This is a genomic window from Kitasatospora sp. NPDC004531, assembly GCF_053602195.1.
The window spans coordinates 1-55,409 of the sequence record NZ_JBSGDD010000046.1 but is presented as its reverse complement, the minus strand read 5'-3'; the positions used below and the strand labels follow the sequence as shown (position 1 = coordinate 55,409).

The 55,409-nt window shown below is 73.0% G+C and carries 45 protein-coding genes and 1 pseudogene; 26 read left to right on the top strand and 20 right to left on the bottom strand.

Annotated features, from left to right (window positions below; translation table 11 throughout):
- The 5 genes from ACWEMJ_RS19670 to ACWEMJ_RS19650 all read left to right on the top strand — a co-directional run.
- The coding region (locus ACWEMJ_RS19670; protein WP_452138337.1) for a R3H domain-containing nucleic acid-binding protein at positions 1–161 on the top strand (161 nt) is incomplete at its 5' end.
- A 139-nt stretch (positions 162–300) separates the two neighbouring features.
- The gene (rsmG, locus tag ACWEMJ_RS19665; protein ID WP_452138331.1) at positions 301–1,080 is read left to right on the top strand and encodes a 16S rRNA (guanine(527)-N(7))-methyltransferase RsmG; all 780 of its coding nucleotides are present in this window, start codon (positions 301–303) and stop codon (positions 1,078–1,080) included.
- A gap of 270 nt (positions 1,081–1,350) precedes the next feature.
- Entirely contained in the window at positions 1,351–2,313 is a 963-nt protein-coding gene (locus ACWEMJ_RS19660; RefSeq protein ID WP_452138336.1) for a ParA family protein, read from the top strand.
- Positions 2,310–3,362, top strand: a complete 1,053-nt coding sequence (locus ACWEMJ_RS19655) for a ParB/RepB/Spo0J family partition protein (RefSeq protein WP_452138330.1) — start codon at positions 2,310–2,312, stop codon at positions 3,360–3,362. The genes ACWEMJ_RS19660 and ACWEMJ_RS19655 overlap by 4 nt, the downstream gene beginning before the upstream one ends.
- Before the next feature lie 121 nt (positions 3,363–3,483).
- Positions 3,484–4,101 (top strand): GNAT family N-acetyltransferase, encoded by a 618-nt coding sequence (locus ACWEMJ_RS19650; protein ID WP_452138329.1) that lies wholly within the window; start codon positions 3,484–3,486, stop codon positions 4,099–4,101.
- A 157-nt stretch (positions 4,102–4,258) separates the two neighbouring features.
- On the opposite strand, the gene trxA is transcribed toward ACWEMJ_RS19650, so the two are convergent.
- From trxA to ACWEMJ_RS19615, 7 genes are all read right to left on the bottom strand, one after another.
- Positions 4,259–4,585, bottom strand: a complete 327-nt coding sequence (gene trxA / locus ACWEMJ_RS19645; RefSeq protein ID WP_452138328.1) for a thioredoxin — start codon at positions 4,583–4,585, stop codon at positions 4,259–4,261.
- Between the two features lie 90 nt (positions 4,586–4,675).
- On the bottom strand, positions 4,676–5,644 hold the full coding sequence (gene trxB / locus ACWEMJ_RS19640; protein WP_452138327.1) for a thioredoxin-disulfide reductase: 969 nt from the start codon (positions 5,642–5,644) through the stop codon (positions 4,676–4,678).
- Positions 5,645–5,796: 152 nt separating this feature from the next.
- The gene (locus tag ACWEMJ_RS19635) at positions 5,797–6,657 is read right to left on the bottom strand and encodes an anti-sigma factor family protein (protein ID WP_452138326.1); all 861 of its coding nucleotides are present in this window, start codon (positions 6,655–6,657) and stop codon (positions 5,797–5,799) included.
- Positions 6,654–7,415, bottom strand: coding sequence for an RNA polymerase sigma factor SigM (gene sigM / locus ACWEMJ_RS19630; RefSeq protein WP_452138325.1), 762 nt, complete (start codon positions 7,413–7,415; stop codon positions 6,654–6,656). The genes ACWEMJ_RS19635 and sigM overlap by 4 nt, the downstream gene beginning before the upstream one ends.
- Before the next feature lie 89 nt (positions 7,416–7,504).
- Positions 7,505–9,577, bottom strand: coding sequence for a serine/threonine protein kinase (locus ACWEMJ_RS19625; protein ID WP_452138324.1), 2,073 nt, complete (start codon positions 9,575–9,577; stop codon positions 7,505–7,507).
- A gap of 291 nt (positions 9,578–9,868) precedes the next feature.
- Positions 9,869–12,232 carry a murein biosynthesis integral membrane protein MurJ gene (gene murJ, locus ACWEMJ_RS19620; RefSeq protein WP_452138323.1) on the bottom strand — a complete coding sequence of 788 codons (2,364 nt, stop codon included), beginning with the start codon at positions 12,230–12,232 and terminating at the stop codon, positions 9,869–9,871.
- Positions 12,233–12,284: 52 nt separating this feature from the next.
- The gene (locus ACWEMJ_RS19615) at positions 12,285–14,717 is read right to left on the bottom strand and encodes a DUF6049 family protein (protein ID WP_452138322.1); all 2,433 of its coding nucleotides are present in this window, start codon (positions 14,715–14,717) and stop codon (positions 12,285–12,287) included.
- Between the two features lie 260 nt (positions 14,718–14,977).
- Here ACWEMJ_RS19615 and ACWEMJ_RS19610 point away from each other — a divergent pair, with 260 nt between their 5' ends.
- Entirely contained in the window at positions 14,978–16,420 is a 1,443-nt protein-coding gene (locus ACWEMJ_RS19610) for a CCA tRNA nucleotidyltransferase (RefSeq protein ID WP_452138335.1), read from the top strand.
- A 7-nt stretch (positions 16,421–16,427) separates the two neighbouring features.
- Here the strand turns inward: ACWEMJ_RS19610 and ACWEMJ_RS19605 are convergent, their stop codons facing one another.
- Both ACWEMJ_RS19605 and ACWEMJ_RS19600 read right to left on the bottom strand, forming a co-directional pair.
- Positions 16,428–17,105: an LppU/SCO3897 family protein gene (locus tag ACWEMJ_RS19605; protein ID WP_452138321.1), complete on the bottom strand. Its 678-nt coding sequence runs from the start codon at positions 17,103–17,105 to the stop codon at positions 16,428–16,430.
- A gap of 64 nt (positions 17,106–17,169) precedes the next feature.
- On the bottom strand, positions 17,170–18,462 hold the full coding sequence (locus ACWEMJ_RS19600; RefSeq protein WP_452138320.1) for an MFS transporter: 1,293 nt from the start codon (positions 18,460–18,462) through the stop codon (positions 17,170–17,172).
- Between the two features lie 164 nt (positions 18,463–18,626).
- Here ACWEMJ_RS19600 and ACWEMJ_RS19595 point away from each other — a divergent pair, with 164 nt between their 5' ends.
- Positions 18,627–20,444: a peptidoglycan-binding protein gene (locus ACWEMJ_RS19595; protein WP_452138319.1), complete on the top strand. Its 1,818-nt coding sequence runs from the start codon at positions 18,627–18,629 to the stop codon at positions 20,442–20,444.
- Between the two features lie 106 nt (positions 20,445–20,550).
- Here the strand turns inward: ACWEMJ_RS19595 and ACWEMJ_RS19590 are convergent, their stop codons facing one another.
- Complete coding sequence (locus tag ACWEMJ_RS19590) at positions 20,551–21,633, bottom strand: inositol-3-phosphate synthase (protein ID WP_043915344.1); 1,083 nt, start codon at positions 21,631–21,633, stop codon at positions 20,551–20,553.
- A gap of 147 nt (positions 21,634–21,780) precedes the next feature.
- On the bottom strand, positions 21,781–22,443 hold the full coding sequence (locus tag ACWEMJ_RS19585) for a PadR family transcriptional regulator (protein ID WP_452138318.1): 663 nt from the start codon (positions 22,441–22,443) through the stop codon (positions 21,781–21,783).
- A gap of 517 nt (positions 22,444–22,960) precedes the next feature.
- Here ACWEMJ_RS19585 and ACWEMJ_RS19580 point away from each other — a divergent pair.
- Both ACWEMJ_RS19580 and ACWEMJ_RS19575 read left to right on the top strand, forming a co-directional pair.
- Complete coding sequence (locus ACWEMJ_RS19580; RefSeq protein ID WP_452138317.1) at positions 22,961–25,351, top strand: transglycosylase domain-containing protein; 2,391 nt, start codon at positions 22,961–22,963, stop codon at positions 25,349–25,351.
- A gap of 99 nt (positions 25,352–25,450) precedes the next feature.
- Positions 25,451–26,995 carry a glycosyltransferase family 87 protein gene (locus ACWEMJ_RS19575; protein ID WP_452138316.1) on the top strand — a complete coding sequence of 515 codons (1,545 nt, stop codon included), beginning with the start codon at positions 25,451–25,453 and terminating at the stop codon, positions 26,993–26,995.
- Positions 26,996–27,061: 66 nt separating this feature from the next.
- Here the strand turns inward: ACWEMJ_RS19575 and ACWEMJ_RS19570 are convergent, their stop codons facing one another.
- From ACWEMJ_RS19570 to ACWEMJ_RS19560, 3 genes are all read right to left on the bottom strand, one after another.
- Positions 27,062–28,093 carry an alanine racemase gene (locus tag ACWEMJ_RS19570; protein ID WP_452138315.1) on the bottom strand — a complete coding sequence of 344 codons (1,032 nt, stop codon included), beginning with the start codon at positions 28,091–28,093 and terminating at the stop codon, positions 27,062–27,064.
- Positions 28,094–28,124: 31 nt separating this feature from the next.
- On the bottom strand, positions 28,125–29,243 hold the full coding sequence (locus ACWEMJ_RS19565) for a lipid II:glycine glycyltransferase FemX (protein ID WP_452138314.1): 1,119 nt from the start codon (positions 29,241–29,243) through the stop codon (positions 28,125–28,127).
- A 189-nt stretch (positions 29,244–29,432) separates the two neighbouring features.
- On the bottom strand, positions 29,433–29,738 hold the full coding sequence (locus ACWEMJ_RS19560) for a hypothetical protein (RefSeq protein ID WP_452138313.1): 306 nt from the start codon (positions 29,736–29,738) through the stop codon (positions 29,433–29,435).
- 234 nt (positions 29,739–29,972) lie between these two features.
- Here ACWEMJ_RS19560 and rpsF point away from each other — a divergent pair, with 234 nt between their 5' ends.
- From rpsF to rplI, 4 genes are all read left to right on the top strand, one after another.
- A complete protein-coding gene (rpsF, locus tag ACWEMJ_RS19555) occupies positions 29,973–30,263 on the top strand; it encodes a 30S ribosomal protein S6 (RefSeq protein WP_035864400.1) in 291 nt (96 codons plus the stop codon).
- 101 nt (positions 30,264–30,364) lie between these two features.
- Complete coding sequence (locus ACWEMJ_RS19550; RefSeq protein ID WP_452138312.1) at positions 30,365–30,955, top strand: single-stranded DNA-binding protein; 591 nt, start codon at positions 30,365–30,367, stop codon at positions 30,953–30,955.
- 67 nt (positions 30,956–31,022) lie between these two features.
- Complete coding sequence (gene rpsR / locus ACWEMJ_RS19545; RefSeq protein ID WP_030457605.1) at positions 31,023–31,259, top strand: 30S ribosomal protein S18; 237 nt, start codon at positions 31,023–31,025, stop codon at positions 31,257–31,259.
- 17 nt (positions 31,260–31,276) lie between these two features.
- Positions 31,277–31,723 (top strand): 50S ribosomal protein L9, encoded by a 447-nt coding sequence (rplI, locus tag ACWEMJ_RS19540; RefSeq protein WP_452138311.1) that lies wholly within the window; start codon positions 31,277–31,279, stop codon positions 31,721–31,723.
- A 93-nt stretch (positions 31,724–31,816) separates the two neighbouring features.
- Here rplI and ACWEMJ_RS19535 read toward each other — a convergent pair whose 3' ends face one another.
- Positions 31,817–33,181, bottom strand: coding sequence for an MATE family efflux transporter (locus ACWEMJ_RS19535; protein ID WP_452138310.1), 1,365 nt, complete (start codon positions 33,179–33,181; stop codon positions 31,817–31,819).
- Between the two features lie 546 nt (positions 33,182–33,727).
- Here ACWEMJ_RS19535 and dnaB point away from each other — a divergent pair.
- On the top strand, positions 33,728–35,236 hold the full coding sequence (gene dnaB, locus ACWEMJ_RS19530) for a replicative DNA helicase (RefSeq protein WP_452138334.1): 1,509 nt from the start codon (positions 33,728–33,730) through the stop codon (positions 35,234–35,236).
- 22 nt (positions 35,237–35,258) lie between these two features.
- Here the strand turns inward: dnaB and ACWEMJ_RS19525 are convergent, their stop codons facing one another.
- Positions 35,259–36,470, bottom strand: a complete 1,212-nt coding sequence (locus ACWEMJ_RS19525; protein WP_452138309.1) for a GNAT family N-acetyltransferase — start codon at positions 36,468–36,470, stop codon at positions 35,259–35,261.
- 106 nt (positions 36,471–36,576) lie between these two features.
- On the opposite strand from ACWEMJ_RS19525, the gene ACWEMJ_RS19520 reads away from it, so the two are divergent.
- Entirely contained in the window at positions 36,577–37,134 is a 558-nt protein-coding gene (locus tag ACWEMJ_RS19520) for an HD domain-containing protein (RefSeq protein ID WP_452138308.1), read from the top strand.
- Here ACWEMJ_RS19520 and manA read toward each other — a convergent pair.
- Entirely contained in the window at positions 37,131–38,324 is a 1,194-nt protein-coding gene (gene manA, locus ACWEMJ_RS19515; RefSeq protein WP_452138333.1) for a mannose-6-phosphate isomerase, class I, read from the bottom strand. The two genes, ACWEMJ_RS19520 and manA, sit on opposite strands and share 4 nt — an antisense overlap.
- Before the next feature lie 248 nt (positions 38,325–38,572).
- Between manA and ACWEMJ_RS19510 the strand changes: the two genes are divergently transcribed.
- From ACWEMJ_RS19510 to ACWEMJ_RS19500, 3 genes and pseudogenes are all read left to right on the top strand, one after another.
- Complete coding sequence (locus ACWEMJ_RS19510) at positions 38,573–39,568, top strand: MBL fold metallo-hydrolase (protein ID WP_452138307.1); 996 nt, start codon at positions 38,573–38,575, stop codon at positions 39,566–39,568.
- A 10-nt stretch (positions 39,569–39,578) separates the two neighbouring features.
- Positions 39,579–40,544 (top strand): annotated as a pseudogene (locus ACWEMJ_RS19505) (NTP transferase domain-containing protein).
- Positions 40,545–40,558: 14 nt separating this feature from the next.
- Complete coding sequence (locus ACWEMJ_RS19500) at positions 40,559–41,728, top strand: molybdopterin molybdotransferase MoeA (protein ID WP_452138306.1); 1,170 nt, start codon at positions 40,559–40,561, stop codon at positions 41,726–41,728.
- A 510-nt stretch (positions 41,729–42,238) separates the two neighbouring features.
- Here ACWEMJ_RS19500 and ACWEMJ_RS19495 read toward each other — a convergent pair.
- Positions 42,239–43,345, bottom strand: a complete 1,107-nt coding sequence (locus tag ACWEMJ_RS19495; protein ID WP_452138305.1) for a potassium channel family protein — start codon at positions 43,343–43,345, stop codon at positions 42,239–42,241.
- 153 nt (positions 43,346–43,498) lie between these two features.
- On the opposite strand from ACWEMJ_RS19495, the gene ACWEMJ_RS19490 reads away from it, so the two are divergent.
- The 5 genes from ACWEMJ_RS19490 to ACWEMJ_RS19470 all read left to right on the top strand — a co-directional run bounded on the left by ACWEMJ_RS19490 (position 43,499) and on the right by ACWEMJ_RS19470 (position 49,603).
- Positions 43,499–44,467, top strand: coding sequence for an NAD(P)H-quinone oxidoreductase (locus ACWEMJ_RS19490; RefSeq protein ID WP_452138304.1), 969 nt, complete (start codon positions 43,499–43,501; stop codon positions 44,465–44,467).
- A gap of 118 nt (positions 44,468–44,585) precedes the next feature.
- On the top strand, positions 44,586–45,590 hold the full coding sequence (locus ACWEMJ_RS19485) for a hypothetical protein (protein WP_452138303.1): 1,005 nt from the start codon (positions 44,586–44,588) through the stop codon (positions 45,588–45,590).
- Positions 45,591–45,678: 88 nt separating this feature from the next.
- Positions 45,679–46,290: a bacterial proteasome activator family protein gene (locus ACWEMJ_RS19480; RefSeq protein WP_452138302.1), complete on the top strand. Its 612-nt coding sequence runs from the start codon at positions 45,679–45,681 to the stop codon at positions 46,288–46,290.
- Between the two features lie 89 nt (positions 46,291–46,379).
- Positions 46,380–47,750, top strand: coding sequence for a protein kinase domain-containing protein (locus ACWEMJ_RS19475; protein ID WP_452138301.1), 1,371 nt, complete (start codon positions 46,380–46,382; stop codon positions 47,748–47,750).
- A gap of 161 nt (positions 47,751–47,911) precedes the next feature.
- Positions 47,912–49,603, top strand: a complete 1,692-nt coding sequence (locus ACWEMJ_RS19470) for a protein kinase domain-containing protein (protein ID WP_452138300.1) — start codon at positions 47,912–47,914, stop codon at positions 49,601–49,603.
- Between the two features lie 27 nt (positions 49,604–49,630).
- On the opposite strand, the gene ACWEMJ_RS19465 is transcribed toward ACWEMJ_RS19470, so the two are convergent.
- Both ACWEMJ_RS19465 and ACWEMJ_RS19460 read right to left on the bottom strand, forming a co-directional pair.
- The gene (locus ACWEMJ_RS19465) at positions 49,631–50,719 is read right to left on the bottom strand and encodes a phosphotransferase enzyme family protein (RefSeq protein WP_452138299.1); all 1,089 of its coding nucleotides are present in this window, start codon (positions 50,717–50,719) and stop codon (positions 49,631–49,633) included.
- Between the two features lie 58 nt (positions 50,720–50,777).
- On the bottom strand, positions 50,778–51,437 hold the full coding sequence (locus ACWEMJ_RS19460) for a response regulator (RefSeq protein WP_452138332.1): 660 nt from the start codon (positions 51,435–51,437) through the stop codon (positions 50,778–50,780).
- Between the two features lie 311 nt (positions 51,438–51,748).
- Between ACWEMJ_RS19460 and pdhA the strand changes: the two genes are divergently transcribed.
- From pdhA to ACWEMJ_RS19445, 3 genes are read left to right on the top strand one after another with little or no spacing between them, the layout of a single operon-like run.
- Positions 51,749–52,894 carry a pyruvate dehydrogenase (acetyl-transferring) E1 component subunit alpha gene (pdhA, locus tag ACWEMJ_RS19455; RefSeq protein WP_452138298.1) on the top strand — a complete coding sequence of 382 codons (1,146 nt, stop codon included), beginning with the start codon at positions 51,749–51,751 and terminating at the stop codon, positions 52,892–52,894.
- Positions 52,894–53,868 (top strand): alpha-ketoacid dehydrogenase subunit beta, encoded by a 975-nt coding sequence (locus ACWEMJ_RS19450; protein WP_452138297.1) that lies wholly within the window; start codon positions 52,894–52,896, stop codon positions 53,866–53,868. Before pdhA ends, ACWEMJ_RS19450 begins: the two co-directional genes overlap by 1 nt.
- A gap of 13 nt (positions 53,869–53,881) precedes the next feature.
- Positions 53,882–55,315, top strand: coding sequence for a dihydrolipoamide acetyltransferase family protein (locus ACWEMJ_RS19445; RefSeq protein WP_452138296.1), 1,434 nt, complete (start codon positions 53,882–53,884; stop codon positions 55,313–55,315).
- The last annotated feature ends 94 nt before the right edge of the window (positions 55,316–55,409 follow it).

The following is a 55,409-nucleotide window of genomic DNA, read 5'->3' as shown; positions in this document are numbered from 1 at the left end:
CAGATCGCGAGCGGGTCAGGACCAGCGGCGAGCAGGTCAAGCTGCGGCCGATGACTCCGTTCGAGCGCAAGGTGGTGCACGACGCGGGGGCCGCCGCGGGACTGCGCAGCGAATCGGAGGGCGAGGAGCCCCAGCGTTGTGTGGTCGTACTGCCGGCCTGACGCCGGTGGTGCCGTCGGAACGGCGTCCGACCCCGCCCGCCTCTCGCGGGCGGGGTCGTTGCCTTTGCGGTGGACTGATGTTTCACGTGGAACAGTGCAGGACGGGTGGGTGGATTCGACGGTGAGCGGAGAGGCAGAGATGGACAGGGACGGCACGGCGTCCGAGGCGCCGCTGGAGGGGCCGGCGGAGGCCCCGGAGGCAGCGGGACGGATCTTCGGCGATCGGCTGCCGCTGGCCGTGCGCTACACCGAGCTGCTGGCGACCGCCGGAGTGCAGCGCGGGCTGATCGGTCCGCGCGAGGTGCCCCGGCTGTGGGACCGGCACGTGCTCAACTGCGCGGTGCTGGCCGAACTGCTGCCCACCGGGGTCTCGCTGTGCGACGTCGGCTCCGGCGCCGGGCTGCCCGGCATCCCGGTGGCGCTGGCCCGGCCGGACGTCTCGGTGACGCTGCTGGAGCCGCTGCTGCGGCGCACCACCTTCCTGGAGGAGGTGGTCCGCGAGCTCGGCCTGGACAACGTCACGGTGCTGCGCGGCCGGGCCGAGGAGACGGTCGGCAAGCTGGCCGTGGACGTGGTGACCGCCCGCGCGGTGGCGCCGCTGGACCGGTTGGCCGGCTGGGGCATGCCGCTGCTGCGGCCGTACGGGCAGATGCTGGCGCTCAAGGGCGACACCGCCGAGCAGGAGCTGACCGACTCGCGGGCGGCGCTGACCCGGCTGGGCGCGGTGAAGTGGTCGGTGATCGGCGTCGGCGAGGGCGTGCTGGAGACCCAGACCCGGGTGGTGCGGGTGGAGGCCGGCGAGAGCCCCGGCGGCGTCAAGGCGGCCACCCGGCGGGCCAAGGCGGCCCGGGCCGGCCGCGGCGGCAAGGGCGGCGAGAGCGCCGGCCGGCGCGGTGGCAGCGGCCGCGGCCGCCGCTGAGTCGGTGGGCGCCGCGTCGTGGCGGCGCGTGGCGGGGCGGGTGGCGATCGGGTCACCCGCCCCGTTCGCATGTCGGCACCCCGGAGTGTCGGGCGCTCCGATCCGGACATTTTGGGCATCGTGTTTCACGTGAAACGTCGCTTCCTGTTGACCGGCATGCTTGATCAGGAGCTGAACCGGGCCCGTGAACGGGACCCCGCAGCGACTGTCGCGGCTCCGGTTTCACGTGAAACACTGACCCCCATGCAGGAGTCGGAGATCGTCGATCAGGTGGATGAAACCCCCGTCGCACGTGCCGCGCACGCCGTCGTCCCGGTCACCGGGTACGCCGGAGAGGGGCTGCCCCGACCCGCCGCCACCCGGGTGATGGTGGTCGCCAACCAGAAGGGTGGGGTGGGCAAGACCACCACCACCGTCAACCTGGCCGCCTCGCTCGCCATGCACGGCCTGCGGGTGCTGGTCATCGACCTCGACCCGCAGGGCAACGCCTCGACCGCCCTGGGCATCGACCACCACGCCGAGGTGCCGTCGATCTACGACGTACTGGTCGAGGGCCGGCCGCTGGCCGACGTGGTGCAGCCGGTGGTGGACGTGGAGGGCCTGTTCTGCTGCCCGGCCACCATCGACCTGGCCGGCGCGGAGATCGAGCTGGTCTCGCTGGTGGCCCGGGAGAGCCGGCTGCAGCGGGCCATCGCCGCCTACGAGCAGCCGCTCGACTACGTGCTGATCGACTGTCCGCCCTCGCTCGGGCTGCTGACCGTCAACGCCCTGGTGGCAGGCCAGGAGGTGCTGATCCCGATCCAGTGCGAGTACTACGCGCTGGAGGGCCTGGGCCAGCTGTTGAAGAACGTGGAGCTGGTGCGGGCGCACCTGAACCCGGTGCTGCACGTGTCGACGATCCTGCTGACCATGTACGACGCCCGGACCCGACTGGCCGCGCAGGTCGCCGAGGAGGTGCGGACGCACTTCGCGAACGAGGTGCTGGCCACCGCCATCCCGCGATCGGTGCGCATCTCCGAGGCTCCGAGCTACGGGCAGACCGTGGTCACCTACGACCCCGGTTCCAGCGGTGCGCTCTCCTACCTGGAGGCGGGCCGGGAGCTCGCGCTGCGGGCGGTCGTCAAGGCGGGCGACGGGCGGCACCGGGCAGGCGCGGCGGTCGTTCCGCCGCGCAGTGGCGCGGAGCCGTCCGCGTCCACGGCACAGCACAGTTCGATGGAGGGCAACCGGTGAGTGGCACGCGCAGGGGTCTGGGCAGGGGTCTGGGGGCGCTGATCCCGGCGACCCAGCCGGCGGCCGGGGGAGCGGCCGCGCCGGCCGACCCGTCGGCCCCGGTGGTTCCCACCGATCGCGGCACGGTGGCCGCCAAGGCCGCGGCGGAGAGTCTGCGGGAGCTGGCGGGAGATCAGCGCCGCAGCGTGCTGGAGGCGGCGCTGGCCCCGGTGAACGGCGCCCGGTTCGCCGAGCTGCCGCTGGACTCGATCAGCCCCAACCCGCGGCAGCCGCGCGAGGTGTTCGACGAGACGAAGCTCGCCGAGCTGGTCAGCTCGATCAGGGAAGTCGGCCTGCTGCAGCCCGTGGTGGTCCGGCAGACCGGCCCGGACCGGTACGAGCTGATCATGGGCGAGCGCCGCTGGCGGGCCTCCCGGGAGGCCGGTCTGGAGCTGATCCCGGCGATCGTCCGGGCCACCGAGGACGACAAGCTGCTGCTGGACGCGCTGCTGGAGAACCTGCACCGGGCCGAGCTGAACGCGCTGGAGGAGGCGGCCGCGTACGACCAGTTGCTGCGCGACTTCGCCTGCACGCACGACCAGTTGGCCGCCCGGGTGGGCAAGTCCCGGTCGCACGTGTCGAACACGCTGCGGCTGATGAAGCTGCCGGTCTCGGTGCAGTTGAAGGTCGCGGCGGGCACGGTCAGCGCCGGCTGCGCGAAGGCGATCCTGATGGTGCCGGACGCGGCGGGCCAGGAGCTGCTGGCCGAGCGGGTGGTGGCCGAGCTGCTGACGGTCCGGGCCACCGAGGAGATCGCCGGGCTGATGGCCGGTGGGACCGGCAAGCCGAAGAAGGCCACCCCGCGGGCGGGCCGGTTCAACTCGCCGGCCTTCAACGAGCTGGCGGGCCGGCTGTCGGACCACTTCGACACCCGGGTCAAGGTCGAGGTCTCGCAGCGCGACGGCCGGGTCGGCAAGGGCAAGGTGGTGCTGGAGTTCGCGTCGGTCGAGGACCTGAACCGGATTCTGGACAGCCTCGCGCCGGGTGAGCAGGGGCTGCGGCTGTCCTGAGCTCGGTGAGCCCCAACGGCGAACAACGGGTGCATGTTTCACGTGAAACGTGCACCCGTTTCGTTGGGCGGAGCAGACTGTTCTCCAGTGCCGGTTTCCGCGTGGAGGAGGAGGTGCGGGCGTGGGGCGAAGGGTCGTTCCGCTGACGCTGGACAACCTCTCGGAGCTGCCGAACACCTGCCGCTCCTGCGTTTTCTGGGAGCTCGACCCGGTGAGCGGGCGGGCCGCGCAGGACGCGGGCAAGGGCGAGTTGGAGAAGGAGGGCTGGATCTCCGCGGTGCTGCTGGACTGGGGGTCCTGCGGCAGAGTCGCCTACGTGGACGACCGTCCGGCCGGGTTCGTGCTCTACGCGCCGCCCGCCTACGTGCCGCGCGGGCAGTCCTTCCCGACCAGTCCGATCTCCCCGGACGCGGTGCAGCTGATGGTCTCCCGGGTGCTGCCGGAGTTCCAGGGACAGGGCCTGGGGCGGGTGTTGGTGCAGGCGGTGGCCAAGGACCTGATCCGGCGCGGCTTCCGGGCGATCGAGGCGTTCGGCGCGCAGGGCCGGGAGATCCCCAGCTGCGTGCTGCCGGCCGAGCATCTGCTGGCCGTCGGCTTCAAGACGGTGCGGCCGCACCACCGGTATCCGCGGCTGCGGTTGGAGGCGCGTTCCACGCTGTCCTGGCGGGGCGACGTGGAGGGCGCGCTGGAGCGGCTGCTCGGCGGGCGGCGCAAGGAACCGGCGCTGCGGCCGTTCTGAGGGAGCCGTTCTGCGCTCCGGGGCCTTCCGCGCGGAGCCGGCCGACGGGCTCCCGGGGCTTCCTGACGAAGGCTCACGGCAGGCCGGAAACGCCGAGGCGGCCCGTGCGGGGGGACATCCCGCGCGGGCCGCCTCGGCGACGGAGCCCGGATCGGACTTACAGGTACTCGGCCAGCTCGCGCAGCAGCGCGGCCTTCGGACGGGCGCCGGTGATGGTCTTCACCAGCTCGCCGCCCTTGTACACGTTCAGCGTCGGGATGGAGATGACGTTGTACGCCGCGGCGGTCTCCTGGTTGGCGTCCACGTCGAGCTTGAGGACGGTCAGCTTGTCGCCGTGCTCGGCCGCGATGTCCTCCAGGACCGGGGCGACCTGGCGGCACGGGCCGCACCAGGTGGCCCAGAAGTCGACCAGGACGGGCTTGTCGCTCTTGAGAACCTCGGCGTCGAACGTCGCGTCGGTGACTTCCTTGGTGGCGCCGGCCACGGGAACTCCTTGGGGTCGGAGGTGGGATGCGAGAGGGATAACAACGGCGGGGGCGGTTCTGTTTCGGTCACCGCCCCCGGGCCGGGTCGGTCAGACCGCGACGGCCGCGGTCTCGGCCTCGGTGTCGGCCAGCGCGGCGAGGTAGCGCTCGGCGTCCAGTGCGGCGGAGCAGCCGGTGCCGGCGGCGGTGATCGCCTGGCGGTAGGTGTGGTCGACCACGTCGCCGGCGGCGAAGACGCCGGGGATGTTGGTGCGGGTGGAGGGGGCCTCCACCTTCAGGTAGCCCTCGGCGTCCAGGTCGAGCTGGCCCTTGAACAGGTCGGTGCGCGGGTCGTGGCCGATCGCGATGAACAGGCCGGTGACCGGGAGCTCGCGCAGGTCGCCGGTGTTGGTGTCGCGCAGGGTCACGCCGCTCAGCTTCGGGTCGCCGTGGATCTCCTCGACCGCGCTGTCCCACTCGAAGCGGATCTTCGGGTCGGCGAAGGCGCGCTCCTGCATGGCCTTGGAGGCGCGCAGGGTGTTGCGGCGGTGGACGATCGTGACGCTGCGGGCGAACCGGGACAGGAAGGTGGCCTCCTCCAGCGCGGTGTCGCCGCCGCCGACCACCGCGATGTCCTGGTCGCGGAAGAAGAAGCCGTCGCAGGTCGCGCACCAGGAGACGCCGCGGCCGGAGAGCTTGTCCTCGTTCGGCAGACCGAGCTTGCGGTGCTGCGAGCCGGTGGTGACGATCACGGCGCGGGCGCGGTGCACGGTGCCCTCGGAGTCGGTGACGGTCTTGATGTCGCCCGTGAGGTCGACGGCGACGATGTCGTCCGGGACCAGCTCGGCGCCGAAGCGCTCGGCCTGGGCGCGCATGTTGTCCATCAGCTCCGGGCCCATGATGCCGTCACGGAAGCCGGGGAAGTTCTCCACCTCGGTGGTGTTCATCAGCGCGCCGCCGGCCGTGACCGCGCCCTCGAACACCAGCGGCTGGAGGGAGGCACGTGCGGTGTACAGCGCAGCGGTGTACCCGGACGGGCCGGAACCGATGATGATCACGTTACGGACGTCGTCGCTCACTGCATCTCCTGGTTCGCATGGCGTCCCGCTTCCGCGGGGGAGGGCGGCTGCTCCGCCGCCCCGGACAACGACTGACCAGTCTCCCGCATTCCCAGGCCCGATCGCACCAGGCACCCGCGGTCCGGGCGTGGTCGGCCCGCGGGGGTGAGGAATCAGGGGGCCGGGACGGTGCTGTGCAGCAGGATCGTCGATCCGGGGCAGTCCGGGGTGGCCAGGTAGACGTCCAGCGGACCGGTGCCCCCGGGCGGGCGGAACACCAGGGCCAGCACGGGGCGCCCCTGGTAGCTGCCCGCCGCGGTGGTCAGCGGCGCGTCGTCGGGGTGTCCGGCGGCGGCCAGCGTGCAGGCGGGGGTGTCGCTGCCGGGGTCGGCGGCGGAGAGGTGGCCGGTGGAGTTGGCGGCCAGCAGCGCGTGGATCTGGGCCGGGAGCCCGTCGGAGGTGAACTCCGGCCCGTGGCCGGCGTCGGCGTTCGGGTGCGGGCGGGAGGCGTCGGCCGCGGCGGGGGCCCCGCCGGCGGTGTTCATCTTGGCGGGCCGGTCCCGGCCGAGCAGGATGCCGCCCACGGTGGCGGTGAGCGCCACGGCGGCGGTGGCGAGCAGCAGGGCGGCGGTGCGGCGGCGTCGCCGGGCGCGGCGGCTCGGGCCGGTGGCGGCCTGCGGGGCGCCGCCGGGGCCGCCGGTGCGGTGCGGGGCGGACGGCGTGGACGGCGTGGACGGTGCGGCCGTGGCGGCGGCGGGCTTCGGCGGGTCCTCGGCGCGGGTCTGGGTGCGCGCGGCGGACTCGGCGGCCAGCGCCGCGGCGAGCCGGTCGGCGGCCTGCTGCGGCATCGGCGGGACGGGGGCGTCCGCGAGCAGCTCGGGGAGGCCGCGGAGTGCGGCGTAGTCCTCGGCACAGGTGGCGCAGTCGGCCAGGTGGCGGTGGAGCGGTGCGGCCTGCTCGGGCGGCAGCAGTTCCTCGGCGAGATCGGCCAGCGCGTCCAGGTCGGGGTGCTCGGAAGGCGGGTGCGGCGTCATCGCGGGGTCGCATCTCCTTCCAGCGCGGTGGCGGGATCCGTGGGTGGGACGGGGGCGGGCCGGTTCGGGTTCCCGGCGCGGGGCGTGGGCGGTGTTCCACGTGGAACACCCGCCGGGCCGGTCGCACGTGGAACACCCGCCGGCTCGGTTCCACGTGGAACATCGGTGGCGTCGGTTCCACGTGGAACATCGCCCGGGCCGAGGTGCCGCAGCAGCGGCAGCAGCCGGGCGCGGCCGCGGGCGCAGCGGCTCTTGACGGTGCCGACGGGGACCCCGAGCACCTGCGCGGCCTCCGCGACGGGGTAGCCCTGCATGTCGACCAGGACCAGGGCGGCCCGTTGGTCGGCGGGCAGTGCGGCCAGCGCGTCGGTCACCTCGCGGCGGGTCTCGGCGCGCACCGCGTGGCTCTCCGCGCCCTCGCTGGTGCCGAGGGCGGCCTCCGGCGGGCCGCCGGGGTGCTGGTCGAGGGACTCGGCGCGGCGGACGGCGCTGCGGCGGGCGCGGTCCAGGCAGGCGTTGACCACGATGCGGTGCAGCCAGGTGGTGACCGCCGAGCGGCCCTGGAAGCCGGCGGCGGCGCGGAACGCGGAGACCATGGCGTCCTGGAGCGCGTCGGCGGCCTCCTCGCGGTCGCCGAGGGTGCGCACCGCGACCGCCCAGAGCCGGTCGCGGTGGCGGTGCACCAGTAGCCCGAAGGCGTCCGGGTCGCCCGCCGTGTGCCGGGCGAGCAGTTCGGCGTCGGTGGGCTCCTCGGCCATCCGCCCCCTCCTCGCGGTCCGGCCGTCCGATCGGACGGCCGTGGGTCACCATCGTTGGGGATCCGGCGGGGCGGATCAAGAGGCGGCGGTCAGCCGTTGACCTGGATCTCGGCGATCTTGCCGCGGTAGCCCTCGTCGGTGGAGGGGATGCCGGTGAGCCAGACCAGCAGGTACCGGGTGGTGACCGGGGAGGCCGGCTTGAGGGTGACCTTGGTGCCCGAGCCGGTGGCGATCGAGGCGCCGAGGCTGCGGAAGCCGCTCTCGTCGGCGCTGGGCGCGGTGGCGGTGCCGGCCGGGGCGGCCTTCAGCTCGACCTTGCTGTCGCCGATGAACTGGAGGTCCACCGAGCCGACGGCGCGGGCCGAGCCGAGGTCGATCAGCAGGCCGGTGCCGGGCCGGTAGCTGCCGAACTGGTCGTTGTAGCGCTGGGTGGTCCAGGCGGTCGCCGGGTTGCCGTCGGTGGCGTTGGGGATCTCGCTGGGGTGCTCGTTGGTGTCGCCGAACGCGTTGAACGGGGAGACGGCCGTGATGGGGAGCTTCTCGCCGGTGGCGGCGGGGGCCTTGCCGGTGGGGTCGGGGGCGGGCGCGCTCTCGGCGGCGGAGGTCCCGCCCTGCTTGTTGTAGTGCTCGACCAGCTGCCAGGAGCCGACCGTGACAGCGGACAGCGCCACCAGCGATGCGGTCCACTTCAGCAGCAGGCGCAGGCCGCGGCGGCGCGGGGCGGGCCGGGGGGCGAGCGGCGCCGGGGCGGGCGCGGGCTCGGTGACCGGGAGGGCCTGGGTGGGCGCGGCGGGGGAGTAGCGCGGCCGGGCGGCGGGCGGGGTGCGCAGCACGGGCGGGGCGGGCTGCTCCGGCGGGCGGATCTTCGGCAGCTCGGCGATCGCGGCGGCCAGCTCGGCGGGGGTGGTGATCGGCGTGCGGTGACCCGGCTCGCACAGGATGCGGGCGGCGAGTTCGGACAGGCCCTTGTGGACGCCGGCCCGGACCTGGTCGGGCGGGACGCAGCCGAGGTCCTTGGGGAGCCCCTGGAGGTCGTAGCGGTCCTCGGGGTAGGGCCAGCGGTGGGTGAGCGAGGCGTACAGCAGTGCGCCGATCGCGCGGACGTCGGTCAGTTCGGCGTCCTCGGTGGGCAGGCCGCGCAGGGCGGCGTCCACGGCGATGCCGTTGATCCGGTACTGGCCGCCGTCGGTGCGCAGCACGCAGGTGGGGGTGAGGCGCAGGTGGGCCTGGCCGCGCTGGTGGGCGGCGGCGATGGCGTCGGTGACCTGGCGGACCATCTGGTAGGCGTCGTAGGGCTCCAGGGGGCCGTCGGCGAGGAGCTCGGCGAGGTCGCGGGCGCCGGGCAGCCATTCGCGGACCACGTAGACCAGCTCGCCCTCCTGCACCGCGTCCAGTACCTGGACGAAGCGCGGGTCGCCGAGCAGGGCGGCGCTGCGGGCGGCGGTGAGCACCGACTTGGCGCGGCGGTGGCCGGCCGAGAGCAGGTGGACGCCGACGGCGCGGCGGAGCTTCTCGTCGACGGCGCGCCAGCTGGTGAAGGTGTCCGACTCGGAGATGCACTCCTCCAGCCGGTAGCGGCCGCCGATCTTGTCGCCGCTGTGCCGCTGGGGGGCGGGCAGGACGGCGGGGAGGGTGGCGGTGTCGGCGTCCAGGGTCTCGGTGCTGGTGGCCGGGGGGGGCTCGGAGGGCTCGACGGGGGGCAGCGGGCGGCGCACGCCGCGGCTGCGGGAGGGGCGTTCGGGGCGGGCGCCCTGGGCGGACAGCTCGGCGTCGATCTCCTGGGCGGAGAGCGGGGCGGTGGCGTCGGCGGGCGGTTGCGGGGCGTCGTCCTCGGGGGTGTCGGCGGCCGCGTCGGTGGGCCGCAGCGGGGTGGTCGGGGTGTCCTTCGCCCCGCTCCTGGAGGCGCCCTCGGGCGTGCTCCTCGGGGTGCTGCTCGCGGTGTCCTTCGGGGTCGCGGCGCCCGTCGCGTTCGAGGAGTTCTTCGCCTTCGCGGAGTTCTTCGGGGAGCCGTTCGCGGTGCTCTTCACCGCGCCTTCGGCGGAGCCCCGGGCGGCGCGGCCGCGGTCGGGTCCGGTGTCGCGCTGCGAGGTTCCGGGCGCGGCCTCGGTCGCCGCCCCGTCCGTCTCGGACGTGTCGACGATCGCCTTGGTGCCGTCAGCCACCGTGGTCCTGCCTCCCCTTGTGTCGTCCCGGATCGGGCCGGGACGGTCGACGAGCCGCTGCCGGAGTGGTCGGCCGTGCTGCAAGGTCAATTGTGCCCACTCCCGGCACCCTGGTACGACCGCTGAGAGTGCCGAGGGGTTGCCTCCTTACACACATCGGGGCGAACCGCAGACGAATGGGCCGGAATCGGGGGTTCGCCCCGACTCCGGCCCACCGTGGGCGGACTGAGTCCTCGACGGATCGTCAGTACTCCGGGTGACGTGGCGTCAACCCGCGACCGGCCGGCCCGGTCAGCGGCCGAGCCGCCGGCGGACCATTCCGGTGAGGGCGTTGAGCTCCTCGATGCGCATCCGGCGGGCCAGCAGCAGGAACACCGCGAGCTGGACGACGGCCGCCGCCAGCAGCGTCAGGACGTTGCCGATCCAGCCGTCCAGCACGCGCAGGGCGAGCAACTCGACGGCCAGGCCGACCACGGCGGCGGGCAGCGAGGCGATCGCCAGCCGGACGTAGGTCTTGGTGATCCGGGCGGTGTCCAGGCCGCCGATCCGGGCCTTCAGCTTCGGCACCGCGACGAACACGCCGACCGCGTAGGACAGGCCGTAGCCGAGCGCCATGCCGGTCACCGCCCACTGCGCGGGCAGCAGCAGCCAGCACAGCACCGCCGCGGCGGCCTGGGTGAGCGCGACCCAGACGGTGTTGGAGAACGGGGTGCGGGTGTCCTCGTAGGCGTAGAAGCCGCGCAGCAGCACGTACTGCACCGAGTAGGGGATCAGGCCGAGGGCGAACGCGGAGAGCATGTAGCCGACCGCGGTGGTGCCGCTGGCGACCGCGCCGCCGTTGCCCAGGCCGTAGATCGAGGAGCCGATCACCGGGCCCAGCGACAGGAACAGGAACGCCGCGGGGACGATCGCCACCGCCGAGGTGCGCAGGCCGTAGGAGAGGTCGTCGCGGACCGCCCCGGCGTCCTGGTCGGCGGCGGCCCGGGCCAGCCGGGGGAGGACGGCGCTCATCACCGAGACGGTGATCACCGCCATCGGCAGCTGCCAGATCAGCAGCGCGTTGGAGTACGCGGCCAGGCCGACGCCGAGGTGGCCGTCCTGCTCGGCGGCCTTGCCGGAGGCGGTGGCCAGCTGGGTCACCACCAGGAAGCCGGCCTGGTTGGCCAGCACGAACAGGAAGGTCCACTTGGCGAGGCGGGCGGCCTTGCCCAGGCCGTGCCCGCGCCAGTCGAAGCGCGGCCGGAACGCGAAGCCCGCCGCCCGCAGGTACGGGATCATCGACAGCGCCTGCACGGCCAGGCCCAGCATGGTGCCGATGCCGAGCAGCCGGACGCCCTCGGGGGAGATCGTCTGCGGGGTGACCTCGGTGTGCTGGAAGGTGCCGTACACGCCGATGTACATCGCGAAGGTGAAGATCACCACGATGTTGTTCAGGACCGGCGTCCACATCATCGCGCCGAACCGGCCGCGCGCGTTGAGGATCTGGCCCATCACCACGTGCACGCCCATGAAGAAGATGGTCGGCAGGCAGTACCGGGCCAGCGCGACCGTGGTCTCGGCGCTCTGCTGGTCGCGCATCAGCGCGTGCGAGATCAGCTGCACCAGGACCGGCGCGGCCAGCACCGCGACGAACACCACGCCCGCCAGGCCGGTGACCACCAGGGTCAGCAGCCGGTTGGCGTAGGCGGTGCCGCCGTCCTCGTCGTTCTTCATGCTGCGCACCAGCTGCGGCACGAACACCGCGTTCAGCGCGCCGCCGCCGATCAGGATGTACAGCAGGGTGGGCAGCGTGTTGGCGGCGTTGTACGAGTCGCCCATGGAGGCGACGCCGATCGCGGCGGCGATCACCATGGTGCGCAGGAAGCCGGTGCCCCGGGAGACCAGGGTGCCGGCGGCCATGATGGCGCTGGAGTTCAGCAGCCCGGCGACCTTGCCGGCGCCGCCGCTGCCGGTGGGCCCGCCCGGGGCGGCAGCGGGTTCGCCCGTGGCGGGGGCGATCGGTGCGGCGGCGGCGTCGGCCTCCAGCACGGCGGCGTCGGCCCGCAGCACCGCCTCCTCCTCGGACAGCGGCGGGTCGAACTCGATCGGCGGCACGTACGGGTGGCGCCCGCCCGCAGCCGGGGCCGGCTCGGGGCCGAGGGCGCGCGCGGGCTCCGGAGCCTCCTCGGGCGCGGGCGCCGACGCGGGCTCCGGGTCGGCCTCCGACGCGGGCGGGGCCTGCTCCGGGGCCGCCAGCAGGGTCTCCACGCCGACGTACTCGGTGGTCCCGGTGTCCCGGGGCGACCCGGCCGGCTCGGCGGCCTCCGCGGCCACCTCGGCGGCGATCGACGCCCAGCGCGGGGCCGGCGCGGTCAGCTGCAGGGTGTCCTCGACGTCGCGCCTGGGCTGGCCCGGCACCGCCGCCGAGCCCTCCGGGGCGTCCTGGACGTCCTGTGCGTCCCGGACGTCCGCGTCCGGGAGAGCGCCCGGGACGGCGTCCGGCAGCTCGACCTCGCCGTACGGGTCCGCGCCCCCGTACGCCTCGGCGGCGTACGGGTCACGGGCGTAGGTGTCGGCGACGTACCAGTCGGCGGTGGACCCGGCGGGGGCGGCGGCGCGGTCCTGGGGCCTACCTCCGCCCTGGTCCTGGGTTGCTCGCTCGCTCCGCTCGTTCATGCCACCAATCCACGTCAGAGAGGGGGGATGTGCGCCCGGGGGGTGAGGCGCGTCAGTGATCCACCTTCTCATCACCGGAGACCCGATCGGTGACATCCCGGTCGGACGGGGGCTCCGCGTCGGCCGGCCCGCCGGCGCCGCCAGCCGGGTCCTCACCGGCGTCCTTGCCGCCGTCGGCACCGCCGTCGCCGTCGCCGTCACCGTTGTCGCCGCCCGACAGCGGGCGGTCCGGGTCCTCGTCGACCTCGCCGGCCGCCCGGCGCTTCTTGCGCTGCAGGTAGAACCGGATTCCGGCGAGGATCATCAGCGCGGTGCCGCCGGCGATCACGTAGGTCACACCGCTGGCCACCGAGGTGACGTCGACGGTGAACTCCACCGGCTCGCCGTAGCGCTGGGCGTTCGGGCCGGTGGTCCACAGCTCGGCGGTCACCAGGACCTGGCCGTTGACCTGGGCCTCGGCGGGGAAGCGGAAGGTGCGGGCGGTGGTGGCGTCCAGCACCACGGGCTGGTTCTCGCCCACGTTGAGGCGGTTCGGCTGGACCGAGGAGACCCGCAGCTCCAGGTTGCCGACCCCCTGGGTGAGGTCGTTCTTCACGCTGATCAGCAGCGTCGCGTTGTCGCCGGGCAGCGTCACGGTGCTCTTCTTCGGCACCCGGACCGCCGACTTCAGGTTGTCCAGGTAGTGCTGCACGCCCGCCCGGTAGTCGCTGCCGACCTTCTGCTGGTCGCGCCAGCTGGTGGACATCGACCGCACCATGGCGGCGCTGAACGGGCCGCGCACCCGCTCCGGCTGGGTGAGGATCAGCATCAGCTGGTCCACGCCGTCCTGCAGGCCCATGGTGGCGTGGATCTCGGCGCTGGACAGCTCACCGGCGGTGGCCTCGCCCGGGTAGTCGTTCGGGACGTTGGTGTTGGCGGCCGGGTCGGCGGGCAGGTCGGCGACCTTCTGCAGCGACACCGGGGCCACCGGGCCGCCGTTGCCGGTGGCCGCCGCCATCGAGTCGTGCAGCGCCTGCGCGGTGCCCACGGTCAGCGAGCGGGACGGCAGCACCAGCACGCCGCGCGGGTGCTCCGGCTCCTGGTGGGCGATCGCCAGGGTCTCGGCCAGGAACCGCTGCTCCGCCGCGGTGCGGTCCTGCTCGGTCTTCAGGTCGCCCTGGAACAGCGAGGCGAGGACGGCGTCGGAGACCACCGCGGTCTGCCCGTTGCCGATCGGCCGCGCCGCGTTCGGCGTGTACGTCAGCTTGTCGGACTCCGGCATCGACGCGCCGTTGACCAGCACCAGCCGGCCGCCCGCCGCGCCCGCCACCGCGGCCGTGCGCTGGTCCAGCAGGCCCCGGTACGGCCAGGCCACGTCGGAGCGGGTGTTCACCGCCAGCCGCGACTCGGAGGTCACCTGGCCGGCCGTCATCGCCTTGCGCAGCGCGGCGTCCACGCCGTTCAGCCCGGCGCCGTTGTGCGCGATCGACGCCAGGTCCGGGTCGGCGTACGGCAGCGACACCACCTCGGAGTCCGGCTGCGCCGCCACCGCGTGCCGCAGGTTGTTCAGCCAGGCCGTCGCCGCGTCGCGGCCGGTGCCCGGCACGGTGTTGTCCTCGCGCGCCGACTCGCCGGAGGTGCCGGGCTTCTGCACCCGGTACGGCCTGGTCATCGCGAACACGGTGTCCAGCAGGTCCGGGTCGATCGCCCAGGTCAGGCCCGGCATGGTCTTGCCGATCTCGACCAGCTGGTTCAGCCGCCCGTCACCGGTCAGCTCGCCGACCAGGCTGTCGTCGCGCAGCACCGGCGTCTGGTCCTGGTCCGGCATGGTCTGCGCGACCAGCACCGGCGAGTGGGTCAGCGGCCACACCACCGAGACCTTGGACGGCTGGGCGGTGGTGCGGCCCTGGACCGGCAGGTAGGTGCGGGCGATGCCCAGCGGGTGCTGCTTCTCGTCGCCGGTGCTGCCCCAGAGGTCCACCGCCAGCTCGTAGCTGCCGGTCTCCTTGGCGTTCAGCGCGGACACCGCGACGGGGAGGCTGAAGTCCTTGCTCTGCCCCGGCTCCAGGTCGCCGATCTCCTGCGCCGGGCCGTCCAGCGGCGTGCCGTCCTTGGTGCTCGGTGTGGACCACGAGCCCATCAGGTCGATGTCGCTGCGGGTCGCCAGCATCGGCTTGCCCGCGGACGGGACCCGCACCATGACCTTCGGCGCCTTCAGCTTCTCCGAGCCGGAGTTGGTGACCTTGCCGGTGATCGTGACGGTGTCGTTCTCGCGCGCGATTCTCGGAGCCGCGGTGCCGACCTGCACGGTGTCGATCCGCACCGCCGCCGGGTAGTCGCCCGCCGCGGTCACCATCGCGGTGCCCCCGGCCGCCGCCGCCGGGGCGGTCGCGAAGGCCCCGACCAGCCCGCCTGTCAGCAGGGCGGCGGTGCTCCTGGCCAGCCGGCCCGCCCACCGTCCGCGGCGCTCGGCCCCTGCCGCGCCCCGCCCGGTCCGCTCGTCCACGCGCGTCCTCGCCGTTCCTGATCGTCTCGATCGACCCACGCACCGACGCGGCCCCGCCCGACCCCCGGCGGTCTCCGACAAGGAGCGTTCACCCGGCATGGTAACGACGCTGTGCGGCCGGCAGTGTTGCGGGCCGGAAGCTGAGGAGCGGGCGGGGCGAACGAAACGGGAGGGCGGCGGGGCAGGGCGGGCACGTACCCTTGTGAGCCGTGTCCACTGCCAATGCGTCCAGCACCAATCATTCCAGCTCCGCCGACCGGATCGCCCTGCCGGGCCTGACCGAGGCGCAGACCCTCGGCCTGCAGGAACTGCTTCGGGTCTCCCCGGTCGCCGACGAGATCGCCCGCCGCTTCCAGGACGCCGGCCACCGGCTGTCGCTGGTCGGCGGCTCGGTACGGGACGCCCTGCTCGGCCGGCTCGGCAACGACCTCGACTTCACCACCGACGCCCGCCCGCAGCAGATCCTCAAGCTGGTCAAGGGCTGGGCCGACGCGGTCTGGGACGTCGGCATCGCCTTCGGCACCGTCGGCGCGCGCAAGGACACCCCCGAGGGCTCGTTCCTGATCGAGATCACCACCTACCGCAGCGAGGCCTACGACCGCAGCTCCCGCAAGCCCGAGGTCAGCTACGGCGACTCCATCGAGCAGGACCTGGTGCGCCGCGACTTCACCGTCAACGCGATGGCCGTCGACCTGCCCGGCCGCGGCTTCGTCGACCCGCACCACGGCCTGGACGACCTGGAGGCCCGGGTGCTGCGCACCCCCGCCACCCCCGAGGAGTCCTTCTCCGACGACCCGCTGCGGATGATGCGGGCCGCCCGCTTCGCCGCCCAGCTCGACTTCGAACCGGCGCCCGAGGTGGTCGCCGCGATGACCGCGATGGCCGAGCGGATCACCATCGTCTCCGCCGAACGCGTCCAGGCCGAGCTCAACAAGCTGCTGCTCGCCGACCACCCGGTCAAGGGCCTGCGCCTGCTGGTCGACACCGGCCTCGCCGAGTACGTGCTGCCCGAACTCCCGGCGCTGCGCCTGGAGAGTGACGAGCACCACCGGCACAAGGACGTCTACGAGCACTCGCTGACCGTCCTGGAGCAGGCCATCGCGCTGGAGACCGACGGCCCCGACCTGGTGCTGCGGATCGCCGCGCTGCTGCACGACATCGGCAAGCCCCGCACTCGCCGCTTCGAGTCCGACGGCCGGGTCTCCTTCCACCACCACGAGGTGGTCGGCGCGAAGCTGACCCGCAAGCGGATGCGCGAGCTCAAGTACTCGAACGAGCTGATCAACGAGGTGTCCAAGCTGGTCGAGCTGCACCTGCGCTTCCACGGCTACGGCGGCGGCGAGTGGACCGACTCCGCGGTGCGCCGCTACGTCACCGACGCCGGCCCGCTGCTGGAGCGCCTGCACAAGCTGACCCGCTCCGACTGCACCACCCGCAACAAGCGCAAGGCCGCCGCGCTGGCCCGCACCTACGACTCGCTGGAGGAGCGGATCGCCGCCCTCCAGGCGCAGGAGGAGCTGGACGCGATCCGGCCCGCGCTGGACGGCAACGAGATCATGCAGCTGCTCGGCCTGCGCCCGGGGCCGGCGGTCGGCCGGGCCTACAAGCACATGCTCGAACTGCGCCTGGAGAACGGCCCGATGGAGCACGACGAGGCCGTCGCCGCGCTGCGCGAGTGGTGGACGGAGCAGCCGAAGGACTGACGTCCGCTCAGCGCTTGCTGGTGGAGGGCTTGGGCGCGCCGCTCAGCGGGCTGAGGCAGAGCCGGTACTTGGTCGTCCTCTTCTTCGACCGGTACTGGCTGTCGTAGGGGGTCGTCCCCGGGTGTTCCTTGGCGCAGTCGTAGCTGCTGATGAGGCCGGTGTGGCGGCCCACGACCTTCCAGTTGGCGTCGCTCGCGGTGCAGTCCACCGTCTTGTGCTTGGCGGACATGCAGTCGCCGACGTTCGCGCCCTTGTTGCTCCCGCCGGTCAGCGCGTAGAACGCGAGCAGGCCGCCGACGACCACGCCGATCAGGCCCAGGCCGACGCCCACCTGGCGGACCTTCGAGCGACGGCTGAGCGGCTTGGCGGGCGGCGGCTGCTGGCCCCAGGCGGGCAACTGCCCGTCGCCCGTGGGCGGTTGACCGTAGGCGGGGGCCTGCTGGCCGTAGGCGGGCGGCTGACCCGGGGCGGGCGGCTGGCCGTACGCGGGCGCCGGCTGGGCGTAGCCGGAGGCCGGCTGCTGACCGTAGGCCGGGGGCTGCGCGTAGCCGGAGGGCTGGCCGTACGCGGGCGGCTGGCCGTAGGCGGGCGGCTGCTGGCCGTACGGGCCGGGCTGGCCGGGTTGGCCGGGTTGCCCGTACGGGCCGGGCTGGCCGTACGGGCCGGGCGGCGGCGGAGTGCTCATCTGTTGTTCCCCCAGAGCGACGAAGGCGTGCCGTGCGCCCACGACCCTAGCGCCAGAATCCCCGTCAGGTCCGGCTTGCGCCCCGGAAGTACAGCACCGCGCCGAGCGCGTACAGCCCGGCGAGGCCCAGCACCACCGGCGCCGAGCGGCCGTTGAGCGGCAGCACCAGGGCGGTCACCCCGGCGGCCGCGACGAACGCCACGTTGACCAGGACGTCGTAGACGGCGAACATCCGGCCGCGGTACTCGTCCTCCACCGACTCCTGCACCAGGGTGTCCGCGCAGATCTTGGTGCCCTGGGTGACCACGCCCAGCAGCAGCGCCGCGACCATCGCCGGGACCTCCCGGAAGGCCAGCCCCAGCGCGGGGACGAACACCGCCGCGCCGGCCAGGCACACCGTCATCCAGCCGGCCAGGCCCAGCTTCCGGGTGCACCACGGGCTGATCACCGCCGCCGCGAAGAAGCCCACCGCGGAAAGGCCCACCGCCCGGCCCAGGCTGGCCAGGCCGCCGGCGCTGTCCGTCGCGCTGTTGAAGGTGTACCGGGAGAGCATCAGCACCACCACGATCAGCACCCCGTAGCAGAACCGCGCCAGGGTGACGGCGGCCAGCGCCCGCACGGCCGGCCGGCAGTCCCGCACCAGGTGCCGCAGTCCGGCCAGCAGGTCGTGCCAGGCGGTGGCCAACGCCTGGCGCAGGGCCGGGAGTTCGTCGTGCAGCTCGGGGCCGAGGGCGTCCGGTGCGATCCGGCGGGCGGCCAGTGCGGCGGAGAGGTAGAGCAGCGCCGCGAGCGTCACCAGGACGGCGTCGGCGTTCCGGCCGGGCGGCATCACCTGGTGCACCAGGAAGCCGACGAGGCCGCCGGAGGCCGCCGCGACCGTGCCCAGGGTCGGCGAGAGGGCGTTCGCGGTGACCAGGTCGGACGGGGCCACCACCCGGGGCAGCGAGGCGGACAGGCCGGCCAGGATGAACCGGTTGAGCGCCGTCACCAGCAGCGCCGCCGCGAAGAACATCCAGTCCGGGGCCCGGCCGAGCAGCAGCGCCGCCGTCACCAGGCCCAGCCCGAACCGGGCCAGATTGCCCATCAGCAGCACCTGCCGGCGGCGCCAGCGGTCCAGCAGCACTCCGGCGAACGGACCGATCACCGAGAACGGCAGCAGCATCACCGCCAGCACCGCGGCGATGTCGGCGGGGGAGGACTGGTGCTCCGGTGAGAAGATCACGTACGCGGCCAGCGAGACCTGGAACACCCCGTCCGACAGCTGCGAGAGCAGGCGCACCGTCAGCAGCCGCCGAAAACCGGTGCCGTGCAGCAGACCCCGCAGGGTGGCCTCGCGCGGGGGCCGTTCGGTGATCACCCGCCAAGGGTGCCACGACGCCGACGGTGTTTCACGTGAAACATCCGCCAACTTCGAGCGACGCGCGCCCCCCGCGCGCTTCCGCACCACCGGTGACCTCGCCACATCGAGGTCGTTGCGCACTCACCGGGGAAGAACCATCTCGGAACGACGGGAGGCTCCCCATGCGAGACGAGTTCACTGCTCTTCTGCTCGGCCAGGTCGGCTACCACGAAGGCCGGAGCGCCGACGGCACCTGGAACAACCGCCAGCGATACAGCGAGGAAACGCCCGGCCTCGAATGGTCCGACGGCCAACCCTGGTGCGCCACCTTCCAGGCCTGGGCCGCCCACCGCACCGGCATGGACAACCTCTGGCCCATGACGGCGTCCTGCCTCGAAGCCGTCGCCTGGTGGCGCCGCCACGACCGCTGGACCCCCTACCCCGTCCTCGGCGGCCCCTTCTACCTCGGCGACGACGGCGGCGACCACACCGGCGTCGTCTACGCCTACGACGCGAACACCATCTGGACGGTGGAGGGGAACGCCCTTCCGCTGCACGCCGGCGTCCTGACGCCCACCGGCTACCGCAGGATGGGCGAGCTCCGGGTCGGCGATCCGGTCATCGACCCGCAGGGCCGACCGTCCCGCGTTCGCGGCGTCTATCCGAAGGGCGTGCGGCCGGTCCACCGGATCACGCTCCAGGACGGCTCCAGCGCCGAGGCGTGCAACGAGCACCTCTGGCAGGTCGAGATCGACGGGCGGGCCCACCCTCGGGTGGTCACCACCCTGGAACTCGCCGAGTTGGTCGCCCGGCCCGGCTGCCGGGTCCGCGTCCCGCTCCTCGAACCGGTCGAGTACCAGCAGACCGCCGAACCCCTCCCGATCGACCCCTACCTGCTGGGGCTGCTGATCGGCGACGGCGGGATGAGCAACACCGGCCTGACCTTCACCAGCGTCGAGCCCGAGCTCGTCGCCGCCGTGGCGGAGGCGCTGCCGGCCGGCCACCGGCTGGTGGCGCACATCGCGAAGGACCATGCCGTACCGGGCAACTGGCGCATCGTCGGAAGCGGGGCGCGCGGCGGCAACCGACTGATCGAGGAGCTGCGCGCACTCGGCCTCTGGGGATCCACCGCCGACCGGAAGTTCCTGCCCGCCCGCTACCTGATGGCGGACATCAAGGACCGGCTGGCTCTGCTGCGGGGACTGATGGACGCCGACGGCCACATCGACGTGGACGGACGGATCGAGTTCAGCTCGGCCTCCGAGCGGCTGGCCCGTGACGTGCAGGAACTGGTCCGCTCGCTCGGCGGCCGGGCGGCGGTGAACGTGAAGACCGGGGTTCACTACACCGCGCCGCAGCAGCCGAGCCGGACGCCGGCCAAGGACGCCCACCGGGTCCAGAACATCAACATGCCGCACTTCAACCCGTTCCGGTTGAGCCGCAAGGCCGAGCGCTACGTCCCGCGCAACGCGGCCTGGGCCCGCAAGGTGGTCTTGGTCGAGTACGTGCGCGACGAAGAGGTGCAGTGCATCGCGGTCTCCGCGCCCTCGCGGCTGTTCGTCACCGACGACTTCATCCCGACCCACAACACCAACGACTCCGGCTCCACCGAGGGGGACGGGGTGTACCGGAAGACGCGGGCGCGGCGGGGGGCCGGGTCGCCGTACGGGTACGGGGTGCCGGCGTTTCCGGAGGGGACGGTGTCGGCGGATCCGGCGCTCGGGGGCGTTCCGGCGGCGCGGACGTCCGGGCAGCCGACCACGCCGCCGTCCGGGGCGCCGCGGTGGCCCGGGCGGTACCTGCGGATGCAGTCGCCGATGCTGCACGGCGACGACGTGCTGACCTGGCAGCGACGACTGGCCTGGCGCGGCTGGGCGATCACCGCCGACGGGTGGTACGGGCCGGCCTCGGCGCAGATCTGCCGGGCCTTCCAGCAGCGGCACGGGCTGACGGTGGACGGCGTGGTCGGGCCGGTCACCTGGAACGAGGCCTGGTCCTGAGCGCGGCGGAGGGCCGCCCCGCGGGTGCGGGACGGCCCTCCGTTCGAGCGTGACGAAACGTCAATGCTCAGCGCTCGGTGCTACAGCGAGCAGGCTTCGCTTGCGCTCAGCGCTCGACCTCGCCGCGGATGAACTTCTCGACGTTCTCCTTGGCCTCGTCGTCGAAGTACTGAACCGGCGGGGACTTCATGAAGTACGAGGACGCGGAGAGGATCGGGCCGCCGATGCCGCGGTCCTTGGCGATCTTCGCGGCGCGGACGGCGTCGATGATGACACCGGCCGAGTTCGGGGAGTCCCAGACCTCGAGCTTGTACTCGAGGTTCAGCGGGACGTCGCCGAACGCGCGGCCTTCGAGGCGGACGTACGCCCACTTGCGGTCGTCGAGCCACGCGACGTAGTCGGACGGGCCGATGTGGACGTTCTTCGCGCCCAGCTCACGGTCGCGGATCTGCGAGGTGACGGCCTGGGTCTTGGAGATCTTCTTGGACTCCAGGCGCTCGCGCTCAAGCATGTTCTTGAAGTCCATGTTGCCGCCGACGTTCAGCTGCATGGTGCGCTCGAGGATGACACCGCGGTCCTCGAACAGCTTGGCCATCACGCGGTGCGTGATGGTCGCGCCGACCTGGGACTTGATGTCGTCGCCGACGATCGGGACACCGGCCTCGGTGAACTTGTCGGCCCACTCCTTGGTGCCGGCGATGAACACCGGGAGGGCGTTCACGAAGGCGACCTTGGCGTCGATGGCGCACTGGGCGTAGAACTTGGCGGCGTTCTCGGAGCCCACCGGCAGGTAGCAGACGAGGACGTCGACCTGGCGGTCCTTGAGGATCTGGACGACGTCGACCGGGGCCTCGTCGGACTCCTCGATGGTCTCCCGGTAGTACTTGCCCAGGCCGTCGAGGGTGTGGCCACGCTGGACGGTGACGCCGGTCGGCGGCACGTCGCAGATCTTGATGGTGTTGTTCTCGCTGTTGCCGATGGCGTCGGCCAGGTCGAAGCCGACCTTCTTGGCGTCCACGTCGAAGGCGGCGACGAAGTCGACGTCCTTCACGTGGTAGTCGCCGAACTGGACGTGCATCAGGCCGGGGACCTTACCGGCCGGGTCGGCGTCCTTGTAGTACTCGACACCCTGCACCAGCGAGGCGGCGCAGTTGCCCACGCCGACGATGGCTACGCGAACCGAACCCATTCCGGTTGCTCCCTGAATCTCATGAGGGTCGCCGTGGTGTGGCGGCACTCGTTCCACATCTGTTCTGACTGTCTGACGGGCGCACGGGGCGCCCACGCCTCGCCGCGAGCGGCGGCAAGGCCGGCGCGGTGCTGCTCAGCGCTCCGGTCAGGAGCGCCCCGGGCGGTCGTACGGTGGCTCGGGCGGGTCCGAGGACCCGGCGGCCGGGCCACGGCCGTCCGAAGTTGGGGGGGACGCGGGGCCGCGTCCGTTTCTGGTGGCGCGCTCGGTCTCGATCAGCTCGTTGAGCCAGCGGACCTCGCGTTCCACGGACTCCAGGCCGTGGCGCTGGAGTTCGAGGGTGTAGTCGTCGAAGCGCTCACGGGTGCGCGCGATCGAGCTGCGCATCCGCTCCAGCCGCTCCTCCAGCCGGCTGCGGCGGCCTTCCAGCACGCGCATCCGGACCGCCCGGTCGGTCTGGCCGAAGAAGGCGAAGCGGACGCCGAAGTGCTCGTCCTCCCAGGCGTCCGGCCCGGACTCGGCGAGCAGCTCCTCGAAGCGCTGCTTGCCGTCGGCGGAGAGCCGGTAGACGATCTTCGACCGCTTGCCGTTGAGCGCGGTGGCCGGGACGTACTCGACGTCCGGGTTGTCCTCGACCAGGAAACCCTGGGCGACCAGGCTCTTCAGGCAGGGGTAGAGCGTTCCGTAGGAGAAGGCCCGGAACGAACCCAGCAGGACGTTGAGCCGCTTGCGCAGTTCGTAGCCGTGCATGGGGGCGTCGTGGAGCAGGCCGAGGACGGCGAATTCGAGGACGCCGGAGCGTCGGCTCATGCCGCCTTCCTCCTTCCGTGACGAGGTCCTGCTCTTCGGATGCCTGGCCGGCCCGCCGGGTATGCCGGGCCGATGTGTCGCGCCGATGTATCGGCTCGATATATCGGCAACAGTAACCCTGGGTCACGAAAGGAGCAAGGGGGGCACGCGTAACCGCGATCACAAGGCCTGTGAGCAACGACCGTGCAATAAAACGGGGCCGGTTCGTCCAGGTTGGCTGCCAATGCCCGATTGGACACCTTTCCGGGAGCCGTACCCTGTCGCCTGTGCACCCTGACGGAGAGGCTGCTGACAGATGAGCGAACACCGGCGAAGGTCGGCCAACCCCGGGGGCGAGCAGCCGCCCTCCAGGCGGGCGTCCGCCGGGCGTCCGTATGCCTACGGCAGCCCGGTCGAGGGCGCACCCGACTACGCGCGCGAGTCGGCGCCCGGCGGCCCGGGCGGTCCCGGGCCGGGCCCCGGCCCTCGTCGTGGTCCCCGGGAGACTGCCCAGCAGCCCCGGCTGACCCGGGCGGAGATGCGCAAGCAGGGCCGCAAGGGCGGTGGTGGCGGCGGCCGTTCGGACGGCCCGCCGAACGGTCGGAGCGACGGCCGCAACGGCAAACCAGGCAAGAAGCGGCTGATCGACTACCCGCGCTTCGGCAAGTCCGGCTTCAAGCGCTGGATGCCGTCCTGGAAGCAGCTGCTGAGCCTGTTCCTGATCTTCTTCGGCGGCGGCGTGGCCGCGATAGGCGCCGCGTTCGCGCTGGTACCGGTGCCGAACGCGAAGGACTCCATCAAGCTCCAGAACAACATCTACTACTGGGCCGACGGCACCGAGATGGCCCGCAAGGGCGACACCAACAAGCAGTGGGTGGAGCTCTCGCAGATCAGCCGCCCGGCGCAGGACGCGGTGATAGCCGCCGAGAACGAGACCTTCCGCACCGACCGCGGCATCGACCCCAAGGGCATCGCCCGCGCCGTCTACAACATGGCGACCGGCGGCGAGACCCAGGGCGGCTCGACCATCACGCAGCAGTACGTGAAGAACGTCTACCTGTCGCAGGAGCAGACGCTCAGCCGCAAGGCCAAGGAATTCATCATCGCGTTGAAGATCGCGGACGACAAGGACGAGATCCTCACCGGATACCTGAACACCAGCTGGTACGGCCGCGGCGCGACGGGCATCCAGGCCGCCGCGCAGGCCTACTACGGGGTAGACGCCAGCAAGGTGGACGTCTGTCAGGGCGCCATGCTGGCAGGCCTGTTGAAGGGTGCGGCGCTGTACGACCCGACCCTGAACCAGGCCAACCACGACCGGATGCAGGAGCGCTGGGAGTACGTCCTGGACCGGATGGTGGTCACCAAGGCGATCACCGCCGAGGAGCGCGCCAAGTGCGGGCCGAAGTTCCCGGAGCCGATCGAGGTGAAGGCCCCGGTCAGCATGCAGGGCGAGGTCTACTACCTGGTGGAGACCGCCAACCAGTTCGTCATGGCCAAGGACAAGAGCATCACCGAGGCCAAGCTGAACCGCGGCGGCTACCAGATCTACACCACCTTCGAGAAGGACAAGGTGGATGCCCTGAAGACGGCCGTGGACCAGGTCAAGAGCGAGTCGCTGGACACGTCCAAGCGCGAGGCCGACAAGTTCGTCCAGGTCGGCGCCGCCTCGGTGGACCCCAGCAACGGTGCGATCGTGGCGCTCTACGGCGGCGACGGCATCGAGAAGGGCCACTACAGCAACAACGCGGACTCCAAGGTCCCGGTCGGCTCGACCTTCAAGCCGTTCGTGCTGGCCGCCGCGATGCAGTACGGCGTGCAGACCAAGAGCACCAGCGGTCAGCCGACCCAGATCAACCCGGACTCGCTGTACCTCGCGGACAACCTGTCGCCGATCTACTCCAAGGACGGCAAGCCGCTGACCGGCGACGACGGCAAGCCGTACAAGCAGCGCAACGACGGCCCGGGCACGCCCGGCTACGTGTCGCTGAAGAAGGCCATGCAGAATTCGTACAACGTCCCGTTCGTGCAGCTCGGCCAGGACGTCGGCGGCAAGACCGTGGAGAAGATGGCCATCGAACTGGGCATCCTGCCCAGCAGCCTGGAGCCGTCCTCGACCATCACCTTCCCGCTGGGCACCTCGCACCCGAGCTCGATCCGGATGGCCTCGGCCTACTCGGTGTTCGCGGCCCGCGGTCAGCAGCACGACCCGTACTCGGTGTCGAAGGTGCTCGCCGACGGCCAGGAGCTGCCGAACTTCACCAAGAGCCAGCCGAAGAAGGTGCTGGAGCAGGCGGTCGCCGACAACATCACCGACGTGCTGGAGAACGTGGCGAAGAACGGCACCGGCAAGAAGACCAACACGCTCGGACGGCCGGTGGCGGGCAAGACCGGCACCACCGACGCCGGCACCTCGGCCTGGTGGGTGGGGTACACCCCGGAGCTGTCCACCGCGGTCGGCATGTGGCGCGAGGAGGCGGGCAACCCCAAGCTGCTGTCGCTGAACGGCACCGCGAGCCACGAGTCCGTGCACGGTGGTGACTTCCCGACCGACATCTTCACCCGCTACATGAAGATCGTCCTGAAGGACAAGCCGATCCAGGACTTCCCGAACCCCGCGCCGTGGGGCACCCAGGTGGACTCCTCGGGCGCGCCGGTCAGCCCGTCGGCTCCCGCGTCGGCTTCGTCCTCCGCGCCCGTGGAGCAGCCGAGCACCTCCACCGAGCCGACCACCACGCACTCCCCGGAGGGCTCGAACTCGCCGTCGGCGAGCGGCAGTTCGACCTGCCAGCCGGGCACCGGCAACTGCGGCGGGCCGAGCCGGTCGTCCAGGCCGAGCAAGAGCCCGAGTGAGAGCGCCAGCGGCAGTCCGAGCGCGCCGCCGGGCGGCGGAGGCGCGGGCAACCTGGTCGGGCTGATGGGCCAGTAGGGCGCACCACCCGATACCCGGACAGAGGGGCACCGGATCGCGAACGGCGATCCTGTGCCCCTCTTCGGTTGCGGGCGAGGGTGCGGCAGTATGTGCGCCATGACGTCCAGCCTGCGTGACGAGACCTCAGCGCCCGGACCGGCTCCGGCCGCGGGGCCGCTGCCCAACACCGTGGTGGTGCCCGCGGACGAGGACCCGGTCGCGGAGGCCGGCAGCGAGCTGCTGGGCGGCCCTCCCGGGCGTCGGGCGCTGCTCGGGGTGTCCTGGTGGACGCCCGCCAGGTTCCTCGCGGTGACGGTCGTCGTCGTCTTCCTGCTGGGCCTGTTCCAGAAGGCCGCGTGCTACAGCGACGGCTGGTTCTTCGGCGCCACCAGCCAGTACACGCACGCCTGTTACAGCGACATCCCGCACCTGTTCTCGGCGCGCGGCTTCGCGGACGGCAGCCGGCCGTACCTGGACCCGATCCCGCAGGGCTCGGCGGACATGCAGTACCTGGAGTACCCGGTGCTGACCGGTCTGTTCATCCAGATCGCGGCCTGGCTGACCACCCACAACGGCGACATGATGAGCCGCGAGCAGTGGTTCTGGCTGGTCAACGCCGGCATGCTGCTGATCTGCGCGGTGATCGCGGTGGTCGCCGTCTCCCGCACCCACCGCCGCCGCCCGTGGGACGCGCTGCTGTTCGCGCTGGCGCCGTGCCTGGCGCTGGACTCCACCATCAACTGGGACCTGCTGGCGGTGGCGCTGGCCGCCGTGGCGATGGCGTACTGGGCCGGCGGCAGGGCGGTGCTGGCGGGTGTGTTCATCGGGTTGGCCACCGCCGCCAAGCTCTATCCGCTGCTGCTGCTCGGCCCGCTGCTGGTGCTGTGCCTGCGGACCGGCAAGTGGCGGGACTTCGGGCTGGTGTTCGGCGGTGCGGCCGGCTCCTGGCTGATCGTCAACGTGCCGATCATGCTGGCGAACTGGAAGGGCTGGCTGACCTTCTACAGCTTCAGCCAGGTGCGCACCGAGGACTACGGCTCGTTCTGGCTGATCCTGATGCAGGCGGTGCGCGACGGCCGGCACCTGGAGAGCCTGAACACCTGGATCTCCGTCCTGCTGGTGCTCAGCTGCCTGGCGATCGGCTGGCTGGCGATCAGCGCCCCGCGCCGGCCGCGCTTCGCCCAGCTGGCCTTCCTGGTGGTCGCCGCGTTCGTGCTGACCAACAAGGTGTACTCGCCGCAGTACGTGCTCTGGCTGACCCCGCTGGCGGTGCTGGCCCGGCCGCGCTGGCGGGACTTCCTGATCTGGCAGACCTGCGAGGTGCTGTACTTCCTCGGCATCTGGTCGTACCTGGCCTACAACGGCGACGGCAAGCACCACGGCATCGACCTGCAGTGGTACCACTTCACGATCGCGCTGCACCTGGTCGGCACCCTGTACATCTGCTACCTGGTGGTCCGCGACATCCTCTACCCGGACCGCGACCCGGTGCGCTGGGACGGCAGCGACGACCCGTCCGGGGGTGTGCTGGACGGCGCCCCGGACCGGTTCGTGCTGGGCTCCGCCCGGGGGCTGCGCGAGGAGGAGAGCTACGCCGGGTTCGCGCCGCACGGCGAGGCGGACTGGCTGGTCGAGACCGCGCCGGACCCGCAGCAGAAGTAGCCGCGGAACGACGGAGCCCGCCCCCTCGGAGAGAGGGGGCGGGCTCCGTCGTTCCCGGGCGGCGCCTCAGCGCTCGACCACCCGGTCGAAGTGCGTGGTGGTGTGGCGGATGGTCAGCGCCAGCTCGTCGCCGACGGCGGGCGCCTTGAGCTCGCCGGGCAGGAACAGGATCGACACCTGCATGTGCGGCGGCTCGGCGAACCACAGCTGCTTGCCCTGCCAGGTGTACGGGGAGAGCGTCCGGTTCATGGTGGCCAGGCCGGCCCGGGCCAGGCCCTTGGCGCGCGGCAGGATCCCGTTGACGTACTTCGGGGCCTCCAGGCCAACGCCGTGCGCGGTGCCGCCCGCCACCACCAGCAGGTGGCCGTCGGACGGGGCCTTGTGCTGCCGGTAGCCGTAGCGCTCGCCGCGTTCGACCGGGGTGACGTCCAGGACGGTGGCCCGGGAGGACAGCGCGGACACGTCGCCCAGCCACAGCCGGGTGCCGATCCGGGAGCGGAACTCGGTGTCCGGGTGGCGCTCGGCCAGCCGCTGGACGTCCTTGGCGGCCAGGTGGCTGAGGTAGACGGTGTGGGTGGGCAGGTCGGCGGCCTCAAGGGCCCGGACCCAGCCGGTCACCTCGTCCACCGGGTCCGAGCCGTCCGGCCGGTCCAGCGGCAGGTGCAGCGCGAAGCCCTCCAACTCCAGGTGGCTGTGCGGCAGTTGGGCCAGATCGCCGAGCCGGACACCGTGCCGGCGCATGCTGGTCATGCACTCGATGACCACGCGGCTGCAGGCGGGCAGCGCGGCCAGCGCCTCCGGGTGGGCGACGGTGCGCACCACCCGGTCGGCGGGCAGCTCGGTGTCGGGCTCGCCGGCCCGGTACGGGGTGAGCACCAGCAGGTCGCCGGGGAAGACGTCGGCCAGCTCGGCCGCCTCGTCCGCGGTGCCGACGGCCAGCAGGGGGCTGCCCAGCCGGGCGGCCTCCTCGGCGAGCCGACGGTTCCCGAAGCCGTAGCCGTTGCCCTTGGCGACCGGGACCAGCCCGGGGAACTCGGCCAGCAGCCCGTGCTGGTGCGCCCGCCAGCGGCCGCCGTCCACGTACATCGTCAAGGTCATCGCGTTCTCCCCGAAAAATTCCGACGTGAGCTCAGCGCCGCGACATGTACAGGTCGAGCGCCTTGTGCAGCAGCTTGTTGAGCGGGTAGTCCCACTCGCCGAGGTACTCCGCGGCCTGTCCGCCGGTGCCGACCTTGAACTGGATCAGGCCGAACAGGTGGTCGTTCTCGTCCAGCGTGTCGCTGATGCCGCGCAGGTCGTAGACGCTCGCGCCGAGCGCGTACGCGTCGCGGATCATGCGCCACTGGATGGCGTTGGACGGCTTGACCTCGCGCTTGTGGTTCGCGGAGGCGCCGTAGGAGTACCAGACGTGCTCGCCGACGGTGAGCATGGTGGTCGCGGCCAGCGCCTCGCCGTCGTGGTAGGCGAGGTAGAGCCGCATCCGGTTGGGGTCCTCGGCGGTGAGGGCCTTCCACATCCGCTGGAAGTAGGACAGCGGGCGCGGGGTGAAGTGGTCGCGCTCGGCGGTGACCACGTACAGCTTGTGGAAGACCGCGAGCTCGTCGTAGCCGCCCTGGACCACCTCGACGCCGCTCTTCTCGGCCTTCTTGATGTTGCGTCGCCACAGCTGGTTGAAGCCGCGCTGGACGTCGTCCAGCGAGCGGTTGGCCAGTGGCACCTGGAAGACGTAGCGGGGCTGGACGTCGCCGAAGCCCGCGCCGCCGTCCTCGCCCTGCAGCCAGCCGGAGCGGCGCAGGCGCTCGGCGGCCTCCAGGGCGCGCGGCTCGGACCAGTCGGGCTCGACGTCCCGCAGGCGCTTGGCCTGCTTGCCGGCGATCGCCTCCTTGATGGTGGGGGCCTCCCAGCGGCGGACCACCACCGGCGGGCCCATCTTCACCGAGAAGGCGCCCTGCGACTTCAGGTGCGCCAGCATCGGCTTCAGCCAGCGGTCCAGGTCCGGGTCGAACCAGTCGATGACCGGGCCCTCCGGCAGGTACGCCAGGTACCGCTTCACCTTCGGGAGCTGGCGGTAGAGCACCAGCGCGGCGCCGACCATCTCGTCGGCGTCGTCGAACCAGCCGAGGCTCTCGGCGCGCCACTCCGCCTTGACGTCCGCCCAGGACGGCACCTGCATGTGGCTGGCAGAGGGCCTGCTCTCCACGAAGGCCAGGTGTTCCTTGCGCGTGATCGTCCGCAGACGCAGGCTCATGCTCCGTGCTCCTCCTCGTCAGACTTACCCAAGGTGACCCTATCGCCCGAATGGTCCGATTCGGTGGGGAAGCGGTCCGACATGGTTGTGCCCTCCCGTACGCACCTGCTGGCACAGGTACTACGCCGGGAGGGCCGAGGAGGTTGCGCGCCCGTTGCCGGGTTCACCCGGCTCCGTCGCGCGCGGTGGTCACCACACGCCCCCGAAGAGTCCTCCGTGAGCCACGCCGAGGAAGAGTCCGAATGCGGCGGCGCCCGTCCCGATCACCACCAGGAAGCGCTCCGCAGTGGTAACCGAGACGAACAGGCCGATCATTCCGGTGATGATCCCGGCCAGTCCGGTCCACGAGCTGAGCAGATGCAGGTGGTAGAAGAACGAGGTGATGAAGGCGACCGCGCCGAGCAGCAGGGTCACGCCGACGAGGGCGTTCTCCTTGGGGTGCGGCTTGCCGTCGGTGTTGAGGGTGAACTGCGGCCGGTGGACGTTCTGCGCCATAGGACCCACCTCCTGTGGTGGAGGGAACGTTCGTTCTGTCCAGATTGCGACCGATGTGCCCCGATCGGCAACCGCGAGGACCCGGCGTTTTGTCCGTCGGTCGGCTCACCCGGTAGGCTGGCCCCTCTGCACTGGTGTAGAGGCGTGCCCGCACGCCCCGACCCGGTGCCGACGCGCACAACCCTCCTGCCACGGAGAGACCGTGGCCGCTGAGTCCAAAGGAGGTGGGTTCACATGCGTCACTACGAGCTGATGGTCATCCTCGACCCGTCGGTCGAGGAGCGCGCTGTCGCCCCCCTGATCGAAGGCTTCCTCAACGTCGTCCGCACCGGCGGCGGCAAGGTCGAGAAGATCGACACCTGGGGCCGTCGTCGCCTGGCGTACGAGATCAACAAGCAGTCCGAGGGCATCTACTCGGTCATCGACCTCAAGGCCACGCCCGAGGTCGTCAAGGAGCTCGACCGCCAGCTCAGCCTGAGCGAGTCGGTTCTGCGGACCAAGGTCCTGCGCCCGGACACCCACTGAGCCCACTTCCGGCATTGATGCCGGAGGGCTCGCGTCCGGTGTTCCACGTGGAACACCGCTGACGAGCACCGCAGAACTTCTTTCCGAGAGGTCATCACCACATGGCAGGCGAGACCGTCATCACCCTCGTCGGCAACCTCGTCGACGACCCCGAGCTGCGTTTCACTCCGTCGGGCGCCGCGGTGGCCAAGTTCCGCATCGCGTCGACCCCGCGCACCTTCGACCGTCAGACGAACGAGTGGAAGGACGGCGAGAGCCTCTTCCTCACGTGCAACGTCTGGCGTCAGCCGGCGGAGAACGTGGCCGAGTCGCTGCAGCGCGGCATGCGCGTCATCGTGCAGGGCCGACTGCGCCAGCGGTCTTACGAGACCAAGGAAGGCGAGAAGCGGACGGTCTTCGAGGTCGAGGTCGATGAGGTCGGCCCGAGCCTGCGCTCGGCGACCGCCAAGGTCACCCGCGCCAACCGCTCCGGCGGTCCCGGCGGCGGTGGTGGCTTCGGCGGCGGCCAGCAGGGCGGCGGGTACGGCGGCGGCCAGCAGGGTGGCGGCGGCTGGGGTGGAAACTCCGGCGGCGGCCAGTCCGGCCCGTCCGACGACCCGTGGGCGTCCAGCGCCCCGTCCGGTGGCAACCAGGGCGGCGGCTGGGGCAGTGCCCCGTCCGGTGGCGGCTACTCGGAAGAGCCCCCGTTCTAAGCGGTGCGTGCCGGGCCCCTCGCGGGTCCGGCAACGCTGACAGATCTCGTACTTAACGGAGCACACAATGGCGAAGCCGCCTGCTCGCAAGCCGAAGAAGAAGGTTTGCGTCTTCTGCAAGGACAAGGCCACTTACGTGGACTACAAGGACACGAACCTGCTGCGGAAGTTCATCTCCGACCGCGGCAAGATCCGTGCCCGCCGGGTCACCGGCAACTGCACCCAGCACCAGCGTGACGTCGCCACGGCCGTGAAGAACAGCCGTGAGATGGCCCTGCTGCCCTACACCTCCACCACGCGCTAAGAGAGGGTGACCGAACAATGAAGATCATCCTCACTCACGAGGTCCCCGGCCTCGGCAGCGCCGGCGAGGTCGTCGAGGTCAAGGACGGCTACGCCCGCAACTTCCTGGTCCCGCGCGGCTTCGCCATCCGCTGGACCAAGGGCGGTCAGAAGGACGTCGACGCCATCCGTCGCGCCCGGAAGATCCACGCCATCCAGACCCTGGAGGCGGCCAACGAGGTCAAGGCCCAGCTCGAGGGCCTGCAGGTCAAGCTGGCCGTTCGCTCCGGCGACGCCGGCCGCCTGTTCGGCTCGGTGACCCAGGCCGACGTCGTGGAGGCCATCAAGGCCGCCAACGGCCCGGCCGTGGACAAGCGCGCCGTCGCGATCGCCTCGCCGATCAAGACCGTGGGCACCCACAAGGTCTCGGTCAAGCTGCACTCGGACGTTCAGGCCAACCTCGACGTCGCCGTCGTCGCTGCCTGATTTCGGCCGCTGAGCTGACGAAGGGGCCGGACTCCACTCGGAGTCCGGCCCCTTCGCCGTGCGGGCCCAGGGCCTGTCCGGTCGGACAGGCCCTTACGGGCGGACCGCGCCGGTGACCATCCAGCGGCCGGTGCGTATCCGGCCGGACAGCACCGCGGCCCGGGCCACCATGAACAGGTTCATCGCCCACCACAGCCCGGCCAGGCCCAGGCCCAGCGCGGGCACCGCCAGTGCGGCGGGGACGAACAGCAGCAGCGCGCCGAGCATGCCCCAGGCCAGGAAGCCGCCGTCGCCGGCGCCCATCAGGACGCCGTCCAGGACGAACACCAGGCCGCCGATCGGCTGGGTCAGCGCCGCCAGCAGCAGCACGGTGGACAGCTGGCCCCGCACGGACGGGTCGTCGGTGAACAGCGGGATGTACAGCGGCCGGGCCAGCACCATCAGCAGGCCCAGCAGCACGCCCGCGCCGACGCCCCACTCGATCATCCGGCGGGTCGCCGCCCGGGTGCCCGGGAGGTCGCCCGCGCCCAGGTAGCGGCCGATGATGGCCTGCCCGGCGATCGCCACCGCGTCCAGCGCGAAGGCCATGAACGACCAGATGGTCATGGTGATCTGGTGGGCGGCGATCTCGGTGTCGCCCAGGTTCGCGGCCACCGCGGTGGCGAGCAGCAGGGCGGCGCGCAGGCTCAGGGTGCGCACCACCAGCGGGCCGCCGGTCCGGGCGGAGGCCTTGATGCCGGCGCGGTCGGGCCGCAGGCTCGCGCCCTCCCGGCGGGCGCCGCGGACCACCACGGCCACGTACACCGCGGCCATCGCGTTCTGCGCGATCACGGTGCCCCAGGCGGAGCCGGCCACGCCGAGGCCGGCGCCGTAGACCAGGCCGAGGTTGAGCAGCAGGTTGGCGGTGAACCCGCCGATCGCGACCAGCAGCGGGGTGCGGGTGTCCTGGAAGCCGCGCAGCACGCCGGTGGCGGCCATCACCAGCAGCATGGCGGGCACGCCGAGGGCGCTGATCCGCAGGTAGGTGACGGCGTACGGGGCGGCGGTGGGGGAGGCGCCGAGCAGCTGGGCGGCCTGCGGGGCGAAGGCCAGGGTGAGCACGACCATGCCGGCGGAGAGGATCAGGGCCAGCCAGATCCCGTCGATGCCCTGCTGGACGGCGCCCCGGCGGTCGCCCGCGCCGAGCCGCCGGGCGACCGCCCCGGTGGTGGCGTAGGCGAGGAAGACGAAGATCCCGGCGGCGGTGGCGAGGGCGGCGGAGGCGATCCCGAGGCCGGCCAGCTGGGCGGTGCCGAGGTGGCCGACGATGGCGGAGTCGGCCATCAGGAAGAGCGGTTCGGCGACCAGCGCGCCGAAGGCCGGCACCGCCAGGGCGAGGATCTCGCGGTCGTGGCGGCGGCGTTCGCGGGCGGGGGCGGGACGGGCGGGCGTCGCGGGCATGGTGTTCACCCTACTCATCCACAGGTAATAAGTGCTAGCGCCTTTTGGTTCTTACCGGACCTGTGGACGGACGGTGGATCGAACGGTCGATCGAACAGCCGGGCGGCTTCCTCCCGGGCCGTGTGAAGAATTTCTCATGCACAGGCCGTGGATGAGGTCCTCGCAGGTCAGCGGTTTGACACCGGGGCGATCGTGTGGTTATCCACAGCGGTGTCCACAGGGTTGTGCACAGCTTTCCGGGGGTTCTCCACAGCCTGCGGACGGTTGTCCACATGGCCTGTGGATAACCGTCTTGGAGGAACCGCCCGGCCCCCCGTACCGTGGCTCAGGACCAGACCTTCGGTGCCCGCGCGACACCGCCCCGCACACGGCCGGAACTGTCGGCCCGGTGGCGTAGGAAAGACCGAGCGCCACCACCGGACAGGCCCGCACCAACTCGCACCAACCGCTGAACGGGGAACACGCGTGACCGGCCCCCAGTACGACGACCACGACGCCCCGCCGCCTCCGGAGGACGACTGGCAGCCGTCCGACGACGCCTTCCCGCTCGACGCCTTCCCCGACGTGCCGGGCGACCGGCTCCCGGTCGCCCGCCGGGCGAACAGCAACGGCGCCGCGGGCGGCTCCGGCGGGCAGGGCGGCGGTTTCCAGCGTCGCGACGGCGGCGGCCGGGGCGACCGGTTCCCCGGCAAGGGCGAGCGGCGCGACCGTGACGGCGAGGGCGGCATCGGCGGCTCCGAGGGCTTCGAGCGCGTCCCCCCGCAGGACCTGGCGGCGGAGCAGTCCGTGCTGGGCGGCATGCTGCTGTCCAAGGACGCCATCGCCGACGTGGTCGAGGTGCTCAAGCCCGCCGACTACTACCGGCCCGCGCACGAGCTGATCCACGGGGCGATCCTCGACCTCTACGCCCGCGGCGAGCCCGCCGACCCGATCACGGTGGCCGGCGAGCTCACCAAGCGCGGCGAACTGGTCCGCGTCGGCGGCGCCTCCTACCTGCACACCCTGGTCAACTCCGTCCCCACCGCGGCCAACGCCGAGTACTACGCGGAGATCGTCCACGAGCGCGCCGTGCTGCGCCGCCTGGTCGAGGCCGGCACCCGGATCGCCGGCATGGGCTACGCCGCCGAGGGCGACGTCGACGACATCGTCAACGCCGCGCAGGCCGAGATCTACGCCGTCACCGAGCAGCGCACCAACGAGGACTACGCGCCGCTGGCCGACATCATGGAGGGCGCCCTCGACGAGATCGAGGCGATCGGCTCCCGCTCCGGCCAGATGTCCGGCGTCCCCACCGGCTTCGCCGACTTCGACCAGCTCACCAATGGCCTGCACCCCGGCCAGATGATCGTCATCGCGGCCCGCCCCGCGATGGGCAAGTCCACCCTGGCGCTGGACTTCGCCCGGGCCTGCTCGATCCACAACAACCTGCCGAGCGTGATCTTCTCGCTCGAAATGGGCCGCAACGAGATCGCCATGCGCCTGCTGTCGGCCGAGGCCCGGGTGGCGCTGCACCACATGCGCTCCGGCAACATGACGGACGACGACTGGACGCGGGTGGCACGGCGGATGCCCGAGGTCAGCGCGGCGCCGCTGTACATCGACGACTCGCCGAACCTGTCGATGATGGAGATCCGCGCCAAGTGCCGCCGCCTCAAGCAGCGCAACGACCTGCGGCTGGTGGTCATCGACTACCTGCAGCTGATGCAGTCCGGCGGTTCGCGGCGGGCGGAGAGCCGCCAGCAGGAGGTCTCGGACATGTCCCGGAACCTGAAGCTGCTGGCGAAGGAGCTGGAGATCCCGGTGATCGCGCTCTCCCAGCTGAACCGAGGCCCCGAGCAGCGCACCGACAAGAAGCCGATGGTCTCCGACCTGCGCGAGTCCGGCTCGATCGAGCAGGACGCCGACATGGTCATCCTGCTGCACCGCGAGGACGCCTACGAGAAGGAGTCCCCGCGGGCCGGCGAGGCGGACCTGATCGTCGCCAAGCACCGAAACGGCCCCACCGCCACCATCACCGTCGCCTTCCAGGGCCACTACTCGCGCTTCGTGGACATGACCCGCGACGTGACCTGACGGCCGGTCGGCCGGTGGGCGGTCAGAACCAGTGCAGGCAGTGGGGTTCGCGGTCGGCGCGGAACATGGCGTCGGCGCGGGGGGCGGCGGCCGGGTGGTGGGCGCGGAGGTGGCCGGCTCGGGTGAGGGTGGTGGGGGTGGTGCCGCCGAGGTAGATCGAGCCGAGGTCGCTGATGTCCATCGACAGGTCGGGCTCGCGGTCGGTGGGGGTGCATTCGGCCCGGCCGTCGCGGACGGTCAGCAGGTGGCGGGTGTGCTCGCCGAGGAACGGGTCGTCGACGTCCAGGACGAGTTCGCCATCCGCCGACCAGCTGCGGGCGGTGAGGGCGCGCGGGATGTCGAGCAGCCGCACCCAGAGCCAGTCGGTCTCGTTGGTGAGCGAGCCGGCGTTGAAGTCGGCCAGCTGCCAGCGCAGCGGGCTCCCGGTCGGGAAGTGCCGGAAGGCGATCTCGGTGACCAGGTCGTGACCGAGCAGGTAGCGGGCCAGCGCGGTGTACGCGGCGTCGTCGAGGCTGATGATCTCGTCGACCAGCATGGCCTGGGAGTCGTCGAGCGAGTAGGGGGCGTACCCGGTCGGGGTGCCGTCGGCGTCCCGGTGGAGGGCGATCCAGCGCTGGGTGGGGGCGGTCGGCGGGTGCCCGGCCCGGCGGGACCACCACAGCGGCGGGCGGGAGACCGCGCCGGGCTGGAGGCGGCGGTAGCGGTCGTAGAGCTCTTCCACCAGGTCGCGGCAGTCGCTGAGCCGGAGCAGTTCCACCGTGCCGGTCGCCTCCTGGCCGGCCCGGGGCGGGGCGAGCTCCGCCCGGTGCCGGGGGACGGTCAGCCGCCGGGTGTAGGTGGCCGGGCCGTAGCCGAAGCGCCGGTAGATCACCGCCTCGGAGGCCAGCAGCACCGCCATGGGCTCGCCGCGTTCGCGCAGGTCGGCGAGTTGACGCCGCTTCATCGCGGTGAGCACGCCCTGCCGCCGGTGCGAGGGCAGCACGCCCACGCAGGAGATCCCGCCCACCGGGAGGGTCGCCCCGCCGGGCAGCGTCAGTTCGAAGGAGTAGGCGCACGCGGTGCCGATCGGCCGCCCCTCGTCGCTGAGGGCGAGCAGTCCGCGTTCGGCCTCCAGCGCCGACCACCAGACGCCGCTGCCGTCCTCGGCCGGCTCGGTGGGGTGCTTGCCGAACGCGGCGAACACGGTGTCGACGAAGACACCGAGGTCCTGCTCGGTGGTGGATCGGATCTCCATGGCTGTGCTGCCTCCCCGCACTGGACGGCCGGTTTCCGGCCCCAGTGCATGCGGCGTGCCGCCCCCGGGTCAAGCGATTTTGCGGCTGGTAGCGTCGCCTGCCGTGATGGACCAGGACGATCTGCGGCTGTGCCCGCTGCCCGACGAAGTGCTGCCGCTGCTGGCCGAGTTGGCGGTGCCGCCGCGGCTGCTGGCGCACCTGCGGCTGGTGCACGACGTGGCGGTGCGGCTGGTGGACGGGGTGGCGGCGCTCTGCCCGGCGCTGGAGTTCGACCGGGCGGCGGTGCTGTTCGGCGCGGCCACCCACGACATCGGCAAGACCGTGCACCGGGCGGAGCTGTCCGCCCCCGGCTCCCGGCACGAGCCGGCCGGCCGGGAGCTGCTGCTGGTGGCGGGCGTCGCCCCGGAGCTGGCCCGATTCGCGGCCGGCCATGCCGAGTGGGGTCCGCAGTCGCCCGTGGAGGACCTGCTGGTGTCGCTGGCCGACAAGGCGTGGAAGAACAAGCGGGTGGCGGACCTGGAGGACCTGCTGGTCACCGCCCTGGCCGGGGCGGGCGGCGGCGAGCGGTGGGAGGTGTTCCTCGCGCTGGACGAGCTGCTCACCGGGATCGGCGACGGCGCCCAGGAGCGCCTGGCGTACCAGGCGCTCTTCCCGGTCGCCTAGGCCAGCGTGACGGTGCTGCGGAAGACGGTCGCGCCCGGGCCGGTCAGCACGGTCTTCGCGCCGGTCGCCGGCAGGAACGCCGACTCGCCCTGTCGCAGCGTCAACACCTGCCCGGCAGAAGCGAGTTCGACGGTTCCGGCGGTGCAGAGCAGGATCTGCGGGGCGTCGCCGGGCAGGGTGGCGGGCTGCTCGGCGAGGTCGTAGCGGGAGAGGCGGAACTCGTCGATCGGCACCGGGTAGAGCCGCTCGCCGTCCGGGCCGGCCTCGGGGCGCAGGATCTCCGGGCTGCCGCCCTGGAAGGCCACCACCTTGAGCAGTTCGGGGACGTCCACGTGCTTCGGGGTGAACCCGCAGCGCAGCACGTTGTCGGAGTTGGCCATGATCTCGACGCCGGTGCCGCGCAGGTACGCGTGCGGCAGGCCGGCGCCGAGGTACAGCGCCTCGCCGGGCTGCAGGCGGACGTGGTTGAGCAGCAGCGCGGCGACCAGGCCGGCGTCGCCCGGGTACTCGGCGGCGGCGAAGGCGTAGCCGGCCAGCGCGCCGGTCGGGTCGGACGGGGCGGCGGCGGTGACGGCGCGGGCCACGGCGTCCACGGTGGCGCGGCCCTGCTCGTCGGTCAGCGCGAGGGCCTCGGCGAGCGCGCCGGACAGCGCCTCGGCCTCCGGCTTGGTGCGCAGCAGGTCGATCAGCGGCTGGAGGCCCGGCACGTCGAGGGAGGCCATCAGGTCGGCCGCGTCGGCGGGCGTGCGGAAGCCGCACAGGCCCTCGAACTCGCTGAGCGCGCAGATCAGTTCGGGCTTGTGGTTGTCGTCCTTGTAGTTGCGGTGCGGCGCGTCGACCGGGATGCCGCGCCGCTCCTCGTCGGCGAAGCCGGCCCGGGCCTCGGCGCGGGTCGGGTGGGCCTGGATGGACAGCGGCACGGCGGCGGCCAGCACCTTCAGCAGGAACGGCAGGGTGGGGCCGAACTGTTCGACGGCGGCGGCGCCGAGTTCGGCCGCCGGGTCGGCGGCGATCAGCCGGTCGAGCGGCACCGGGCCGTTGCCGCGGTCGACCACCGAGGGCGCGCCGGGGTGGGCGCCCATCCACAGCTCCGCCTGCGGCTCACCCGTGGCGGGCCGGTCGAGCAGCTCGGGGATCGCGGTGGCGGACCCCCAGGCGTAGTCGCGGACGGTGTTGTCGAGCCGGTCCATCAAGTACTCCCAGGTGCAGGTGCGGGCATGCGTGCGCTGCGGCGGCCGGTGCGCGAGGACCACCGACAATAGCTGACGCACCTGGTGGTCGGATGGTGCCCGGCAGCCGGCCGGCCGGTGTTCCGTGGGCGCCCGGTGATCACTCTCCTGGGCGCGTCAACCCGGCGTCGGAGGGGTCTTCCGGAGAGGGTGGACGGTAACCGGGGTCGAACAGACCCGCCACCGACACACCGACCAGGGGAGCAGCCGTGACCGCGTCGCCGCCCGACGAGAACGCCGAGGGCCGTGGGGCGGGTGCCGCGCCGCCGTTCCGCCCGCTGGAGGTCGAGGTCTTCACCGGCCCCGAGACCGCGTTCTTCGCCACCTCCAGTCTGATCATGGGCGAGCGCACCGCGATCCTGGTGGACGCCCAACTGACCCGCAGCGCGGGCCGGGAGCTCGCCGAGTGGATCGCGGGCAAGAACCGGCAGCTGCTCGCCATCGTGATCACCCACCAGCACCCCGACCACTACTTCGGCGCGGACGAGGTGCTGCGGCTCTTCCCGGACGCCCAGCTGCTGGCCGCGCCCCCGGTGGTGGAGGGCATCCGGCAGACCGCGGCGGCCAAGGTCGCGCAGTGGAAGCCGGTCTACGGCGACGACATCCCCGACCGGCCGCGCCTGCCCGCGCCCCTGCTGCCCCAGCCGCTGATGATCGACGGCCAGCTGATCCGGGTCCTGCCGCTCGGCCAGGCCGACTGCGCCGACTCCACGGTGGTCTTCGTGCCGAGCATCCACACCGTGGTGGCGGGCGACTTCGTCTACAACGGCACCCACGTGTGGACCGCCGACACCGACCCGGCCGCCCGCGGCCAGTGGTCGCACAACCTGGGCCGGATCGCCGACCTCGCCGTCGACCGGGTCGTCGCCGGGCACCGCGCCCCCGGCATGGACGACGCCGCGCACCGGGTGATCGGCTTCACCGCCGAGTACCTGCGCGACTTCGACCAAGCGCTGGCCGACCACCCGCACGACGCGGAGGCGCTGGCCACGGCCGTGAACGAGCGCTACGGGGGGCTGACGCTGCCGGCCATCCTGGAGCTGGGCGCGGCGGCGAACGTCGAGCGGGGGGCCGTGCCGCAGGCTGCCGCGCAGGTCGTTCCGCACGAGGACGACGGCGCCGACAACGGCATCATCGACGCGGAGATCGTCGAGGAGCCGGCGGAGGAGGAGGGCTCCGGTCCGTCGTCGGAGGGCGAGCGGTGATACTGCGCGGATGACGTACGAGGGGTTCGACGTGGTGGTGGCAGCCGGGGGCGCGGGCCGGCGGCTCGGCGGCGCGGACAAGGCCGCCCTGACGGTCGGTGGGCGGCCGCTGCTGGAGAGGGTGCTGACGGCCTGCGCGGGAGCCCGCCGGGCCGTCGTGGTCGGGCCGCGGCGCGCCACCGCGCACACCGGGGTGCGGTGGCTGCGCGAGGACCCGCCGGGCGGCGGCCCGCTGGCGGCGGTGGCCGCCGCACTGCCCGAGGTGACGGCGCCACTGGTGCTGCTGCTCGCCGCCGACCTGCCGTTCCTCGACACCGGCACGGTGGGCCGCCTGCTGGCCGCCGTCGGTGACGCGGACGGGGCGCTGCTGGTCGACGCCGAGGGCCGCGACCAGCCGCTGACGGGCGCGTACCGCACGGCCGCGCTGCGCGCGGCGCTCGCCGGGCCGGCCGATCCGTCCGGCCGTCCGCTGCGCACCCTGACCGACGGGCTGCGCCTGGTGCGGGTGCCCGACGCGGCGGGCGCGTCCTTCGACTGCGACACGCCGGAGGAGCTGGCGGCGGCGCGGCGGCGGGCGGCGGGGGAGAACTGAGCGGCGCTCCGGGCCGGCCTGCGTGGCGGTGGCGGTGACGCGGGCCCGGGGCGGGCGGGATCGGGCAGCATGGGCGTCATGGAGCGCACATTGGACGACTGGATGGCCGCGGCCGCCGCCGAGCTGGGGCTGGACCTGGCGGTGGATGTCCGGGGGCTGTTGGACATGACCCGGGTGGTGGCGCACGGCGTGGAGCGGCCGGCGGCGCCGCTGACGGCGTTTCTGGTGGGGTACGCGGCGGCGTCGAACGGGGGCGGGCCGGCGGCGGTGGCCGAGGCGTCGGCGAAGGCGACTGCGCTGGCGGAGCGGTGGGCCGCCGCCGCTTTGGAGGGCTCGGCCGAGACGGGGGGCTCGGCCGCGACGGACGGTTCGGCCGAGCGGTGAGGGGCGGGGCGGGCGTGGTCGTTTCGCGAGGGTGTCCGTGGGCGCAGGCCCGGCGGGCCGCGTGGGCGGCGGTGGAGCCGTTGCCGGTGGAGCGGGTGCCGTCGGCCGTCGCGGTCGGGCGGACGCTGGCCGAGCCGCTGACCGCGCTCACCGACCTGCCCGCCTTCGACACCTCGGCGATGGACGGCTGGGCGGTGGCCGGGCCGGGCCCGTGGCGGCTGTCCGGCCGGGTGCTGGCGGGCCAGAACTGCGCCCCGCTGGCGGACGGAGCGGCGGTGGAGATCGCCACCGGCGCCCAACTCCCGCCGGATGCGACGGGGGTGCTCCGCCGTGAACACGGCCGCCTGGTCGAACTCCCGGACGGCAGCGCCCAGTTGCACGGCGAGGTCGGGCCGGGTCAGGACGTCCGGCCGCGCGGGCAGGAGTGCCGCCGGGGCGAGGAACTGCTGCCCGCCGGGCTGCCGGTGACGCCGGCGGTGCTCGGGCTCGCCGCTGCCGCCGGGCACGACGAGCTGGCCGTGCGCCGCCGGCCGACCGTCGAACTGCTGCTGCTGGGCGACGAGTTGCTGACCTCGGGCCTGCCCGCGCCGGGCCGGGTGCGGGACGCGCTGGGGCCGCTGCTGCCGCCGTGGCTGGCCGCCGCGGGGGCCGAACTGCTCGGCAGCCGCTACGTCCGCGACGACTTCGGGCTGCTGCGGGACGCGATCCGGCACTCGCCCGCCGACCTGGTGCTCACCACCGGGGGCACCGCCGCCGGACCGGTGGACTTCCTGCACGCCGCGCTGGCGGCGGCCGACGGGCGCCTGCTGGTGGACGGGGTGGCGGTGCGGCCCGGGCACCCGATGCTGCTGGCCGCACTGCCCGGCGGGCGCCACCTGGTGGGCCTCCCGGGCAACCCGCTGGCGGCCGTCGCCGGGACGGTCACGCTCGCGCTGCCGCTGCTGCACGCGCTGTCGGGCCGCACCGCCGCGGACGCACCGACAGAGCCGCTGGCCGCGACGCTCCCCGGGCACCCGACGGACACCCGCCTGCACCCCGTCCGCCGCACCCCCGCCGGCCTCGCCCCCCTCCCGCACGACGGCCCCGCCATGCTCCGCGGCCTGGCCCGGGCCGACGCCCTCGCCGCCGTCCCACCTGGCGGCCTGACCGCGGGCGAGTACGCCGAGGTCCTGCGGCTGCCCTGACCACCGGACCGGGACGTTCCACGTGGAACCGCGCCACGGAGCCCGGCGGGAACGGATGCTGTGCGACGCGGGGTGGGTGGGGGTGCTACGGCTGCTGAGGCGGATGTTCCACGTGGAACGAGGGGCTGCCGGGAACGGGCTCGGGCGAGGGGCAGGCGGGGACACTGCCGATGCCGGGGAGCGGCCGGCACGCCCGTCGCCTCGCTGCGGACGCGAGTGCCGGGCGGCGCCGAATCCGCCCGCCCGCGCCCGAGGCGAAGTGCGAGCCCTGCTGCGCTACGCCCTGCGGGCCCCGCCCGGCTCGTGGCGGGGTGTTCCACGTGGAACGAGGGGGCCCGAGGGCGGGCTCGGGTGTCGGCTGCAGGGAGCAGGCGGGGACACTGCCGGTGCCGGGGAGCGGCCGGCGCGCCCGGCGGCGCCGAATCCGCCCGCCCGTGCCCGAAGCGCGGTGCGAGCCCGGCTGCGCCCCTGCCTCGCCCGGGCGGGGTGTTCCACGTGGAACCGGTGGTGTCAGGCCGACACGGGCGTGCCCGGCTTGATGACGATCAGGCGGTCGGTGAGTTGGAGGACGGCCGCCTCGGGTTCGGTGTAGTTGAGGACGCGGCGGCCGCGGACCACGGCGACGACCAGGTCGGGGAGGTCGCGGGGGCTGAGGCCGGCCTCGGCCTTGGTGACGGGGCGTTCGGCGACGTCGAGACCGTTGCCGTAGGTGAGGAGGTCCTCCATCACGGCGCCCGCGTTGGGGCTGAGCATCGACATGCCGAGGAGGCGGCCGGCCGAGCTGGAGGAGGTGACCACGACATCGGCGCCGCTCTGGCGCAGGAGGGGAGCGTTCTCGTCCTCGCGGACGGCGGCGACCACGGTGGCGCCCCGGTTGAGCTGCCGGGCGGTGAGGGTGATCAGGGCGGCGGTGTCGTCGCGTTCGGGCGCGACCACGACCTGGGCGGCGCGCGGGAGTTCGGCCCGCATCAGGGTGGCGGTGCGGGTGGCGTCGCCGAGGACGCCGACCAGGCCGTCGTGGGTGGCCTGGTCGATGGCCCGGGCCTGCGGGTCGACCACGATGATGGAGTCCTTGGGGACGCCCTGGCCGAGCAGGGTGTCGACGGCGCTGCGGCCCTTGGTGCCGTAGCCGATGACGACGGTGTGGTCCCGCACGGTGTGCCTCCAGCGTTCGATCCGCCACTGCAGGCGGGTGCGTTCGGTGAGCACTTCGAGAGTCGTGCCGACCAGGATGATCAGGAAGACCACGCGCAGCGGCGTGATCACAAAGATGTTCACCAGCCGTGCGCTGTCGCTCACGGGGGTGATGTCGCCGTACCCGGTGGTGGAGAGGGTGACGGTGGCGTAGTACGCCGAGTCGAGGAGGCTGACCGAGCTGTCCGCGTTGTCGTTGTAGCCGGCGCTGTCCGCGTAGACGATCAGGGTGGTGGCCACCAGCACGCCCAGGGCGAGCAGCAGTCGGCGGGCGACCTGTCGCGTCGGCGGGCGGGTGCGGCGGGCGGGCAGCGCGATCCGGCGGGCGGGGTCGGTGTCTTCGGTGCCCTGGTCCCGGAAGCGACTGAGCGTCAGGCGGGACGGCCGGGCACCCGGGTCGTCGGGCGGATTCGAGTTCGGCACAGGCACAAGGATGGGGGGTGGAGACGTCGCCGGACGACCCCGGGGGCGGAGTGTCGCCACCCTGTCCGGTACCGGCGGCAGCCCTTGACGGACTGGCGGTTGACGTCCGGGGGGAGCGGGATGTCCGGCGGTCGGGGGCGTAGCGTGGCGGCCATGCGAGCCATCACGATTCCCGAGCCCGGCGGCCCAGAGCGGCTGGTCTGGGCCGAGGTTCCCGATCCCGTCCCGGCCGCCGGCGAGGTGCTGGTCGAGGTCGCCGCCACCGCGGTGAACCGGGCCGATCTGCTGCAGCGTCAGGGCTTCTACGATCCGCCGCCGGGCAGTTCGCCGTATCCGGGGCTGGAGTGCGCGGGCCGGATCGCCGCGCTCGGCCCGGGGGTGGCCGGCTGGGCGGTCGGCGACGAGGTGTGCGCGCTCCTGGCGGGCGGCGGCTACGCCGAGAAGGTGGCCGTTCCGGTCGGCCAACTGCTGCCGGTGCCCAAGGGGTTGACGCCGGCCCAGGCCGCCGCGCTGCCGGAGGTGGCGTGCACGGTGTGGTCGAACGTGTTCCAGGTGGCGCACCTGCGCCCCGGTGAGACGGTGCTGCTGCACGGCGGGGCCAGCGGCATCGGGACGATGGCGATCCAGCTGGCCAAGGCGGTCGGCGCGCGGGTCGCGGTCACCGCGGGCAGCCCGGAGAAGCTGGCCCGATGCGCCGAGCTCGGCGCCGACGTGCTGATCGACTACCGGCAGCAGGACTTCGTGGCCGAGCTCGCCGCGCTCGGCGGGGCCGACGTCATCCTCGACATCATGGGCGCCAAGTACCTGGAGCGGAACGTGGACGCCCTCGCGGTGAACGGCCGCCTGGTGGTGATCGGCATGCAGGGCGGCGTCAAGGCCGAGCTGAACCTGGCCACCCTGCTGGCCAAGCGCGCCGCCGTGATCGCCACCAACCTGCGCGGGCGGCCGCTGGCGGAGAAGGCGGCGATCGTCGCCGCGGTCCGCGAGCACGTCTGGCCGCTGGTCGAGGCGGGCGTGGTCCGTCCCGTGGTGGACCGGGTCCTGCCGTTGGCCGACGCCGCCGAGGCGCACCGGGTGGTGGAGGCCGGGAGCCAGGTCGGGAAGGTCGTCCTGGAGGTGTGATCCGGAGGGCAGGGGCGGCGGAAATGCCCGAAGTGTCCCGGTGTGTGAGGCTGGTCGAAAGCTGTTCCGCCTCCGCCCGCATCCCGATGCGGGCGGCCGTCGGGAGGATCTGCTTTCCATGCTCGCTCGCCGCCGCCCCGTGCCCCCGGCCAAGCGCCGCACCCCCGCCGCCCGTCCTGGCGCGCTGCTCCGCAGAGCCGCGCTGACCGGCCTGGCGCTGCCGCTGCTGCTGGCCGCTCCGGTCTTCGCCGTGGATCCGCCGACCGATGCCCGACAACAGGCCCAGGCGCAGCTGGAGGCGGCCCGGCAGCAGGCGGCGGCGGAGTTCGACGCCGCCCGGCAGCAGGCGGCGGAACAGGCCGGGCAGGCCGGGCAGACCGGGCAGTCGGGCGGGCCGGCCGACGGCGCGATATCCGGGGCGGCGCCGAACGTTCCCGTCCCGGTCCCGGTGCCCGCCGCCCCCAGCGCGACCCGGACGGCAGGCTCCCCGAGCCCCGCCCCCGCCGCCCCGGCCCTGCCGTCCCGCACCCCGGCGGTCGCCGCGCCGTCCGCCCTCGCCTCCGCGACGCCGCCCGCCGAGCCCACCGCTTCCGCAGCGCCGGAGCCGGCGCCGTCACCGGAGCCCTCCCCGCAGACCTCCGCCGAGCCGCCCGCGCCGTCGCACCCGACGCCCCCCGCGCGACCTCCCGCGCCATCGAGCGCGGAGCCCGTCCCGCCGTCGCGCAGCGGCCCGGAGCCCGGCCGGCCCGGGCGCGGGCACCACCACCAGGCGATAGTGCCGCCCGAGCAGGCCGAGGCCCCCGCCCCGGTCGCGGCGGAGGCCGAACCGGAGCGCGAGCCGGCCGGGGAGGGCGGCCGGCAGGCGGCTGCCGAGGGCGGGGCGGACCGGGGGACGCCGGAGGCCGCGGTGGGCGACGAGGACACGGTCGAGCCCGCACCGGCGGCGGTGGCGGGCGGGGACGAGGCGGCCGGCGCGCCGCTGGCCGGCCCGGCAGTGCCGGTGGGGCCGGTGGGGCCGCTGCGCCTGGGCGACCCGTCCGCGAAGCAGCTGCCGCTGGGCGTCGGACTCGGCATGATCGGAGTGGGTCTCGGCCTGGTCGGAATGAGGCTGCGTCGGCGGTGAGGCCGCGCGACGCGGGTGGCCGCCGGGTGGGACGATCCCAAGACCAGGTTCGTTGACCTCCGCGGTGGACGACGCATATGAAGGAGCTATGACCAACCCGATGAACGAGCGGTCGCAGCAGGATCCTCGCCAGACGTCGAGCGGGAAGTCCGAGGACAGCCCGAAGGTGCTGATCGTCGGCCCGGACGGCATGGCGGTGGGCACCGCCCCGGCGGGCGGGCTCGGCCGGGGCGACGAGGACGACGAGCCGCGCGAGCTCCCGGTGACCGAGATGGTCGAGCAGCCGGCCAAGGTGATGCGGATCGGCAGCATGATCAAGCAGCTGCTGGAGGAAGTGCGGGCGGCGCCTCTGGACGAGGCCAGCCGGGCCCGGTTGAAGGACATCCACGCCAGCTCGATCAAGGAGCTGGAGCTGGGCCTGGCGCCCGAGCTGGTCGAGGAGTTGGAGCGGCTGTCGCTGCCGTTCGCCGACGACAACATCCCCACCGAGGCCGAACTGCGCATCGCGCAGGCGCAGTTGGTGGGCTGGCTGGAGGGCCTGTTCCACGGTATCCAGACCGCGCTGTTCGCGCAGCAGATGGCGGCGCGGGCGCAGCTGGAGCAGATGCGGCGGGCGCTGCCGCCCGGACTGCACGGCGCCGAGGGGGACTTGGAGGAGCCGGGTCCGGGCCGCGGCCTGCGCTCGGGTCCGTATCTGTAGTCCCGGTCGGGGGCCGCGCTGCGGCGCGGCCCCGAACCGCTACCCTGGCCCCTGTTCGGAAGTACCGCGCGCCGAGGGGGAGCTGGGACATGACTGAGGGCAGCACCGAGGGCCACTCGCTCGGCCACGGCCGGTACGTACTGCAGCGGCTGCTCGGACAGGGCGGCATGGCGGCCGTCCACCTGGCGTACGACACGGTGCTGGACCGTCAGGTCGCGGTGAAGACGCTGCACACCGAACTGGGCCGGGAGGCCTCCTTCAAGGAGCGGTTCCGGCGCGAGGCGCAGGCGGTGGCGCGGCTCCAGCACACCAACATCGTCTCGGTGTTCGACTCCGGTGAGGACATCGGGCCGGACGGGACGGCGACGCCGTACATCGTCATGGAGTTCGTCGAGGGCCGTTCGCTGAAGGACGTGCTGGACGAGCAGGTGACCACGCGCGGCGCGATGCCGACCGAGCAGGCGTTGAAGATCACCGCGGCGGTGCTGTCGGCGCTGGAGGCCTCGCACGACCAGGGGCTGGTGCACCGCGACATCAAGCCGGCGAACGTGATGGTGTCCACCAAGGGCGTCGTCAAGGTGATGGACTTCGGCATCGCGCGCGCCCTGCAGTCCGGGGTGACCTCGATGACGCAGACCGGCATGGTGGTCGGCACCCCGCAGTACCTGTCGCCGGAGCAGGCGCTCGGCAAGAGCGTGGACGCCCGGTCCGACCTGTACTCGGTGGGCTGCATGCTGTTCGAGCTGCTCAGCGGGCAGCTGCCGTTCGACGGCGACTCGGCGTTCTCGATCGCGTACAAGCACGTGCAGGAGACCCCGCCGGCGCCGTCCACGCTGAACGGGGCGGTCACCCCGGCGGTGGACGCGCTGGTGGCGCAGGCGCTGCGCAAGGACCCGGCGCACCGGTTCCCGTCGGCGGAGGCGATGCGCGAGGAGGTGGAGCGGGTCGCGGCGGGGGAGCAGGGCAACACGCCGCTGCAGGCGTCCACCCCGCTGGTGATCGGCGAGGGGCCGCGGTCGGTGCACGCCGCGCCGTCGCTGACCAACTTCCCGCCGGTGAGCGGCAACCTGGGCACCCCGGCGCCGCAGCTGCCGCCGCAGCCGTACCCGCCGGCGCCCGGGCCGCACACCCCGCCGCCGTACGCGCAGACCCCGCCGCCGTTCCCGCAGGCGCCGCAGACGCCCCAGCCGTTCCCGCAGCAGGGCTTCCCGCAGACCACGCCGCCGCCGTTCCAGCAGGCCCCGATGCCCGGCCCGATGCCGGGTCCGGGCCCGATGACGGGTCCGATGACGGGTCCGATGCCCGGCCCGCCGATGCCGATGCCGTACCCGCCGCCCTCGAACAACAACAACGGCTGTTCGACGGCGCTGATCGTGGTCGGTGTGATCATCGGTGTGATCGTTCTTGCGATCATCATCGTGGCGATCGCGGCGGCCGGCGCGAGCAATTCGACCTACTGAGGTACCCTGCTCGATCTCGGCCCCGGCACAGGCTCGCAGAGCCCGCCGTGAGCCCTGCGCACGCCGTCCCGTGCCACGTCGGGGGACGCGAGACGGTAGCGTTCTGAGGACGGAACCGACAGGGCGAACGCGCGCCGAGCGAGTGCCCGGGGCGAGGAGCGATGGGTCAGAGCGAGCGACCGGACGACGGCCGGGTGGAGCAGCGGGACATCCCCGAGCAGTACGGGCGGGCCGAGGACGGCCGGCCCGACGACAGCGGGGCCGACCAGGTCACCGGCCCCACCGAGGTGCTCCCGGTCGGGTCGGCAACTCCCGGGCGGGGCAACGCGGTTCCCTTCCCCACGGTCGGCGACGGCCGCTACCGGCTGACCGGGCGGCTGGGCCGCGGCGGGATGGCCGAGGTGTTCGCCGCCCAGGACCTCCGGCTGGGCCGCACCGTGGCGGTCAAGCTGCTGCGGTCCGAACTCGCCGAGGACGACACCGCCCGGCTGCGCTTCACCCGCGAGGCGCACTCGGTGGCCGCGCTCAACCACCACGCGGTGGTCGCGGTCTACGACACCGGCGAGGAGCAGCACGGCGGGGAGTCCACCCCGTACATCGTGATGGAGCTGGTCGAGGGCCGGACGGTGCGCGAGCTGCTGGTGGACGAGGAGGCGCCGCCGGTCGACCAGGCGCTGATCATCACCGCCGGGGTGCTGGAGGCGCTGGCCTACAGCCACCAGCACGGGATCGTGCACCGCGACATCAAGCCCGCCAACGTGATCATCACCAACGGCGGCGCGGTCAAGGTGATGGACTTCGGCATCGCCCGGGCGCTGACCGGCGCGGCCACCACCATGACGCAGACCGGCATGGTGATGGGCACCCCGCAGTACCTGTCGCCGGAGCAGGCGCTCGGCAAGGCCGTCGACCACCGCTCCGACCTGTACGCGGCCGGCTGCATGCTGTACGAACTGCTCACCCTGCGGCCGCCGTTCGTCGGCGAGACCCCGCTGGCGGTGGTGTACCAGCACGTCCAGGACGCGCCGGTGCCGCCGTCCCGGGTGAACGACCGGGTGCCGCCGCAGCTGGACGCGCTGGTGCTGCGGGCGCTGGAGAAGAACCCGGACGACCGGTTCCAGAGCGCCGACGAGTTCCGGGTGCACGTCCAGCACGCGCTGCGGCAGCTGCACGGCGCGGCCGGCGTCGGGTACCCGGCCGATCCGGCGGCCCTGGCGGCCGGCGGCTGGGACGGCACCCCAGCGGGCGGCTCGGTCGCGGCGACCGAGCTGCTCGGCACGGTCGGCGACGCCACCGCCCGCACCGAGGCGATGCCGTACGGGATGGCCGGCGGGTACCAGACGCCCGCGCAGCCGTACCAGGGCGTGGGCGGCGGGGACCACGGCGGCGAGGACCCGGAGCAGCGGCCGCGTCGCAACCCGTGGGGCTGGGTGCTGGGCGCGGTCGCCCTGGTGCTGGCCGCCACCATCGGGGTGGCGCTGGCGCTGACCGCCAACCAGGACGAGAAGTCCAAGGACCCGGAGCAGAAGGCGCCGACCCAGGTCACCGGCAGTCCGTCCGCCGACCTGCCGACCGAGCGGCCGACCAGCGGGTCGACGCCGACCCGCAGCCAGGGCACCGGGCGGCAGACGGAGACGCCGAGCTGGTCGCCGTCGCCCAGCGGCTCCGCCTCGGCCAGCCCGTCCGCGTCGGCCTCGGCCAGCGCCTCGCACTCGGTGAAGCCCTCGCCGTCGGCGAGCCCCTCCGGCGACAAGAGCTCGCCCCCGCCCAGCCCGAGCGGGGGAACCGGCCTCTCGCCGAAGCCGACCGTCAGCCCCGGCGCCGGGGTCGGGACGCAGCCGCTGACCGGCTGACCGGGGCCGGGACGGGGTACGGGCGGGTCAGTTGGCGAACGCGTCCATGACCTGCTCGTAGTCCTGGCACCACCAGGCGAGCTGCCCGGCGGAGGCCGCGAACAGCGGGTCCGCCCGGTGGTCGCGGCGCTGGTAGTGCCACTGCAGCATCCACAGGTCGTTCAGCCGCTCCCACCACACCCGGTGGACCGCGGCGGCGACCTGTTCGGCGTCCGCGGCCCCGGTGGCCCGGTAGGCGCGGGCCCAGTGCCGGACCCGGACCAGGTCGAGGACGCCGGTGGCGCGGTCGTTGAACAGCAGCGTGGCGGCCCGCACGGCCTCCTCGGCGACCGGGTGCGGGGCGAGCTTGTCCCAGTCCAGGACGGCGCTGACGGCGTCGTCCCGGTGCAGCAGGTTCAGGCCGTGGAAGTCGCCGTGGGTCCAGCCGGTGGGCGGCGCGTCGGCCAGGCCGGGGCGGCGGTGCCGGTGCGTGGCGAGCAGGTCCAGCCGCTCGGTCAGGCGCTGCTCGGCGAGCCGGTCGAACGGCCCGTGCGGGCGGTGCGCCCGGGCCTGCTCGCGCAGTTCCAGGACCAGCCGCTCGGTCTCCTCGACGTCGGCGCTGAGCACCCCGTCCGGTTGCGGCAGCGGGGCGCAGACGTCGGCGAGTGCGCCGTGCAGTGCTCCCAGCAGGGTGCCGAGTTCGCCGCACCGGGCGGGGTCGAGTTCGGTGCCGTGCCGGTGCTCGCCGGGCACCCACGGGTAGAGCGCGAAGAGCCGGCCGCCGTACGGCGTGATGGTCCGGCCGTCCAGGTTGGCGATCGGCGGCGGCACCGGGAGGCCGAGCGCGGCCAGCGCGGCGGAGGCGCGGTGCTGGCGGAGGATGGCCGGCCGGTGGGCGGTGGCCCGGTCGACGTAGCACTTCAGGAAGTAGCGGGCGCCGTCGGCGGTGGTGATCCGGTAGCCGCGGTTGAGCAGTCCTTCCGCCACCGGCACCGCCGTGCCGAGCGGCGCGGTGCGGTAGGCGCGGATCACCCCGGCCACGGCGGCGTGCGCGACCGGGGGGCTGAGGGTGCCGATGGGAGGAGCGGTGGCGTCCGGGCGGGCCGGCGCGAGGGAGAGGGTCTGACCGTACGTCACGGAGCAGAGCGTATTACTCGGCGTGATAGCGGCTTGACAGAGCGTGTTCCATGTGATCTCAGTGCTGCCGGCCCGCCCGGCGGCGCGCGACGTAGGCGGCGACCTGGGTGCGGCGCTCCATCCCCATCTTCGCCAGCAGGCTGCTGACGTAGTTTTTTACGGTTTTCTCGGCCAGGTGCAGCTCATTGCCGATCTGCCGATTCGTCATCCCCTCGCCGATCAGATCGAGGATCCGGCGCTCCTGTTTCGTCAACTGGGCGATTCGCTCGTCCTCCTTCTCGCCGCCTTCGCGGAGCCTGGCCAGCACCCGGCCGGTGGCGACCGGGTCGAGCAGCGATTTGCCGGCCGCGACATCGCGCACCGCGGAGAGCAGGTCGGTGCCGCGGATCGCTTTCAGGACATATCCGGAGGCCCCGGCCATGATCGAGTCGAACAGCGCCTCGTCGTCGGAGAACGAGGTGAGCATCAGGCATTTCACCGACGGGTACCGGGAGCGGATCTCCCGGCAGACCTCCACCCCGTTGCCGTCGGGGAGCCGGACGTCCAGGACCGCCACGTCCGGGCCGACCGCCGGAATCCGGCTGAGCGCCTCGGCGGCGGTGCCGGCCTCGCCGACCACCTCGATGTCGCCCTCCGTCGACAGCAGGTCGTGCACGCCTCTTCGGACCACTTCGTGATCATCGAGGAGAAAAACCCTGATATGTCCGTTATCAGTCATTTGCAAAGCGTCGCACAAATCGATGGGCGTTACCCCCTTTCGCAGCGGGCCGTGCCCGGATACCGTGCGCTGGTGTCCTGACCGGAAGGTAAGCCCCGTCACATCGGCGGTTTCCCCGCCGGAGAACAACTAGGACGTCCTAGCGCAAGAGCGCCAAGGGGTGCCGCTGGGTAACGTTCTCGTGAGGGACGCCGTCGGAAAGGAACACCGCCTGCCCGAGCCGGTGCGCACACCCACGCGCGCGAGGCCGGAAGGGCGACCGGACCGGCCACCGGCGACCCCGGGCGGCCGGACAGACCGAGGGAGTGAACGTGACCGTCAAAAGCACGACGAGGGCGCGCAAGAAGGCCGCCCCCGGCGTCCCCGACAAAGCCAGTGCAGGCTCTGCCGCGCCGGAACTCGTCCAGCTGCTGACCCCGGAGGGGGAGCGGGTCGAGCACCCGGACTTCCCGCTCACCGTGACGCCGGAGGAGCTCCGCGCGCTCTACCGGGACCTGGTCCTGGTGCGGCGCTTCGACGCCGAGGCCACCTCACTCCAGCGGCAGGGCGAACTCGGCCTGTGGGCCTCGCTGCTCGGCCAGGAGGCCGCCCAGGTCGGCTCCGGCCGGGCGATGCGCCCCGGCGACTACGCCTTCCCCACCTACCGCGAGCACGGCGTGGCCTGGTGCCGCGACGTCGACCCGCTGAACCTGCTCGGCATGTTCCGCGGCGTGAACAACGGCGGCTGGGACCCGAACGAGAAGAACTTCCACCTCTACACCATCGTGATCGGCGCGCAGACCCTGCACGCCACCGGCTACGCGATGGGCATCACCAAGGACGGCGCGGACGACGCGGTGATCGCCTACTTCGGCGACGGCGCCTCCAGCCAGGGCGACGTCAACGAGGCCTTCACCTTCGCCTCGGTCTACAACTCGCCGGTGGTGTTCTTCTGCCAGAACAACCAGTGGGCGATCTCCGAGCCCACCACCGTGCAGACCCGCATCCCGCTGTACCGCCGCGCCTCCGGCTTCGGCTTCCCCGGCGTCCGGGTCGACGGCAACGACGTGCTGGCCTGCCTCGCCGTCACCCGCTGGGCGCTGGACCACGCCCGCACCGGCCAGGGCCCGGTGCTGGTCGAGGCGTTCACCTACCGGATGGGCGCGCACACCACCTCCGACGACCCGACCCGCTACCGGCAGTCCGAGGAGACCGAGGCCTGGAAGGCCAAGGACCCGATCCTGCGCCTGAAGGCCCACCTGGAGAAGCAGGGCCTCGCCGACGAGGCGTTCTTCGCCGAGGTCGAGGCCGAGAGCGAGAAGCTGGGCCTGCGCGTCCGCGAGGGCGTCCGCTCGATGCCCGACCCGGACCCGACCCTGATCTTCGACCACGTCTACACCGAGCAGCACCCGCTGGTGGACGAGGAACGCGCCGAGTACGAGGCGTACGCCGCCTCCTTCGAGGGGGAACAGCACTGATGGCCGGCCAGCTCAGCATCGCCAAGGCGCTCAACGAAGCGCTCCGCAAGTCGCTGGAGAACGACCCGAAGACCGTCCTGATGGGCGAGGACATCGGCAAGCTCGGCGGCGTCTTCCGGATCACCGACGGCCTGCAGAAGGACTTCGGGGACGACCGGGTGATCGACACCCCGCTCGCCGAGTCCGGCATCGTGGGCACCGCCATCGGCCTCGCGCTGCGCGGCTACCGCCCGGTGGTGGAGATCCAGTTCGACGGCTTCGTCTACCCGGCCTTCGACCAGATCGTCTCCCAGCTCGCCAAGATGCACGCCCGCGCGCTCGGCCACGTCAAGATGCCGGTCACCGTCCGCATCCCGTTCGGCGGCGGCATCGGTGCGGTGGAGCACCACAGCGAGTCGCACGAGGCGTACTTCGCGCACACCGCCGGCCTGCGGGTGGTCAGCCCGTCCAACGCGCACGACGCGCACTGGATGCTGCGCCAGGCCATCGAGTCCGACGACCCGGTGGTCTTCCTGGAGCCCAAGCGCCGCTACTGGGACAAGGGCGAGGTCGGCGAGGACCCGATGCTGCCGCTGCACTCGGCGCGCATCGTCCGGCCCGGCACCGATGCCACCCTGATCGCCTACGGGCCGATGGTGAAGGTCTGCCAGGAGGCCGCGCAGGCCGCCGAGGAGGACGGCCGCCGGCTGGAGGTGGTCGACCTGCGCTCGCTGTCGCCGATCGACTTCGCCACCCTGGAGGAGTCCCTCAAGCGCACCGGCCGCGGCATCGTGGTGCACGAGGCCCCGGTCTTCCTGGGCCTCGGCGCGGAGCTCGCCGCCCGGCTCACCGAGCGCTGCTTCTACCACCTTGAGGCGCCGATCCTGCGGGTCGGCGGCTACCACGCCCCGTACCCGCCGTCGCGGGTCGAGGAGACCTACCTGCCCGACCTCGACCGTGTGCTCGACGCCGTCGACCGCGCGCTCGCGTACTGAGCGGAGGCCGGACATGAGCAACGGAACGCTGCGCGAATTCAAGATGCCCGACGTGGGCGAGGGCCTCACCGAGGCCGAGATCCTCACCTGGTACGTCAAGCCCGGCGACACCGTCACCGACGGCCAGGTGGTCTGCGAGGTGGAGACCGCCAAGGCCGCGGTCGAGCTGCCGATCCCGTTCACCGGCGTGGTCGAGGCGCTGCACTTCCCGGCGGGCAGCACGGTGGACGTCGGCACCGCGATCATCGCGGTGGCCGTCGCCGGGGCCGCCCCGGCCGAGGCCGCGCCCGCCGCCGCACCGGCCCCCGCCGCTGCCGCGCCGGCCGCCGAGGCCGAGCCGGAGCGCCGCGAGGTGCTGGTCGGCTACGGCCCGCGCACCGGCTCGGCGCAGCGCCGGGCCCGACGCACCAACGGCACGGCCGCCCCGGCCACGCCCGCCGCCCCGGCCACGCCCGCCGCCCCGGCCGCTCCCGTCGCGCCCGCCGCCCCGGTCGTCCCGGTGGCCGTGGTCGCGGAGGGCGAGCGCCCGCTGGCCAAGCCGCCGGTGCGCAAGCTCGCCAAGGACCTGGGCATCGACCTGCGCACCGTGCGGCCGACCGGCCCGAACGGCGTGGTCACCCGCGAGGACGTGCACGCCGCGGCCGCCACCGCCGCCGAGACGGTCGTCGAGCCCGCCGCCGCGCCGCTCGCGCCGGCGACCGGGCCGGTCGCCGAGCAGGTCGCCCTGCCGGTGCCGACCGCCGCCGGGGACGTCCGGGTGCCGGTCAAGGGCGTCCGCAAGGCCACCGCGCAGGCCATGGTGGCCTCGGCGTTCACCGCGCCGCACGTCACCGAGTTCGTCCAGGTCGACGTGACCCGGACGATGAAGCTGGTGCGCAAGCTCAAGGAGAGCGGCGAGCTGGGCGCCGGGGTGCGGGTCAGCCCGCTGCTGCTGGTCGCCAAGGCGCTGCTCACCGCGATCAAGCGCCACCCGGAGATCAACGCCAGCTGGGACGAGGCCGCCCAGGAGATCGTCATCCGGGGCGCGGTCAACCTCGGCATCGCCGCCGCCACCCCGCGCGGGCTGATCGTCCCGAACATCAAGGACGCCGGCTCCAAGACCCTCTCCCAGCTGGCCGTCTCGCTCGGCGAGCTGGTGGAGACCGCGCGGCAGGGCAAGACCTCGCCGGCGGACATGTCCGGCGGCAGCGTCACCATCACCAACGTCGGCGTGTTCGGCGTGGACACCGGCACCCCGATCCTCAACCCCGGCGAGGCCGCCATCCTGGCCTTCGGCGCGGTCCGGGAGCTGCCCTGGGTGCACAAGGGCAAGGTGGTGCCGCGCCAGGTCACCACGCTGGCGCTGTCCTTCGACCACCGGCTGGTCGACGGCGAGCTCGGCTCCAAGGTGCTGGCGGACGTCGCCGCGATCCTGGAGTTCCCGAAGCGCCTGATCACCTGGGGCTGATCCGCCCCGGCCGCCGTCCGGGGAGACCGCACCCAGCCAGCGCCACCACTTGACCTTCTCGTGCGCCATCTCCTCGGCGTCCGCCAGCGACAGG

What these genes read in the sequence shown, in the direction of transcription:
- ACWEMJ_RS19470 (WP_452138300.1), top strand. Translation starts at nt 47,912, where the DNA reads ATGGGTCAGAGCGAGCGACCGGACGACGGCCGGGTGGAGCAGCGGGAC.
- ACWEMJ_RS19485 (WP_452138303.1), top strand. Translation starts at nt 44,586, where the DNA reads ATGCTCGCTCGCCGCCGCCCCGTGCCCCCGGCCAAGCGCCGCACCCCC.
- rsmG (WP_452138331.1), top strand. Translation starts at nt 301, where the DNA reads ATGGACAGGGACGGCACGGCGTCCGAGGCGCCGCTGGAGGGGCCGGCG.
- ACWEMJ_RS19550 (WP_452138312.1), top strand. Translation starts at nt 30,365, where the DNA reads ATGGCAGGCGAGACCGTCATCACCCTCGTCGGCAACCTCGTCGACGAC.
- ACWEMJ_RS19595 (WP_452138319.1), top strand. Translation starts at nt 18,627, where the DNA reads ATGCGAGACGAGTTCACTGCTCTTCTGCTCGGCCAGGTCGGCTACCAC.
- ACWEMJ_RS19560 (WP_452138313.1), bottom strand. Translation starts at nt 29,738, where the DNA reads ATGGCGCAGAACGTCCACCGGCCGCAGTTCACCCTCAACACCGACGGC.
- ACWEMJ_RS19460 (WP_452138332.1), bottom strand. Translation starts at nt 51,437, where the DNA reads ATGACTGATAACGGACATATCAGGGTTTTTCTCCTCGATGATCACGAA.
- ACWEMJ_RS19445 (WP_452138296.1), top strand. Translation starts at nt 53,882, where the DNA reads ATGAGCAACGGAACGCTGCGCGAATTCAAGATGCCCGACGTGGGCGAG.
- ACWEMJ_RS19490 (WP_452138304.1), top strand. Translation starts at nt 43,499, where the DNA reads ATGCGAGCCATCACGATTCCCGAGCCCGGCGGCCCAGAGCGGCTGGTC.
- ACWEMJ_RS19520 (WP_452138308.1), top strand. Translation starts at nt 36,577, where the DNA reads ATGGACCAGGACGATCTGCGGCTGTGCCCGCTGCCCGACGAAGTGCTG.
- ACWEMJ_RS19590 (WP_043915344.1), bottom strand. Translation starts at nt 21,633, where the DNA reads ATGGGTTCGGTTCGCGTAGCCATCGTCGGCGTGGGCAACTGCGCCGCC.
- rpsF (WP_035864400.1), top strand. Translation starts at nt 29,973, where the DNA reads ATGCGTCACTACGAGCTGATGGTCATCCTCGACCCGTCGGTCGAGGAG.
- ACWEMJ_RS19565 (WP_452138314.1), bottom strand. Translation starts at nt 29,243, where the DNA reads ATGAGCCTGCGTCTGCGGACGATCACGCGCAAGGAACACCTGGCCTTC.
- sigM (WP_452138325.1), bottom strand. Translation starts at nt 7,415, where the DNA reads ATGGCCGAGGAGCCCACCGACGCCGAACTGCTCGCCCGGCACACGGCG.
- ACWEMJ_RS19480 (WP_452138302.1), top strand. Translation starts at nt 45,679, where the DNA reads ATGACCAACCCGATGAACGAGCGGTCGCAGCAGGATCCTCGCCAGACG.
- ACWEMJ_RS19580 (WP_452138317.1), top strand. Translation starts at nt 22,961, where the DNA reads ATGCGCAAGCAGGGCCGCAAGGGCGGTGGTGGCGGCGGCCGTTCGGAC.
- ACWEMJ_RS19585 (WP_452138318.1), bottom strand. Translation starts at nt 22,443, where the DNA reads ATGAGCCGACGCTCCGGCGTCCTCGAATTCGCCGTCCTCGGCCTGCTC.
- ACWEMJ_RS19605 (WP_452138321.1), bottom strand. Translation starts at nt 17,105, where the DNA reads ATGAGCACTCCGCCGCCGCCCGGCCCGTACGGCCAGCCCGGCCCGTAC.
- murJ (WP_452138323.1), bottom strand. Translation starts at nt 12,232, where the DNA reads ATGAACGAGCGGAGCGAGCGAGCAACCCAGGACCAGGGCGGAGGTAGG.
- ACWEMJ_RS19525 (WP_452138309.1), bottom strand. Translation starts at nt 36,470, where the DNA reads ATGGAGATCCGATCCACCACCGAGCAGGACCTCGGTGTCTTCGTCGAC.
- ACWEMJ_RS19535 (WP_452138310.1), bottom strand. Translation starts at nt 33,181, where the DNA reads ATGAGTAGGGTGAACACCATGCCCGCGACGCCCGCCCGTCCCGCCCCC.
- rpsR (WP_030457605.1), top strand. Translation starts at nt 31,023, where the DNA reads ATGGCGAAGCCGCCTGCTCGCAAGCCGAAGAAGAAGGTTTGCGTCTTC.
- ACWEMJ_RS19475 (WP_452138301.1), top strand. Translation starts at nt 46,380, where the DNA reads ATGACTGAGGGCAGCACCGAGGGCCACTCGCTCGGCCACGGCCGGTAC.
- manA (WP_452138333.1), bottom strand. Translation starts at nt 38,324, where the DNA reads ATGGACCGGCTCGACAACACCGTCCGCGACTACGCCTGGGGGTCCGCC.
- rplI (WP_452138311.1), top strand. Translation starts at nt 31,277, where the DNA reads ATGAAGATCATCCTCACTCACGAGGTCCCCGGCCTCGGCAGCGCCGGC.
- ACWEMJ_RS19570 (WP_452138315.1), bottom strand. Translation starts at nt 28,093, where the DNA reads ATGACCTTGACGATGTACGTGGACGGCGGCCGCTGGCGGGCGCACCAG.
- ACWEMJ_RS19450 (WP_452138297.1), top strand. Translation starts at nt 52,894, where the DNA reads ATGGCCGGCCAGCTCAGCATCGCCAAGGCGCTCAACGAAGCGCTCCGC.
- ACWEMJ_RS19635 (WP_452138326.1), bottom strand. Translation starts at nt 6,657, where the DNA reads ATGACGCCGCACCCGCCTTCCGAGCACCCCGACCTGGACGCGCTGGCC.
- ACWEMJ_RS19575 (WP_452138316.1), top strand. Translation starts at nt 25,451, where the DNA reads ATGACGTCCAGCCTGCGTGACGAGACCTCAGCGCCCGGACCGGCTCCG.